Here is a 41698-nt window from a genome sequence, read left to right as displayed (position 1 = left end):
TCAAGAAACTTCAGAGCGAGTTCGTCGGTCGCCAGCAGCGCCGCCGCCCTCGTTGGTGAGCGGGTTATAGTCCTACCGACCGCGCCAAGTCAACAGGGTTTTTTAAAAAAATGACAGTTTCCTGACAAAGCCCTGAGCCTTGGGGATTTTGCCTGCATTTCACCCTTGCGCGGAAGGATGTGCGGAGGCGCCTCCACAATTCCGCCCTACCTTGAGCACAATCAGGCCGCCTAGGTGAAGACAAGGCAAACGGCTGCCGGCGCCGATCCCCGCCGCGATTTGACTCGCATCCCGCAAAGATGCACATCTTCGCGCAGGCTGGCTTACCTATAAGGACGAGATCACAGGTGACGACGGGCGTGGCGAAACGGACATGAACATCGACAAGACCATGATCCGCTCCCTCGGCGATACCCCTCCCCTTCTGGCGGATGGGCGCCGGGCCCCCGATCGGCGCGAGCTTTCGCTGCGTTGGTTGTCCGGGACCTTTCTCACGGGCATCACATCAAGCCTTCTCATGGGTGTCGCGCTCTTCGCCGCCCTGGACGGGCGCCAGCAGCTGGCGATCCCCGCCGAGGCCTATGCCTCTATCGACCAGCAGGACGACGCGGAGGCCGAGATCGCCAAGCGGGGCCCGCGCATCCTGTCTCCCTCCGTCGTCGCCAAACCGTCCGACCGGTCGATCATGGACGTGTCGACGATGATCCATGACGGGGAGAAGGAAGTGGTGCGCCGCCGTCCCTTCGCCCATGTGAAGATGGCGCTGGCCGCCAATCACCAGCCGGCGGACAATTATCCCTCCTTCGATCCGCTGGCGATCTTCTCGTCCGACGGCGAGGAGGCGCCCCAGGTCGCGCGCACCGGCACGCTTTACGGTTCCGACGTCGAATCCGAAGTCAGCCTTAAGACCGTCGATTTCCCCGTGAAGGGCGCGCCGCTGAAATTCGCCGACGTGATGTCGCTGAACGAGGTCGAGGAAAACGTCCGCACCAACGGCTCGGTGCTGACCGACGGCAACACCCAGCTCGCCTCGCTCTATTATGTCGATCCGCGCCGCTTCGCGTCCGATGCGGGCGAGCTGGACCTGATCCAGGGCCTGTCGGCCCGCGTGGTCGAGCAGAACATGAGCGTCTCGACCTACGAGAACGTCACCAAGCAGACAGCGGAATATGCCGACGACGTCATTCCCGTCCGCAGCGTCGCGCCGATCGAAACCGTGTTCCTCAATGCCGGCTATGCCAAGACGGATGCGAAGGACATCGCCGGCAACCTCGCCAAGGCGCTCGGGGCCGAAACCCTTTCGGACGGCGACGTGCTGCGCGTCGGGATCATCCAGAAGGGCGAGGAAGCGCATGTCGTGCGCGCCAGCGTCTATTCGAAGGGCGACCACGTCGTCACGATCGCGTTGAACGACAAGGGCCGCTTCGTCGTCGGCAGCGAGCCGACGCAGCTTGCGGCCGTGGCGACCGCCTTCGACGATCTCGGCACACTCTCTGTCCCGCCGGGCCGCGACCTGCCGCGCGTCTATGACGGCATCTACCGGGCGGGCCTCTCCTATGGCATGACCTCAGGCATGGTGGCGCAGATCATCCGGCTTCTCGCCAGCAATGTCGATTTCCAGGCGCAGCTGAAGCCGACCGATTCGCTGGAGGCGTTTTTCTCCGTGCAGGACGACGACGGCAAGGCGACCGACGATTCGGAGCTGCTCTATGTCAATGCCCGGTTCGGCGATGCGGAGACGCGCTTCTACCGCTTCCAGGACCCCGACGACAACAGCATCGACTACTATGACGAGAAGGGAAAGAGCATCCGGCAATTCCTGCTGCGAAATCCCGTGCCGAACGGGCGGTTCAGCTCCGGTTTCGGCATGCGTAGGCATCCGATCCTCGGCTTCTCGCGCATGCATACCGGCGTGGACTGGCGCGCGCCGCGCGGCACGCCGATCATCGCCGCCGGCAACGGCGTCGTCGAAAAGGCCGGCTGGGATTCCGGCGGCTACGGCAACCAGACGCTGATCCGCCACGCCAACGGCTATGTGTCCTCCTACAACCACCAGAGCGCGATTGCCAAGGGCGTGCGCGAGGGGTCGAAGGTGACGCAGGGCCAGGTCATCGGCTGGGTCGGAACGACCGGGCTTTCGACTGGCCCGCATCTGCATTACGAGCTGATGGTCAACGGCAACAAGGTCGACCCCTTGCGCATCCGCCTGCCGGGCGGCAAGTCGCTTGAAGGCGAGACGCTCGCCCGCTTCGAGAAAGAACGCACGCGCATCGACGAATTGCTGACCAAGGACGGCGGCGCGCCGAACGAGGTGGCGACCGCGCGCATCCAGTAGCATGATCTCCGCATCAGACGAAAAAAAGCGCCCGGCCGGAAGCCGGGCGCTTTTTTTTTCGTCGTGATCGACCGTCGGATCAGGCGGCGACCTTGTCGATCGCCTTCCCGCGCGCGAAGATCAGCCGGTCGGAGGCGGACGTGACCTTCACGGTCGAACCATCCTCGATCTCGCCCGACAGGATCTTTTCGGCCAGCGGATCCTGTACGAACTTCTGGATCGCCCGCTTCAGCGGACGCGCACCGTAGACCGGGTCGTAGCCCTTGTCCGCCAGCCAGTTGCGCGCGTCGTCGTCGAGCGTCAGCGTGATCTTGCGATCGGCAAGCAGCGCGCGCAGCCGCACGAGCTGGATGTCGACGATCGCGCCCATCTCGCCGCGCCGCAGCCGGTGGAAGAGGATGATCTCGTCGACGCGGTTGAGGAATTCCGGTCGGAACGCCGTCCGGACGACCCCCATCACCTGCTCGCGCACGCTGTCGCTGTCCTCGTTCTCGCCGAGCGCCGTCAGGTATTCGGCTCCAAGATTCGACGTCATGATGATGATCGTGTTCTTGAAGTCGACGGTCCTGCCCTGCCCGTCCGTCAGCCGCCCGTCGTCGAGCACCTGCAGGAGAACGTTGAACACGTCCGGATGCGCCTTCTCGATCTCGTCGAAGAGAACGACCTGATAGGGCCGGCGGCGGATCGATTCGGTCAGCGCGCCGCCTTCCTCGTAGCCGACATAGCCGGGAGGCGCGCCGATCAGCCGGGCGACGGAGTGCTTCTCCATGTATTCCGACATGTCGAGGCGCATGATCGCCGTCTCGTCGTCGAAGAGAAAGCGCGCCAGCGCCTTGGTCAGCTCGGTCTTGCCGACGCCGGTCGGGCCGAGGAAGATGAACGAGCCGATCGGCCGGTTCGGATCCTGCAGCCCGGCGCGCGAGCGGCGCACGGCACGGGAGACCGCCTGAACGGCGTCGCCCTGGCCGACGACCCACTTCGCCAGATCGTCCTCCATGCGCATCAGCTTGTCGCGCTCGCCCTCCAGCATCTTGTCGACGGGAATGCCGGTCCAGCGCGACACGATATGGGCGATGTTGTCGGGGGTCACCACCTCCTGCACCATCGGATCCACCTTCGTGGCGTCCTGGCCCTCGGCCTCCGCCAGCTCCTTTTCGAGCTTCGGGATCAGCCCGTAGGCAAGCTCGCCGGCGCGCTGGAACTCACCCTTGCGCTGGGCGATCGCCAGGTCGTTGCGGGCTTCGTCCAGCTTGCCCTTGAGCTCCGCGGCGAGGCCGAGCTTCTGCTTCTCCGCCTGCCAGCGCGCCGTCAGCGCATCCGCCTGCTCTTCCAGCGAGGCGAGGTCGAATTCGAGCTTCTCGAGCCGGTCCTTCGAGGCGCGGTCCGTCTCCTTCTTCAAGGCCTCGCGCTCGATCTTCAACTGGATGATGCGACGGTCGAGCTCGTCGAGCTCTTCGGGCTTGGAGTCGACCTGCATGCGCAGGCGCGAGGCCGCCTCGTCCATCAGGTCGATCGCCTTGTCGGGCAGGAAGCGGTCGGTGATGTAGCGGTTGGCGAGCGTCGCGGCGGCGACCAGCGCCGAGTCGGCGATGCGCACCTTGTGATGCTGCTCGTACTTCTCCTTCAGGCCGCGCAGGATCGAGATCGTATCCTCGACCGTCGGCTCCTCGACCATGACCGGCTGGAAACGCCGGGCAAGTGCGGGATCCTTCTCGACATGCTTGCGGTACTCGTCGAGCGTGGTCGCGCCGACGCAGTGCAGTTCGCCGCGCGCGAGTGCCGGCTTCAGGAGGTTCGAGGCGTCCATCGCGCCGTCCGCCTTGCCGGCGCCGACCAGCGTGTGCATCTCGTCGATGAACAGGATGATCTCGCCATTCTCAGCCTGGACCTCGGAAAGAACGGCCTTCAGCCGCTCCTCGAACTCGCCGCGAAACTTCGCGCCCGCGATCAGCGCGCCCATGTCGAGCGCCATCAGCTTCTTGTCCTTCAGGCTTTCCGGCACGTCGCCATTGACGATGCGCAGCGCGAGGCCCTCGGCGATCGCGGTCTTGCCGACGCCGGGCTCGCCGATGAGGACGGGGTTGTTCTTAGTGCGGCGCGAAAGCACCTGGATCGTGCGACGGATCTCGTCGTCGCGGCCGATGACCGGGTCGAGCTTGCCCTCGCGTGCTGCGGCCGTCAGGTCGCGGGCATACTTCTTCAGAGCGTCATATCCCTGTTCGGCGCTGGCGCTGTCGGCGGTGCGGCCTTTGCGCAGGTCGTTGATCGCCTGGTTCAGCGCCTTGGCGGTGACGCCCGCCTTCGTCAGGATCCCGGACGTCGCCGAGGACGTCTCGATCGCCAGCGCGAGCAGCAGCCGCTCGACGGTGACGAAACTGTCGCCGGCCTTCTTGGCGGCCTCCTCTGCGGTGGCGAAGACCTTGGCGAGCGGCTGCGACAACGACAGCGAGCCGTTTCCGCCCGTCACCTTCGGCAGCTTCTTCAGCGCCGCTTCGTTGGCGAGGCGCGCCGCCTTGGCGTCACCACCCGCCCGCTCGATCAGCGACGCGGCCATGCCCTGCTCGTCGTCAAGCAGCACTTTCAGCACGTGTTCCGGCGTGAACTGCGGATGGCCTTCCGCCAGCGCATGGGTCTGCGCCGACTGGAGAAAGCCGCGCACCCGCTCGGAATATTTCTCGATGTTCATCTCTCAACCTCCGTGGCTCGGACGGCCCGTCTTGCGGCACCGGCCGATGATTCAGGATCGGATCCCCTCAAGGCGGCAGACCCGGGCGGCCCACCCTCCCTCTCGCGGAAAAGCGCGCCGTTCATGAGCGAGATATGGGAGGGAAATTCTGCAAATTAAAGAGGCAGAAACCGGGGATTTTCCGCTTGCGACAGGCTGGCGCAGCCAATGAAAAGCGCCGCGGAGGACAGGCCTCCGCGGCGCCGGCAGTCAGGGTTCAAAAGGGATCGGCGGCGCTTTATTCCGCGACCGGCGCCAGTGAGGGCTGCCCGTCCCCGACCGGCTTCGGTTCGCCCTCGCCACCCGCCGCCTCGGCGCCGGCTTCCGCTGTGCGCGGCTGGCGCTTCGGCCTGCCCGGCCCGCGCCGACGGGGCGCTGCCTTCGCCGGCGCTTCCACCGCCTGCTCCTCGATCACGACCTCGGCCGGCGTGCCCTCAATCTCGGGCTGCGGCCCGCTGCCGTCGATGACCGGCTGCGGCTGGACCTTCGCCGCCGCAGCCCTTTCGGCGCGCGGCGTCACCTGGACGACGGGCTGCGGCCGCTCGGCCGGATTGTTCCGCTCGGCCGGATTGGTCCGCTCGGTGGGGCGGCGCTGCTCGGCCTGTGCCGGATGCTGTCCCCGGTCGGACGGCGCACGGTCGCCCTGGGCGCGCTCGGCCAGCTGCGAACCACGGTCCTGTCGGTCATGACGGTCCGCGCGCTGCTCAGCCGGCTGCGGCCGCTCGACGATCACCGGCTGCGGCGTCGTATCGTCGAGGTCCATCTGGTCGCCGTCGTCGGAGAAGCGATCGACGATGTCGCGCTCGACATAATCCTGGCGTTCGTCGCGCTGGAAGCGCTCCTGCATCTGCGCCTGGGCGGCGGCGATGATGCGATTGTAATGTTCGGCGTGCTGGAGATAGTTCTCCGCCATCACCCGGTCGCCGGAACTCTGGGCGTCGCGGGCGAGCGTGGCGTATTTCTCGGCGATATGCTGGGCGGTGCCGCGAATCTTCACGTCCGGACCGGAACTGTCATAGGTCCGGGTGAGCGGATTGGCGCCGCGCCGGTTGTTGTTGTTGCCGCCGCCATTGTTGTTGTTATTGTTGTTCGGGCCACCATTGTTGTTGCGCCCGCGGCCGCGTTTGTTCTGCTGTCCTGGCCTCATCGTTCAATCACCTGAATTCTCTTTTCCTGTTTGCTGATGAAGGGCATCGCCCCGGATGCGGCCGGGCCGGGGACGGTCATCCGTCACCGGCGGTCCTCGTCGGCCGTCCGTCGCGCCTCTCCGCGTCCACACGGGACGGGAGGGCCCGGCAATACCAAACCTTGAACGGATCATGCTCCGGATCCGCGCGGGCAGAGCGCGTTCCTGACGCGCATGTCGGACGACGGTCCGGGCAGTTTCAGCCCTCGATCACCCATGCCGACACTGATCTCCGTGTTCTGAGAAAACCGTTTCCGCACATCAAACACATGAACCGGGCAACAGCGCCGCCACACCGGACGAAGGCCGGCGGATGCGACAGCCTCTGCTGTGCCGCGCCATCCCCGATGCTTCCGACCTCATGGCATGAGGAGGACACCACCGGATGCGATATGCGCAAACTACCAAAGCGCAGACCCTGCGACCGCCGAATTCGCCTTGCCGGTGAAGCATCACGGCCACGGCTATCGGGACTGCGATCTCTTAGGACCACGATCCCCGTCGGACGAGCGAATCTCCTCATGCCCGACGTGCCACCCTGCGCGTAAGAGGACCCTATCCCGCTTCCCCTGCAAATCCAAGCCTTTTCTTCGCTTTGCCTGATCAGGAAGTGTTTTTGCGCGGTTTTCTCAATCAGGCCGCGGAAGGGAAAACAGCAGCGTACGGTCCTGTCCGCCGAGATCGCGCGCCGCATCGCGGCAGACGAAGCCAGCAGCCGAAAACAGACGCGTCACCGCGTCCTTCTGGTCGAAACCGATCTCGACGCCGACGATGCCGCCGTCGGCGAGATGCGCCGCCGCGCCGCGGGCAAGGCTGCGATAGGCATCGAGCCCGTCCTCCCCGCCGTCGAGCGCCGCCATCGGATCATGAAGCCGCACGCCGGGATCGAGCGTCGCGATCACGTCGCGGGCGATATAGGGCGGATTGGAAACAACGATCTCGAAGGTGCCGGCGACCGCCCTGAACCAGTCGCTCTCGATGACCGCGAAGCGATCCGAGACGCCGAGCCGCTGCGCATTGGCCACGGCCGTCCGCAGCGCATCGGCGCAGACATCGACCCCGAGGCCGGTCGCGCCCGGCACTTCGGCGAGCAGCGTCAGGCAGATCGCGCCGGTGCCGGTGCCGAGATCGAGGATCCGGCAGCGGCCGCGTACAGCAAGAATGCCGCGCACATGCGGCAGCAGCCGGTCGACCAGCACCTCGGTGTCCGGGCGCGGTTCGAGCGTGCCCGCGGAAAGGTGAAAACGGCGACCGAAGAATTCCCGCCAGCCGAGAATGCGATGGAGCGGCTCGCCCGCAAGACGCCGCGCCGCCGCGCGGCGCGCGGCATCGACGGCCTCCGTCCCGGCAGGCTCCGCGCCTCCTGTGATCAGTGCCGCTGGCGCAAGATCGAGCAGGCCGGACACCAGAAGCCGCGCCTCGCGCGCGGGTCCCTCGATACCGCCGGCCTGGAAGCGCGCCCGGATCTCGGCGAGAAGCGCATCAAGCGTCACCCGCGTCAGCCCTGGACGGCGCTGAGCTGGGCGAGCTGGTCGGCCTGGAAATCGGCCATCAGCGCGTCGACCACCTCGTCGATCTCGCCCTCCATCATCCGGTCGAGCTTGTAGAGCGTCAGGTTGATGCGATGGTCGGTGAGGCGTCCCTGGGGGAAATTGTAGGTCCGGATGCGCTCGGACCGGTCGCCGGACCCGACCTGGCTCCGGCGCGAGGCCGACCGCTCGCTATCGGCGCGCTGGCGCTCCATGTCGAAGAGGCGCGAGCGCAGCACCTGCATCGCCTTCGCCCTGTTCTGGTGCTGCGACTTCTCCGAGCTCGTGACCACGATCCCCGTCGGCAGATGGGTGATCCGGACCGCCGAATCGGTGGTGTTGACATGCTGGCCGCCCGCGCCGGAGGAGCGCATCGTGTCGATGCGGATGTCTTCCGCGCGCACCTCGATGTCGATCTCCTCGGCCTCCGGCAGCACGGCGACGGTCGCCGCCGAGGTGTGGATGCGCCCGCTCGCCTCGGTGTCCGGAACGCGCTGCACCCGGTGCACGCCGGATTCGAACTTCAGCCGGGCGAAGACGCCGCGTCCGGAGACCGTGGCGATGATTTCCTTGTAGCCGCCGGCGTCGCCCTCGCTGGCCGAGAGCACCTCGACCTTCCAGCCCTTCGCGGCCGCATAACGCTCGTACATGCGGAAAAGGTCGCCGGCGAAAAGGGCCGCCTCGGAGCCGCCCGTGCCGGCGCGGATTTCGAGGATGGCGCTCTTCTCGTCCGCCGCGTCCTTCGGCAGGAGCAGGAGCTGCATCTCCTTCTCCAGTGCCGCGATGCGTTCCTCGGCCTCGGGCTTCTCCATTTCGGCGAGATCGCGCATCTCGCGATCGATCGCCCGGTCCGCCATCAGCACCTCGATCCCCTCGAGGTCGGCGAGCGCCTTCTCATAGGCACGGATCTTGGCGACGATCGGCTGCAGCTCGGCATATTCCGAGGCAAGCTTCACATAGACGTCGGCGGCGGGGCCTTCGGACATGCGGGCCTCGACCTCGCTCAGCCGGCGATCCAGCTCGCGCATCTTCTCGACAGGTAAGGTCGGCACTCCGTCACTCCCTCGGTGGCGCACCATGCGGCCGCCACAGGTCCCGCCGCTTCCGGACACCGGAAGGCAGGCCGTTCGCATCCACGGCCGTCCCTCTAGCCGAACCGCCGGCGCATTTCCAGCCACCGCCGCGCCGACAGAGGCGCGCCGGGCCGAGCCGGGCCGTTCGGGCACGGTTTATACGGGCACCCCGTTCGAAACGGCAAAATCCTTCAGGATCTCGCGCATCGGCACCGTGCTCTTCACATCGTCGAGTGCCTCGGTCATCTCGGCGCAGAGCTTTCCGGCATCGAGCGCGAGCAGCATGGCCTTTACCGGCCCGACGGCGGCAGCCGACATCGACAGCGCGCGGAAGCCGACGCCGATCAGCGCCATCGCCGACAACGGCTTGCTCGCCATCTCGCCGCAGAGCGTCACGCTCGTCTGGTGGCGCTCCCCCGCCCGCGCGATGTCGCGCAGGATGCGCAGGAACGGCCGTCCGAGCACGTCGAACCGGTCGGACACGCGCGCATTGCCACGATCGACGGCCATGGCGAACTGGAAGAGGTCGTTGGAGCCGACCGAGACGAAATCGACCTCGCTCATCAGTTCCTCGAGCTGCCAGAGCAGTGCCGGCACCTCGAGCATCGCCCCGAACTTCAGCGTCTTCGGCAGCTGCTCGCCGAGCTTCGACTGCCGCTGCACTTCCTTCTGCAGCAGTTCCCGCGCGGCGCGCAGTTCGGAGACCTCCGTCACCATCGGCAGCATAACGCGCAGTTCGCGGCCCGCCGCCGCCTTGAGCAGCGCGCGCAGCTGGGTGCGCAGCAGGCCCGGCCGGTCAAGCGACAGCCGGATCGCCCGCCAGCCGAGCGCCGGGTTCTCCTCCTCCGCCGCGCGGAAATAGGGCACGACCTTGTCGCCGCCGATGTCGAGGGTGCGGAAGGTGACGGGCCGGCCGCCGGCCTGCTTCAGCACGCTGCGATAGAAGGCCTCCTGCTCCTCCGCCCTCGGCAGGGTCGAGGCGATCATGAACTGCAGTTCGGTGCGGAACAGGCCGATACCCTCGGCGCCGGATTCGTTCAGTTGCGGCAGGTCGACGAGGAGCCCGGCATTCATCTGCATGCGGATGCGCTGGCCGTCCTTCGTTAGCGGTTCGATGCCGCGCAGCGCCCGGTACTGCTCCTGGCGCCGCGCCCTGAAGCGTACCTTCTCCTCATAGGCGCGCTGCAGGTCGGCCAGCGGCCGCAGATGCACCTTCGCGTCGTCGCCGTCGATGATGATCGCGTCGCGGTTCTCGGCGAGCGCCACGAGCCCGGAGGCCTGGCCGACGACCGGGATGCCCATGGCGCGGGCAACGATCACGACATGGCTCGTCACCGCCCCTTCCTCGAGCGCCAGCCCGCGGACATTCTCGCGCGGATAGTCGAGCAGTTCCGCCGCACCCATGGCGCGGGCGACGATGATGGCGTCCGTCGGAAAGCCGCTGCCGGTCATGTTGGCGCCGTAGCCGGTCAACTGCCGCAGGAGCCGGTTGGCGAGGTCGTCGAAATCATGCATGCGCTCGCGCAGATACGGGTCCGTCATGCGCAGCATGCGCGCCTTGGTCTCGCTCTGCACACGCTCGACCGCGGCCTCCGCCGTCAGCCCGTTGCGGATCGCCTCCTCAAGCTTGCGCACCCAGCCCCGGTCATGGGCGAACATGCGGTAGGCTTCGAGCACGGCGCGGTGCTCGCCCTCCATCGACACCTCGCGCCGCGACAGCATGTCGTCGATCGAGATGCGCAGGCTGCCGAGCGCCTCGGCCAGCCGCTTCAGTTCCAGTTCGCTGTCGTCGTTCAGGAGGTTGGTGACGACGATGCGCGGCTCGTGGAGCACGACATAGCCGAGGCCGATGCCGTCATTGTAGCCGTTGCCCTCGATCGAGACCGGCCGCGACAGGTCGAGTTCGAGCCCGGGCTTGGTCAGCTTCTTCAGCTCGCCCGTCGCCACCATCTCGGCGAGAACCATGGCGGTCGTCTCAAGCGCCTCGATCTCGTCGTCGCGATACGTGCGGCTCGCCTTGTTCTGCACGACGAGAACGCCGAGCGCGCGGCCGGTGCGCAGGATCGGCACGCCGAGGAAGGAATGATAGATCTCCTCGCCCGTCTCCGGCAGGTAGGTGAAGGCCGGATGGGCCTGCGCGTCGGAAAGGTTGAGCGGCTGGGCGCTGGCGGCGATCGTGCCGACGAGGCCCTGCCCCATCTTCAATTGCGCCAGGTGGACGGAGTCCTTGTTGAGGCCTTCCGTCGCATAGAGTTCGAGAACGCCGTCCGAGCGAAGAACATAGACCGAGCAGACCTCGGCCACCATGTTGCTGGCGATCTGGCGGACGATCTGGTCAAGACGCTCCTGCGGCTCGAGCGGCTCCGCCATCAGTTCGCGCAGCCGCCTCAGAAGGACACGTGGACCCGCAGAGAGGTCTCTCATCGCGCGGCATCTCCCCGATCATCAATGGTCCCCGGATCCGGCCCTGCCATCGCGCCGGATCTTTTCTCGGGCGCGGACGAACCGGTTTCCTACTTTTTATCGAGGCCGTAGACGGAATGCAAAGTGCGAACCGCCAATTCGGCGTAGGGGCCGTCGATCAGGATGGAAATCTTGATCTCGGACGTGGTGATCGCCTTGATGTTGATGCCCTTTTCGGCGAGCGCCCGGAAGGCGGTCGCCGCCACCCCGGCATGGCTGCGCATGCCGATGCCGATGACCGAGACCTTGACCAGCCCTGATTCGTTCTGGACCACGTCGAAGCCGATCTTCTCCTTCGACGCGTTCAGCACGGAGAGCGCCTTGTCGACGTCGCCGGAGGGGACGGTGAAGGTCATGTCGGTCTTGGACCCGTCCTCGGAAATGTTCTGGACGATCATGTCGACGTTGATGTGCGCTTCCGCCAGCGGGCCGAAGATGGCGGCGGAGACGCCCGGCCGGTCGGCAAGGCGCCGGAGCGAAATCTGCGCCTCGTCCTTGGCGTAGGCGATGCCGGTGACGACTTCCTGTTCCACGATCTCATCCTCATCACAAATCAGCGTGCCGGGCGGGTTCAGCACATCACCCATGCCCGGCGCATCGGGGTCTTCGAAACTGGAGCGCACGAAGGTGCGGACCTTGAACACCATGGCGAGCTCGACCGAGCGCACCTGCAGCACCTTGGCGCCGAGGGACGCCATTTCGAGCATTTCCTCGAAGGCGACCTTCTTCAGGCGCCGCGCCTTCGGCTCGATGCGCGGGTCGGTCGTATAGACACCGTCGACGTCGGTATAGATGTCGCAGCGATCCGCCTTCACGGCGGCGGCGATCGCGACGGCCGACGTGTCCGATCCGCCGCGCCCGAGTGTCGCGATGCGGTTGTCGGGGCCGAGCCCCTGGAAGCCGGCGATGACGGCGACCTGGCCCTCGCCGAAGCGGCGGATGAGTTCGGTCCCGTCGATCTCCAGGATACGGGCGGCGCCATGGGCATTGTCGGTGCGGATCGGGATCTGCCAGCCCTGCCAGGAGCGGGCATTGATGCCGATGTGCTGGAGGGCGATGGCCAGCAGGCCGGACGTCACCTGTTCGCCGGAGGCGACGACGGCATCGTATTCGCGCGCGTCGTGCATCGGCGAGGCGTCGCGCGTCCAGGCGACCAGTTCATTGGTCTTGCCGGACATGGCCGAGACGACCACGGCCACCTCGTGGCCGGCATCGACCTCGCGTTTCACATGGCGGGCGACATTCCTGATGCGATCCATATCCGCGACGGACGTGCCGCCGAACTTCATCACGATGCGTGCCATGTCGAATTCCGGTATCGGTTTCCGGCCGCGAGCAAGATGCGCGGCCGTCGGTGAAGTCTTCCGGTCGACGGCGGCGCTGCCTGTTCAGACCGCGCCCGTGTGCCGGAAGTTGCGGCGTCTCATATCCAAAAGACATCCGTCAGGCAATGGCAGGCGAAAGGCGGGGCCCATTACGGCCGCAGCGACGCGACGTCCGGCCGGGCGGCATCGATGTACTGGCGCGCGAGCAGGAGCGCGACATAGGTGACGGCGAAGGACTGGACGAGGGTCAGAAGAAGAAAACCGGCCGTCAGGGCAATGTTCAGGCGCCCGCCCGCGAAAAAAAGCAGCCCGGCGTCTCCGGGAAACGACAGAATGACGGCGAGCGTCAGCACGAGCGGGACGACCAAGGCGAGGGCGATCCTGAAGAACCGGGACAGGAACCCCACTTTTCCCCGGGAGATCGCGGACGAAAGGCTGGAGGCGTGGCCGTGGATCGCCGCCGGCAGCCATGTGCCCGCAAGGGCGAGCACCGCAGCCTGCGCGCCTACAAAGAGGACAGCGAAGACTACGACGAACAACAGGCTTTTCGCGGAAAATCCAAGACCCAGGATCACCGCGAGGGACACGACCGCGGACACGGACAGCGCCAAAAACACCGTCACGATATATCTCAGCATGTGAGAGACAAGGCCGGTCTGCGGGCGGACGCCGAAGATTCGATTGAGCTTCGAGAGGTCGACATTGAAAATCTCCGCCTTCTGAACCATGAACGTCAGGAGGTGAAACATGACAATGCTTGCCTCTCCGAACGAGTCGAGAGCGGGAAATATTTCCGGAATTGTCACCGTGAGAAGAAGAAGCGCATTCAGGCCCAGATAGGTCCCGACATTGCGCAGCATGAAATGAAATGTTCGCAAAAACAAAGCCGTCTCCGGAGGATGCGATCACGTATTGCAGGCGGTCGGCCTCCCGGCGCGAAGGAGGACCCCTCGTGCATCGTGTCGCGTAGATTCGTTCATGACGTCATGATCTGCACCGGCGCCACGGAGCGCGCATTGAAATCACTGCATGAGAAAAATAAACTGGTGCGGGTGGTCGGGGTCGAACCGACACTCCTTTCGGAACCGGATTTTGAGTCCGGCGCGTCTACCAATTCCACCACACCCGCACGGCCGCCCGCAAGGGCGGTTCCCCGCGTGTACACGAAGGGTTTCACTGCGGTCAACCGGGTTTTTCCGGCCTGCCGGCACGGCGTCACGAAAGCGTGAGACCGCGTCCCGACGGTGCCGTTTACAGACCGGCCAAAGGCGCCTAAAGCGGTCGCCGTTAAACCGGGATTCACGCAAGACGGCCTAACATCGTCCTGCCGCCGACGCGCGCCGTCATACCGACCGGTGCCGGTCGCCCTCTTGAGCCTGAGAACGACGGAACCGCCATGCTACGCCGCCTCTACGACTGGACCATGTCGCTCGCCGCGCGTAAATCCGCCGAGGTCTGGCTTGCCGTCATCGCCTTCGTCGAAAGCTCCTTCTTCCTCGTGCCGGCCGACGTCCTCTTCCTGCCGATGGCCCTGTCGCGCCCCGAACGGGCCTGGCGCTATGCGATCGTGGCGACGATCTTCTCCGTGCTCGGCGGCATCGCCGGCTGGTATATCGGCCACTACGCCTTCGAGGCGATCGCGGCCCCCGTCCTCGAATTCTACGGCAAGCTCGACACGTTCGAGGCGCTCAAGGTCTCCGTCGGCTATGAAACCCTGCTGCTCCTGCTCGTCACGTCGGGCCTGTCCCACCTGCCGCCGATCAAGGTGGTGACGATCCTTGCCGGGGCCATGGGGGTCAATCTCGGCCTGTTCATCGTCTCGGCGATCGTCGCGCGCGGCGCGCGCTTCCTGCTCCTCGCCTGGCTCTTGCGCAATTACGGCGAGAACATCCGCCACTTCATCGAGAAGCGGCTCGGCATGATCGCGGGCGTCGCCTGCGCGGTGCTGATCGTCGCCTTCGCCGCCTACCGCGTCTTCGCCTGACGGCGCATCGGAGTTCCCATGGCTTCCCCCTCCTTCGACCGCCTCGCCGCCTATCCTGTGACCGCCTCCGCCGTCTTGGTGACGCTCGGCATGGCGGCAACCGTCGGCGGCGCGCTCGCCTTCGAGCATCTCGGCGGCTACATCCCCTGCGCGCTCTGCCTGATGCAGCGCACGCCCTATTACTGGGGCATCCCGCTCGGCCTGCTCGCCGTCATCAGCGCGGCGGCGCGCCTGCCGAAGGGCGTGACCCGCGCGCTCCTCGCCGTGATCGGCATCCTGATGCTGGTCGGCGCCGGCATGGGCGTCTACCACGCCGGGGTCGAATGGCATTTTTGGGAAGGCCCGGCCAGTTGCGCCACCACGGCGCAGGGCGTGTCGAGCAATGTCGGCGATCTCCTCTCCGATCTCGACAGCAAGCACGGCCCCTCCTGCACCGATGCGGCGCTGCGCGTCCTCGGCCTGTCCTTCGCCGGCTGGAACGTGATCGCGAGCCTCGTCCTCGCGGCGATCGCCTTCAGGGGTGCGACCGCCCGTCGCTGAACGCGAATACGCCACCCCGACGGGGGTGACGCATCATATTGCCGCAGAACCTGAACGGGATCAGGGCTGCAGCTCGACATCCCAGTAGAGATAGTCCATCCAGCTCTCGTGGAGATAATTCGGCGGGAACAGCCGGCCGTTGTTGTGCAGGTCCTGCACGGTCGGATGGTAGGGCTTCTGGCTCGGAAACATGGCGGCCTGGCGCGGTAGCTTGCCGCCCTTGCGCAGATTGCAGGGCGAGCAGGCGGCGACCACGTTCTCCCAGGTGGTCTCGCCGCCGCAGCAGCGCGGGATCACGTGGTCGAAGGTCAGGTCCTCCTTCGAGCCGCAATACTGGCATTCGAACCGGTCGCGCAGGAAGACGTTGAACCGGGTGAACGCCGGATGGCGCGAGGGCTGTACATAGCTCTTCAGGCAGACCACGCTCGGCAGCTTCATCGAGAAGCTCGGCGACGAGACGGCCTGATCGTATTCGGCGATGATGGTCACGCGGTCGAGAAACACGGCCTTGATCGCATCCTGCCAGGACCACAGCGACAGGGGATAGTAGCTCAGAGGCCGATAGTCCGCGTTCAGCACGAGCGCCGGGAGGGCCTGCGGGGACACTGCAATCGTCAATCGACTCTCCTGATCGATTCGGCTTCCACCACCAGATATAGGGAGTGCGTTGCAACATGATTGTGAAGCCGGATCGGAAGGTCCTGCTTTTTCATGGCGCTGTCAAGGCAACGGGACCACGGGCCATGGCATGGGCGTAATAGCTCCAGAAGAGCCTGGCGGCGACGCTGCGCCACGGCGCCCAGACCCCGGCTGCGCTGGCGAGATCGCGCACAGAAGGCCGGTCGGCAAGGCGAAAGCCGTGCTGCACGGCACGCCTGAGCGCGACATCGCCGGCCGGGAAGATGTCGGGATGACCGGCGCAGGTCAGAAGATAGACCTCCGCCGTCCAGGGGCCGATGCCGTCGAGCGCCGTCAGTTCCGCCCTCGCGACAGCCTCAGGCACACGGCAGATCCGGTCGAGATCGATTTCCTCCTCGACACAAGCTGTAGCGGCGGCACGAAGTGCCCGGGCCTTGGCGCGGGAGAGGCCGGCACGCGCCGCGTCCGGTTCGCCAAGGCCCGCGAGCGTCTCCGCATCGATCGTGCCGAAGACCGCCTCGAGCCGCGCCCAGATCGCTTGCGCGCTCGCCCGCGACACCATCTGCCCGACGATGATGCGGGCAAGCCCGGCATAGCCCGGCGGGGAGCGGCGCAGCGGCACCGGACCGGCAGCCTCGAAAACCGGTTCGAGGCGCGGGTCGAGGCGGAGCAGCGCCGCCAGTCCGTCCGCGATATCCCCCTCCGTCGCGATGATCCGCATTCCGTTCCCTCATGGCCGATGGTGACGGCCGCCGCCGTTCATGGCATGGGATCATCATGCACGCAGTCCCCGCACCGCAACCCGTTTTCCGCTTCGCGCCCAGCCCGAACGGCCACCTGCACCTCGGCCACGCCTTGTCCGCGCTGACCAATGCGGGGATGGCCCATGCGGCAGGCGGCCGCCTGCTGCTGCGCATCGAGGATATCGACCTCGCCCGCTGCCGGCCGGCCTACGAGGCGGCGATCGTCGAGGACCTGCGCTGGCTCGGCATCGCCTGGGAGGAGCCGGTGCGGCGCCAGAGCGCCCATTTCGACGTCTACCGGCAGGCCTTCGAGCAGCTTCGCGCGGCGGGCCTCGTCTATCCCGCCTTCCTGACGCGGGGCGAGGTCCGGGGTGCCGTCCAAGGCATCGACTGGCCGCATGATCCGGACGGCGCCCCGCACTATCCGCCGCATGATCGGCAGCGCCCGGAGGCCGAGCGCGCAGACCTCCTCGCCGAGGGCCGGCCGCATGCATGGCGGCTCGACATGGAGGCGGCGCTCGCCCGGGCCGGCTTCGAATTGTTCTGGACGGAAGGCGGGATCGGGCCCGGCGATCCGGACCGTTCCGTCCACGCCGACCCCGGCGCCTGGGGAGACGTGGTGCTGATGCGGCCGGACGGTGCGCCGAGCTACCATCTCGCGGTCACCGTCGACGATGCCCTGCAGGGCGTCACCGACGTGGTGCGCGGCCGCGATCTCTACCACGCGACCTCCGTACACCGGCTGCTGCAGGCGCTGCTCGCGCTTCCCGCCCCGCGCTACCGCCATCACCGGCTGATGCTCGCCGCCGACGGGCGAAAGCTCTCGAAGAGCAACGGCGACACTGCGCTTTCTGCACTGCGCGCCAGGGGATGGACGCCAGAGGACGTGTGCGCCGCCCTTCGCTGACCTTTTTTTACTGCGCCGCCTTGAGCCTGGCTTCCTCGTCGTGATCGCCGGCGCGCCGGCGCCCGCGCAGGCTGGACAGCACCAGCCGCTTCACCTTGAACTTCATGATCGCGGCGTTGAACTCCGCGCCGATGATGAAGATCGCGCCGAGCATGTAGAGGAAGACGAGCGCCACCATGATCGAGGCGAGGCCGGCATAGGTGGAGACGTAATTGGCGAAGCTCGCGAGGTAGGAGGCGAACCCATAGGCGCCGACCGTCCAGAAGGCGAGCGTCAGCAGGATGCCGGGGACGACGTCCATCACCTTGCGCCGGCCGGCGGGCAGCCAGAGATGGGAAACGAACAGGCCGGCGACCAGCAGCAGGATGACGCCGGCGAGGCCCCAGCTGTCCACCACTTCGAGCACCGTCGAAAGCTGCGGCACCCATTTCTCCGCATAGGTCACCGCCAGCGGCACCGCGACGAGCAGTACGCTGACCATGGCGAGGATCAGAACGCCGGCGATGACGAAGCCGAGGCTTGCGAGCCGCGTGCGGTACCAGGCGCGCGTCTCGGCGACCCGGTAGGCCCGGTTCAGCGAGACGCGCAGCGCCTCGACGCCGTTCGAGGCGAAATAGGCCGCCGCCAGCACCGAGACCGTCAGCAGGCCGCCGCGCGGGATGGTCAGCACCTGCACCACCTCGCGGGAAATCGGCTCGGCGATCGATTCGGGCCAGGAGTCGAAGATCAGGTGCACGGCGGTGTCGGCGAACTGGTCGGCGCCGAGAAAACTCGCCATCGCTGTGCCGAAGATGAGGAAGGGAAACATCGCCAGCAGCAGCGACAGCGCCACATGGCTGGCCATCGCCCAGCCGTCGTCCTCGCTGAAATGCCAGAGGGCGTCGAAGGTCACCTTCCAGGCGATGCGAAGGATTGCCGGCATTCTGTCTCCATCGTCGTCAGCATGGCATCGACATCATCGAGCCCGGCGATTGTGACGCAATTGCTTTCCATCACCCGCATCAATATGGGATGGAGGATAGCGATTTCCACAGGGAACGCCGCCCGATGGCCGTCATACGCAGCATTATCGTTACCGGATGCTCCTCGGGCATCGGCGCGCATTGCGCACGTGCGCTGAAGACCGAGGGCTGGCGCGTTTTCGCCACCGTCCGCCGGCAGGAGGACCGGGCGGGCCTCGAGGCGGAGGGGATCGAGACCTTCCTGATGGACTACACCGACGGCGACAGCATTGCCCGCCTCGTCGCCGACGTCATGGAACGCACCGGCGGCAGGCTCGACGCCCTGTTCAACAACGGCGCCTACGGGCAGGCCGGCGCCGTGGAGGACCTGCCGGTCGAGGCGCTGCGGCTGCAGCTGGAAACCAACGTCGTCGGCTGGCACGACCTGACACGCCGGATCGTCCCGGTGATGCGCCGGCAGGGCCATGGCCGCATCGTCCAGTGCTCCTCCATCCTCGGCATCGTTCCCTATCGCTGGCGCGGCGCCTACAATGCCTCGAAATTCGCGCTCGAGGGCCTGACGCTGACCCTGCGCATGGAGCTTGAGGGCAGCGGCATCCATGTCAGCCTGATCGAGCCCGGCCCGATCGCCTCGCGCTTCATGGCCAACAGCCTCACCCATATCGAGCGCCACATCGATGTCGCGGGCTCGGTGCACCGGGCCGAATACGAGCGGCAGCTGCGCCGCCTCAGGGGCGAGAGCGGACCGGCGCGCGGCAAGCTCGGGCCGGAGGCGGTGCATGCGGTGCTGCGCCATGCGCTAACGGCAAAAACGCCGAAGCCGCACTATATCGTGACAACACCGGCGCGGCAGGGCGCGCTTCTGAAGAAGCTCCTGCCGGCCTCCCTCTTCTACCGGCTGATCGGCCGCCTCGGCTGACGGCCCAGACCAAGGACAACCGCATGACCTCCTTCCTCACCTTCCTGACATTGCTCGTCATGGGCCTCGTCGCGCTCGTCCTCGTCCGCGGCCTCGTCAACATGGGCAAGGGCGGCGACGCCAACCTCTCCAACAAACTGATGCAGGCGCGCGTGCTGCTGCAGGCGGTCGCGATCGCGCTGATCATGCTGACGCTCTGGATCACCGGCGGGGGGCGCTGAGAACCGATGGTCAAGCTCAACAAGATCTACACGCGCACCGGCGACGACGGCACGACCGGCCTGGTCGACGGGCCGCGCCGCCCGAAGCACGACATCCGCGTCGAGGCCTACGGCACCGTCGACGAGACCAACGCTCTGCTTGGCCTCGTCCGCCAGTCGACGGCGGGCGCAGATCCGGTCGACGCGATGCTGATGCGCATCCAGAACGACCTCTTCGACCTCGGCGCCGATCTTGCGACGCCCGACACCGGCAAGCCTCCCGCCTATGAGCCACTGCGTATCGTGCAGAGCCAGGTCGAGCGGCTGGAGCGGGAAATCGACCTGCTGAACGCCGAGCTTTCCCCCCTCACCTCCTTCGTGCTGCCGGGCGGCAGCGCCGCCTCGGCCGCGCTGCATGTCGCCCGCACCGTCGCGCGGAGGGCGGAGCGCCAGATGGTGGCGCTCGCGGCGAGTGAGGGAGAGACGGTCAGTGCCGCAGCGCTCGCCTATATCAACCGGCTGTCGGATTTCCTCTTCGTCGCCGGCCGCTACATGAATGAAAAAGGCGCAAGCGACGTCCTTTGGGTTCCCGGGAAAAACAGATAGGGTCGCCCGGGCTCAAAAGGGGAATCGGTGCCAGATGTTCGTACCGCTGCATGACGCGAACAACCTGAAACACATCCGGGCGCAATATGTGACGATCGGGCTGATCGTCGTCAATCTCGTCGTCTGGCTGGTGACCGGCCCGATCGCCAGCGATGCGACCGCCAATGCCGCGATCCTCGGCCTTGGCTTCATTCCGGCCGTCGCCTTCGACTATGCCGACCTCGCGCCGAACATGGTGCTGGTGCCGGGATGGGCCAACTACGTTACCTATGCCTTCCTGCATGGCGACTACATGCATATCGGCACCAACATGCTGTTCCTCTGGGTGTTCGGCGACAATATCGAGGACGCGCTCGGCCATGTGCGCTTCCTCCTCTTCTATCTCGCCTGCGCGGCGGCCGGGGCGCTGGTGCACGGCCTCGTCAACCCGGCGTCCGAGGCCCCCTTGATCGGCGCGTCGGGCGCGGTCTCGGGCGTGGTCGCCGCCTATCTGCTGCTGCACCCGAAGGTGCGCGTCTGGGTGCTGGTGCTGTTCCGCTTTCCGCTGCCGCTGCCGGCGATCCTGCCGCTCGCCTTCTGGATCGGCCAGCAGTTCTACATGCTCGCCGTCGACGGCGGCAGCGGCGTTTCCTGGGGCGCCCATGTCGGCGGCATCCTCGCCGGCGCGCTCCTCGTCGTCGTGCTGCGCCGTCCGGGCGTGCCGCTGTTCGACCGGGCGATCGTCACGCCGAAGGCGGTGGTGCATGACAGGCCGGCACTGCCGGTCCTGCCTGCAGGCCGCCCGGACGCGGTTCCGCCGCGCTCGCCCTGGGGCCGGCCGGGCTGACGGCCGCCGCCGGCATCGCCTCATGCGCAATTGTCATGGGCCTGCGGAAACGATGTCGTCTTTGTCGCCGCCGAACGATTGAAATCGGCCGAAATTCGCGTATCGATGTCGCCAACCGACCATCGGGCACGCCCCGGCGCGGGCATGTTCCAGCCTAGATCGAGTGAAGGATTCAACCCATGAAAATTCTGGTGACGGTGAAGCGGGTCGTCGACTACAACGTGAAGATCCGCGTCAAGACGGACGGGACGGGCGTCGAGCTCGCCAATGTCAAGATGTCGATGAACCCGTTCGACGAGATCTCCGTCGAGGAGGCGCTGCGGCTCAGGGAAGCCGGCAAGGCCTCCGAGGTGGTCGTCGTCTCGGTCGGCCCGGCCAAGGCCGAGGAGACGCTGCGCACCGCGCTCGCCATGGGCGCCGACCGGGCGATCCTCGTCGAGACCGACGCCGCCGTCGAGCCGCTCGCCGTCGCCAAGATCGTCAAAGGCGTGGCCGAGGCCGAACAGCCCGGCCTCGTCATCGTCGGCAAGCAGGCGATCGACGACGACAGCAACCAGACCGGCCAGATGCTCGCCGCCCTTCTCGGCTGGGGCCAGGGCACCTTCGCCTCGAAGATCGAGATCGGCGAGACGGGCGCCACCGTCACGCGCGAGGTCGACGGCGGGCTCCAGACCGTCGCGCTTTCGCTTCCCGCCGTCGTCACCTCGGACCTGCGCCTCAACGAACCGCGCTACGCCTCGCTGCCCAACATCATGAAGGCGAAGAAGAAGCCGCTCGAAAAGAAGACGCCGGCCGATTTCGGCGTCGACACCAGCCCGCGCCTGACCGTGCTGAAGACCGAGGAGCCGGAAGGCCGCAAGGCCGGCGTCAAGGTCAAGTCGGTGGCCGAACTGGTCGAGAAGTTGAAGACCGAAGCCGGCGTCCTCTAAGCGAAGCCATCAGGGAGATCAGACCATGGCCATTCTTCTTCTGGCGGATCACGACAACGCCACCCTTTCCGACCAGACCGCCAAGGCGCTGACCGCGGCGACCGAGATCGGCGGCGAGGTCCATGTCCTCGTCGCCGGTTCGGGTGCCGGCGCGGTCGCCGAGGCGGCTGCGAAGCTCGCGGGCGTGTCGAAGGTGCTGGTCGCCGACGACGCCGCGCTGGCAAAGCAGCTCGCCGAGCCGCTTTCGGCGCTGATCGTCTCGCTTGCCGGCGCCTATGACGTGATCATCGCCGCCGCCACCTCGACCGGGAAGAACGTGCTGCCGCGCGTCGCGGCCCTTCTCGACGTGGCGCAGGTCTCGGAGATCATCGCCGTCGTCGCGCCCGATACGTTCAAACGGCCGATCTATGCCGGCAACGCGATCCAGACCGTGCAGTCGACCGACGCGAAGAAGGTGATCACCGTGCGCACCGCCTCCTTCGCCGCCGCCGCCGAAGGCGGCTCGGCGACGGTCGAGACGGTGGCCGCCGCCGCGGATCCCGGCGTCTCCAGCCATGTCGCCGATGCGCTGTCGGCCTCCGAGCGCCCGGAACTGACCTCGGCGAAGATCATCATCTCCGGCGGCCGCGCGCTCGGCTCCTCGGAGAAGTTCCAGGAGGTGATCCTGCCGCTCGCCGACAAGCTCGGCGCGGCCGTCGGCGCAAGCCGTGCGGCGGTCGATGCCGGCTACGCGCCGAACGACTGGCAGGTCGGCCAGACCGGCAAGGTCGTGGCGCCGCAGCTCTATATCGCCGCCGGCATCTCCGGCGCGATCCAGCATCTGGCGGGCATGAAGGATTCCAAGGTGATCGTCGCGATCAACAAGGACGAGGAGGCGCCGATCTTCCAGGTCGCCGATTACGGCCTCGTCGGCGACCTGTTCGAGATCCTGCCTGAACTCGAAAAAGCGCTCTGAGGCGCCTTCACGATCGGACGATAAACAAGAAAGGCGCCGCAGGATCTTTCCCCGGCGCCTTTTCCTTTTGCATGAGAGACGGCTCAGAACTCTTCCCAGTCGCCGGCCGCATCCGACGTGCCCGTCGCCCGGCGTCCCTGGAATCCGGAGGAGACCGACTCGATCAGCGCGCGGGCCGGCGAGGGACGACGCTCGGCCGAGCTGGCCGCAGCGACAAGGCGCGGCGCGGCAGCACGGTGCCCGGCGCCGGGAGACATGCCCCCAGACGACATGCCCGCTGACAATAGGCCCTCGGCCATCTGGAACTGCGCGACGATGCCGCTCAGCGCCCGCATGTCGGTCGAAAGCCCGGTCATGCCGGCATGGGTGCGCTCGGCCATCACCGAATTCTGCTGCGTCGCCTGCTCCATCTGCCCGACAGCGACGGAGATCTCACGCACGCTGGTCGACTGGTCGGCCGCCGCCGAGGCGATCGAAGCGATCTGGTCGTTGATCAGCGAGACCTGGACGGCGATGTCGCCGAGCGCCTTGCCCGTCTGCTGCACCAGGCCGACGCCGGTCTCGACCGCTTCTCCCGATTTCGAGATCAGGTCCTTGATCTCCTTAGCCGCCCGGGCGGAGCGCTGCGCGAGTTCGCGCACCTCCTGCGCCACGACGGCAAAGCCCTTGCCGGCATCGCCCGCCCGCGCCGCCTCGACGCCGGCATTGAGCGCCAGCAGGTTCGTCTGGAAGGCGATCTCGTCGATGACGTTGAGGATGTTGGAGATCTCCCGCGAGGCCGCCTCGATCCGCTCCATCGCGTCGACCGCCGAGGCGACGATGGCGCCAGACCGGTCGGTGCTGACCTTGGCGGCGCCGACCATGCGGCTCGCCTCGGCCGCGCGCTCCGTCGAATTGCGGATCGCCTCAGTGATCTGGGTGAGCACGGCCGAGGTTTCCTCGAGCGAGGCCGCCTGCTGCTCGGAGCGCCGCGACAGTTCGTCCGTGTCCGCACCCATCTGCGCCGCCGTGCGGTTGACGGAGGCGGTGTTCGCCGCCACCTCGCCGATCGTGTGGGCGAGCCGGTCGATCGAATGATTGAAGTCGACGCGCAGCCGGTCGAGGCCTTCGGGGAACTCCGTCTCGATGCGCGCGGTCAGGTCGCCGGCCGCAAGCCGCCGCAGGCCGTCGCCCAGTGTCGTCACCGTCTGCTGAAGGCGCGCGGTTTCCTCGCGGCGCAGCCGGTCGCGTTCGGCCCGCTCCGTGTCCGACATCGACCGGTCGCGCTCGGCCTCGGCCTCGATGCGCTCCTTCTCGATCGCCGCGTCGCGGAAGACGGCGACGGAGCGGACCATGTCGCCGATCTCGTCCTTGCGCTGATCGCCTTCGATCGCGATCGACGTGTCGCCGGCGGCAAGGCGGCTCATCGCGTCCACCAGCCGCTTGATCGGCCGGACCAGCGAATGGGAGAACATCACGGCGGCGGCAGCGGCGGCGAGGAACAGCACGACGGCCGCGATCAGGATCGCCTTGCTCGTCTCGACCAGCGCCGAGAACGCCTCGCCTTCGCCGAGCAGCGCCACGACGGAATAGGTCTTGCCGGCAAAGGTCAGCGGCACGGCGGCGGCGATGCTCGTCATGTCGCGGTAGCCGGCAAGGCTGCCCGTCGTCATGTCGCCCTGCCCCGTGGCGCTCATCGCGGAGAGATCGAGGGAGACCGCACCGGCATCGTCCTCCGGCGTCAGCGACGAATCGGTGACGAGGCTGCCGCCGCTTCCGGTCAGCACCGTCTCGCCGGTCTCGCCGAGGCCGGTGCGGTTGGAGAACATCTGGTTGAGCCGGGTGTTGGGCAGGAGCACCGCGATGACGCCGACCTTGACGCTGCCCATGAACAGCGGCGCGGCCATGTAGCTCGCCGTCATCTTCGACGCGCCATAGGGAGCGAAGCCGGTGAAGACGAAGAAATTCTTGTCGTCGCTGGCGCTCGCCTCGGCAAAGACCGCGCCGAGCGGCGTGTCCTTCAGCGTGCCGTCCTTGGCGTTCTCGCCATATTCGGTGTTCTTCTGCAGCGTGTAGACGACGTTGCCGCGCGAATCGATGAGGAAGATGTCGGCATAGCCCTGCTCGGCCGCCTGCGCCCGCATCAGCGGGTGGTATTTCGCATGGTTGCTGTCATAGGTGTCGACCCGCGCGGTGTCGTAGAGCGCCCGCTGGCCTTCGGGATTGGGGTTCTTGGCAACATAGCGGTCCTTGAGCGTCGCGGTCGGGTTGTCGCCGAGATAGCGCCAGTCGCCGCGGAACTTGTGCAGCGCCTCGCCGGTCGTCTCCACGCTGGTGAAGGACTGAAGACCGGTCGACAGGTTGTCGAAATAGAGCCGCGCCTCGTTGCGGCGGCCGTCGGCCGTCGCCTCCAGCTTGGCGACGACCTCCTGGCGCATGACGGGCGTCATGACGGTGATCGCGACGGCGGCGGACGCGCCGATGGCGAAGACGGTGAGAAGCGACGCGAAAACGGGCAGTTTGCGGGCAATACGCATGGAACGGTGGCCTCCGCAGGCAGGGTCCCAGGGGAACCGGACAGACATGTGCTGAAAATGATCGGGGCCCGCGTCATGCGATCCCGGCGACACGCCTGCCCCTCTTCACGGATCAGATTGCAACTTTCGCGTTGAGAAGAGATTAATCTAAAATACCGTCATTTGCGGTAGGACCTGCCTTGCCTTCGACACGGGCATCTGCGGATTGGGGCTGGAAAAAGGCGGCTTCTCGTTTTATCACTCTGGCTCGGAGCTGCCGGGCGGAAATCCTCCGCCCGACGGGCAGCGGCGTCTGCGGAGGAAAAGCGGCTCAATGATCAAGACCATCGGCATCATCGGCGCGGGACAGATGGGCTGCGGCATCGCCCATGTGTCGGCGACAGCGGGCTACAAGGTCCAGATCTACGACATCTCGCCGGAAAAGATCGAGGTCGGGCTCGCCACGATCAACGGCAACCTCGCCCGCCAGGTCTCCTCCGGCAAGATGACCGACGACGACCGCAAGAAGGCGCTGGCCCTGATCAAGGGCTCGGCCGACGTCAACGACCTGTCGCCGACCGACCTCGTCATCGAGGCGGCGACCGAGGACGAGAGCGTCAAGCGCAGGATCTACGGCCAGGTCTGTCCGGTGCTCAAGCCCGAGACGATTCTCGCGACCAACACGTCGTCCCTGTCGATCACCCGGCTCGCCTCGGCCACCGACCGCCCCGAACGCTTCATGGGCATCCACTTCATGAACCCGGTGCCGGTGATGAAGCTGGTCGAGCTGGTGCGCGGCATCGCCACCGAGGAAGGCACCTTCGCCGCCGCCAAGGCCTTCGTCGCCACGCTGGACAAGACGATCACCGTGGCGGAGGATTTTCCCGCCTTCATCGTCAACCGCATCCTGCTGCCGATGATCAACGAGGCGATCTACACGCTCTACGAGGGGGTCGGCACCGTCGACGCCATCGACACGGCGATGAAGCTCGGCGCCAACCATCCGATGGGCCCGCTGCAGCTTGCCGATTTCATCGGGCTCGACACCTGCCTGTCGATCATGCAGGTGCTGCATGACGGGCTGGCGGACTCGAAGTACCGCCCCTGCCCGCTGCTGGTCAAATATGTCGAGGCCGGATGGCTCGGCCGCAAGTCCGGCCGCGGCTTCTACGACTATCGCGGCGAGGTGCCCGTTCCGACCCGGTGACGGCCCGGCGGGTCGGGCAGCGACGCGATGGAATGATTTTCCACGGGAGCGCCGATTGATGGGTCGTGTTGCCTCGGCTCCGGCGCAAAAACCGCTATTCTGGGCGAAAATCCCACCCGAAGAGGTTTTCGCTTCCATGAAACGCATCCTGCTCGTCGGCACCGCGCTCCTGTCGCTGGCCGTGTCGTCCTCCGCCTTTGCCGCCGACAAGCTGCTGAACGCCTCCTACGACATCTCGCGCGAGCTGTTCGAGAAGGTGAACGCCGCCTTCGTCGCGGCCCATCCGGGGGTCACCGTCGACCAGTCGCATGGCGGTTCGTCCAAGCAGGCCCGCGCCATCCTCGAAGGGCTCGAGGCCGACGTCGTCACCTTCAACCAGGTGACCGACATCGATGCCTTGGTGAAGGGCGGCTTCGTCTCGGAAGACTGGCAGAAGGATTTCGCCAACAACGCCTCGCCCTACTACTCCTTCCCCGCCTTCCTCGTGCGCGAAGGCAATCCGAAGGGCATCAAGGACTGGGGCGACCTCGTGCGCGAGGATGTGAAGGTCGTCTTCCCGAACCCGAAGACCTCCGGCAATGCGCGCTACACCTATCTCGCCGCCACCGCCTACGCCAAGGAGACGTTCGAGAACGACCCGGCCAAGGTCGAGGCGTTCATCGCCGGCGTCTTCAACAACGTTCCCGTCTTCGATACCGGCGGGCGCGCCGCCACGACCACCTTCGTCGAGCGCGAGATCGGCGACGTGCTGATCACCTTCGAGGCCGAGACCAAGGGCATCGCCCGCGAGTTCGGCGAGGACAAGTTCGACATTGTCGTCCCCTCCGTCAGCCTGCTCGCCGAATTCCCGGTCGCCATCGTCGACAAGGTGGTCGACAAGAAGGGCTCGCGCGACCTGGCAAAGTCCTATCTCGACTTCCTCTACACGCCGGAAGGCCAGAAGATCCTCGCCGAAAACGGCAACCGCGTGAACGATCCGGCGGTCGCCGATGCGTTCAAGGCCGAGTTCCCCGAGATCCGCCTCGTCAAGATCGAGGACGTCTTCGGCGGCTGGGGCCAGGTGAAGAAGGAACATTTCGATGCCGGCGGAACGCTGGACAAGATCTACGGCGACCGTTGATCCTGACGCCGGAATGTGAAAGAGAACGGGAGGCCGCCGAGAGGCGGCCTCTTTGATTGTCGGCGCGTCGCCGTCCCTGACCCCTAAGGACGCTTGCCTTGGCTCGGCGGATTCTTCCAGGCTTTCCTCTCTCGCTCGGCATCACGCTGGTCTATGTCGCGATCATCGTCGTACTGCCGCTCGCGGCCCTCGTCATCAAGGCGGCGAGCCTCGGACCGGAGGATTACTGGCGGATTGTCTCGTCGAGCCGCGCCGTCGCCAGCTACCGCGTCACCGTGCTCTGCGCGCTTGGCGCCACCGCCTTCAACGTCGTCTTCGGCATGGCGCTCGCCTGGGTGCTGGTGCGCTACCGCTTTCCCGGCCGCCGGGTCGTCGATGCGCTGGTCGACCTGCCCTTTGCGCTGCCGACAGCGGTCGCCGGCATCTCGCTCACCACGCTCTTCGCCTCGAACGGCTGGTTCGGCTCGGCGCTCGCCGAGATCGGCATCAAGGTCGCCTACACGCCGCTCGGCATCATGGTCGCCATGGCCTTCACCAGCCTGCCCTTCGTCGTGCGCACGGTGCAGCCGGTGCTGGAGGAGCTCGATCCGGCGCTCGAGGAGGCGGGCCAGACGCTCGGCGCCGGCGACCTGTCGATCTTCCGCACGGTGATCCTGCCGCTGCTGACGCCGGCGCTGCTGGCCGGCCTGTCGCTCTCGTTTGCCCGCAGCCTCGGCGAGTTCGGCGCGATCATCTTCATCGCCGGCAATCAGCCGAACGAGACGGAGATCACCGCCCTCCTCGCCTTCATCCGCCTGGAGGAATACGACTATCCGGCCTCCGCCGCGATCGCCTCGGTGATGCTGATCACCGCCTTCGCCATGCTGGTCGTCACCAACACGCTGCAGGCGCGGGCGCTGCGCTACACCGCGAGGAGCTGAGCCGATGCGCAGGACACGCCGGAAGACGCCGCCCCGCGTCGGCGACCAGCCGCTGTTTCGCGCGATCCTCATCGCGGTCGTGCTTGCCTTCGTCGCGCTGATCGTCGTGGCGCCACTCACCGTCATCGCCTACCAGGCCTTCTCGATGGGTTATGGCTATTTCGCCGAGACGATCGCTCATGCCGACACCCGCCACGCGATCCTGCTGACAGTGCTGACGGCCCTCATCGCCGTACCGGTCAACACCGCCTTCGGCATCGCCGCCGCCTGGGCGATCACCAAGTTCGACTTTCCCGGCCGCCGCCTTCTCCTCGTCGTCATCGAGATCCCCTTCTCGATCTCGCCGATCGTCGCCGGCGTTTCCTATCTTTTCGTCTACGGCCTTCAGGGCCTGTTCGGCGAGATGCTGCAGCAGGCGGACGTCAAGATCCTCTTCGCCCTTCCCGGCATCGTGCTCGCCTCGATGTTCGTCACCGCCCCCTTCGTCGCGCGCGAGCTGATCCCGCTGATGCAGGCGCAGGGGCGCGACCTCGAGGAGGCCGCGACCTCGCTCGGCGCCAGCGGCTGGCGCACCTTCCTGAGCGTGACGCTCCCCAACATCAAATGGGCCCTGCTTTACGGCGTCGTGCTCTGCAACGCCCGCGTCATGGGCGAATTCGGCGCGGTCTCGGTCGTGTCCGGCAATATCCGCGGCCAGACCAACACACTGCCGCTGCATATCGAACTGCTCTACCACGACTACAATGCCGTCGGCGCCTTCGCCGCCGCCTCGATCCTCGCCGTCCTCGCCGTCGTCACGCTGGTTGCCAAGCTGCTGCTGGAGCGGCGCGGGGCGGGCCGCGGGCGCCGCCCCTCCGCGCTCGCCGGGCCGATCCCCGTTCAGGAGACCACGCCATGAAGATCACCCTCGATCAGGTGGTGAAGACCTTCGACACGTTCCGCGCGGTGCACGGCGTATCGCTGGAGATCGAAAGCGGCGAGCTCGTCGCCCTGCTCGGCCCGTCCGGGTCCGGCAAGACGACAATCCTGCGCATGGTCGCCGGCCTCGAATTCGCCGATGGCGGCGCCATCCATTTCGGCGACGAGGACGCCACCGACATTCCGGTGCGCCATCGCGGCGTCGGCTTCGTCTTCCAGCATTACGCGCTCTTTCCGCACATGACCGTCGGCGAAAACATCGCCTTCGGCATGAAGGTCTCGGCGGTCAAGCGCTCGAGGGCGGAAATCGCGGCCCGCGTTTCCGAACTGTTAAGGCTCATCCAGCTCGAGGGTCTGGAGGATCGTTTTCCCGCGCAGATCTCCGGCGGCCAGCGCCAGCGCGTGGCGCTCGCCCGCGCGCTCGCCGTCGATCCGCGCGTGCTGCTCCTCGACGAGCCCTTCGGCGCGCTCGACGCCAATGTGCGCCGCGACCTGCGCCGCTGGCTGCGGGCGATCCACGAGGAACTCGGCATCACCACCCTTTTCGTCACCCACGACCAGGAGGAGGCGCTCGACCTTGCCGACCGCGTCGTCATCCTCGACAAGGGCCGCATCGTGCAGAACGGAACGCCGGAGGAGGTCTGCCGCACGCCAGCGAGCGCCTTCGTCATGAATTTTCTCGGCGACGCCAACCGGCTGTCGACGCGGGTTTCGGACGGGCGGGCGGAGATCCACGGCGTCGTCTTCGACGCGACCGGGATTCCCGACGGCGGCGCCGAGATCTTCTTCCGTCCCGCCGACGTCACCTGGCGCCAGGACGGGCGCGGCATTCCCGCCGTCATCGACCGGGTCATCGACCGGCCGGATTCGCGCCGCATCATCGCCCACACGATCGACGGTACCGACATCGAGTTCGACGCCTCGCCGGAATTCCCCGGCTTTTCCGGCATGAACGGCTTCCTCGACATCTACCGGCCGCGCATCTACGCAACCGAGGGCGGCCGCTGATCAGCCTTTCGGCGCCACGCCGGTCGCCGCCGTCACCAGCGCCTTCGCATCGGCGCTGTCCCAGATGGCCGGGCCGTTCATCGCCGCGACGAGGCAGCCGTTTGCGTCGAGAAGCAGCGTCACCGGCAGGCCGAAGGCGAGCCCTTCCTTCTTCAGCGTGTTGAACACGCCCATCGAGGCGTCGCGATAAAGACCGAGCGCGTCGACGCCCGTCTCCTCGAGGAAGGCCTTCGGCTTCTCGTCGTCGCCGGTGTCGATGTTGATCGCCACCACCTCGAAGCGATCGCCACCCATCGCCGCCTGCAGCGCGTTCAGCGCCGGCATCTCCTCGCGGCAGGGCACGCACCAGGTCGCCCAGAGATTGACGAGCAGCGTCTTGCCGGCGAAATCGTCGAGTGTCAGCGGCTTACCGCCATCGCCCGTAAAAGCCAGACCGGTCATCGGGCGCGGATCGTCGGCCGGCGCCATCGCCGCCACCTGGCCCTTCAGGAACGGCGTTACCGCCGCGACCGTCTCCTTCGCCAGCGGGCAGGAGGCCGCCGTCTGCACGCCGGCGCCGCCCGCACCATTGCCAGACCATGTTTCCTTCACGTATATCGCAGCCGCACCGGCGACGAGGCCGAGGACGGCCGCGGCGGCAATGAGACGGCCGGCCGGCCGGCGCGTCTTTTCATCTGTCATTGACAAAACTCCAGAACGGGCATCGAACATGGCTGACGGCGGATCGGAACCGAAATCCTCCAACACGATGTGGGGCGGACGCTTCGCGTCCGGCCCGGATGCGATCATGGAGGAGATAAATGCCTCGATCGGCTTCGACAAGAAGCTTTTCGCGCAGGATATCGCCGGGTCGAAGGCGCATGCGGCCATGCTGGCGCATCAGGGCATCATTTCCGCCGAGGATGAAGTCAAGATCGCTCACGGGCTGGACACGATCCTGTCAGAGATCGAGGGCGGCACCTTCGAATTCTCCCGCCGTCTCGAAGACATCCACATGAACGTCGAGTCGCGGCTCGCGACGCTGATCGGCCCCGCGGCCGGCCGCCTGCACACCGCCCGCTCGCGCAACGACCAGGTCGCCGTCGACTTCCGCCTGTGGGTGAAGGCGGAGATGGGCAAGGCCGAGCGGATGCTGACCGGCCTGATTGCCGCCTTCCTCGACCGCGCCGAGGAACATGCCGCGACCGTGATGCCGGGCTTCACCCATCTCCAGACCGCCCAGCCCGTCACCTTCGGCCATCACTGCATGGCCTATGTCGAGATGTTCGGCCGCGACCGCTCGCGCCTGCGCGACGCGATCGCCCGGCTTGACGAATCCCCGCTCGGCGCCGCCGCGCTCGCCGGCACGCCCTATCCGATCGACCGACACATGACGGCCGCCGCGCTCGGCTTCCGCGAGCCGACCCGCAATTCGATCGACACGGTCTCCGACCGCGACTTCGCGCTGGAATTCCTGTCGATCGCCGCGATCGCCGCCACGCATCTGTCGCGTCTCGCCGAAGAGATCGTCATCTGGTCGACGCCGCAATTCGGCTTCATCCGCCTGTCGGACGCCTTCTCCACCGGCTCCTCGATCATGCCGCAGAAGAAGAACCCGGATGCCGCCGAACTGGTGCGCGCCAAGACCGGCCGCATCAACGGCTCGCTGATCGCGCTGCTGACCGTGATGAAGGGCCTGCCGCTCGCCTATTCCAAGGACATGCAGGAGGACAAGGAACAGGTGTTCGACGCGGCGGAAAACATCGAGCTGGCGATCGCCGCCATGACCGGCATGGTCCGCGACATGACGATCAATGCCGACCGCATGAAGGCCGCCGCCGGCGCCGGCTTCTCGACCGCGACGGACCTCGCCGACTGGCTGGTGCGCGAGGTCGGCCTGCCCTTCCGCGACGCCCACCACGTCACCGGCCGCGCCGTCGCCGCCGCCGAGGCGAAGGGCTGCGATCTTGCCGGCCTGACGCTCGACGACCTGAAGGCGATCCACGGTGCGATCGACGCGCGCGTCTACGACGTGCTGACCGTCGAGGCCTCGGTCGCGAGCCGCACCTCCTTCGGCGGCACGTCGCCGGCCGGCGTGCGCAACCAGATCGCCTGGTGGCGCGAACGCCTCTAAGCGGCGATAGGGCGTGCAAGCGGGTGAAAATGCCGCTAAGAAGCAGCGACAACAGATCGGCGATGAAGGACCGGAACGGATGAGACTGCGACACAAGGCCCGCCTGGCCCTGGCATTGAGCCTGCTGCCGGTGCTCGCCCTTTCCGGCTGCGGCCGCAAGGGCGATCTCGACCGGCCGAGCGCGGCGGTCACCAACCAGAAACAGGCGCCCGGCACGGCGGAAAAAGCCGAGCCCGTCGCCGACAAGCCCTTCTTCCTCGATCCGCTTCTTTAAGAAAAGCAACGCCCGTGAACCATTTCGACTATCGCGACGGTATCCTCCATGCCGAGGACGTGGCCCTTCCGGAGATCGCCCGCGCCGTCGGCACGCCGTTCTACTGCTATTCGACCGCGACGCTGGAGCGGCACTACCATGTGTTCTCGCGCGCCTTCTCGGGCGTCGACGCCATGGTCTGCTATGCGATGAAGGCGAATTCGAACCAGGCGGTGCTGAGGACGCTCGGCCGGCTCGGCGCCGGCGTCGACGTCGTCTCCGAAGGCGAACTGCGCCGGGCGCTCGCGGCCGGCATTCCCGCCGAACGCATCATGTTCTCCGGCGTCGGCAAGACCGCGCGCGAGATGGATCTCGGCATCGCGGCCGGCATCTACTGCTTCAACGTCGAATCCGAGCCCGAACTCGAGCTCCTAAATGCCCGCGCGGTGAAGGCCGGGAGGACGGCACATGTCTCCTTCCGCATCAATCCGGACGTCGATGCCCGTACCCATGCGAAGATCTCGACGGGCAAGAAGGAAAACAAGTTCGGCATCTCCTACGAGCGCGCCCGCGCCGTCTATGCCCATGCCGCGACCCTTCCCGGCATCGACGTCACCGGCATCGACATGCATATCGGCAGCCAGATCACCGAGCTGCAGCCCTTCGAGGATGCCTTCCGGCTGCTGCGGGCGCTCGTCGACGTCCTGAGGGGCGACGGCCACCGCATCGACCATGTCGATATCGGCGGCGGGCTCGGCATCCCCTACAGGGACGACAACCAGCCGCCGCCGCTGCCCGACGCCTATGCCAGGATCGTCAAGAACGAGCTGCAATCGCTGAACTGCCGCATCGTCACCGAGCCGGGGCGCCTCATCGTCGGCAATGCAGGCATCCTTGTCACCGAGGTGCTCTACGTCAAGGACGGCGGTTCGAAGACCTTCGTCATCGTCGACGGCGCGATGAACGACCTGATCCGCCCGACGCTCTACGAGGCCTTTCACGAGATCCGTCCGGTGGCGATTTCGGCCGCCAACGCGCCGCGCATCCGCGCCGACGTCGTCGGCCCGGTCTGCGAAACCGGCGACTATCTAGCACTCGACCGCGAGATGGCGATGCCGAAGCCCGGCGACCTGATCGCCGTCGGCTCGGCCGGCGCCTATGGCGCGGTGCAGGCCGGTACCTACAATTCGCGCCTCCTCGTGCCGGAAGTGCTGGTCAGCGGCGACCGCTTCCATGTCATCCGCCCGCGCCGGACGTTCGAGGAGCTGATCGGGCTCGATTCCGTCCCCGACTGGCTCGACTGAGCCGCGGTCACGCCCTGCCAGCATCCGCCGGCAACGGGGCGCGGCCTCGGCGATACGGCGGGCGTGCCGCCTTTTCCATCACGATTTCGTTGCTGCCCTCGTCTTCGCCACAAACAGTGTTATCCTCCTCAGCGTCCAGGAGCCGGGAGTGCCGGCAGAGCGCCGAAAGGAACACGGACGGATGACGGAACGACGGCCGGACGCCACGGACCCTTCTTTCGCGCTTGGCCGCAGGCTCGCCTTCACGCGCCACGGGGCCCGCCTCGTGCTGTTTGCGGAAAGCCTCGCTCCGCGCCTGCTCGCGCCGCTATCCGTCGTCCTTCTGTTCCTGTCGACCGCCTGGCTCGGGCTTTTCCGCATCATGCCCCTCTGGCTGCATGGCGTGGCGCTTGTCGCCTTCGCGCTCGCGCTTGCCATAACGCTGCTGCCGCTGCTGCGCCTGCGCTGGCCGGCCACCGACGATGCCGACCGCATGCTCGAAGCCCGAAACGGGCTCAGACATCAGGCGATCCGCGTCCAGCACGACCGGCCGGCGACCGACAGCCCCTTCGCCGCGGCACTCTGGGCGGAGCACCAGGCCCGCATGGCGCGCCTCGTCGAGCGCCTCGACACCGGCCTGCCGCAACCCGACATCGCCCGCAGGGACCGCTACGGGCTGCGCGCCTTGCCGGTTCTGGTCGCGGTCGTCGCCTTCGCCTATTCCTATTCCAATCGCGCCGGCATGGTGTCGGACGCCGTCCATCTGCCGGAAGAGGCGGTGGCCGCGCCCGACATCCGCATCGATGCCTGGGTCACGCCCCCCGCCTATACCGGCCGCGCCCCCGTGTTCCTGACCGGCCGGACCGAAGGCGAGCCGCCGGCCGCCACCGAGGCATCGTCGCTCACCGTTCCGCAGTTCAGCGACCTGACGGTGCGCATCACCGGAGGCGTCGACCAACCCGTCACCTTCGCCCGCAAGGACGCGGCCGGCGCGCCGATCGTCGTCCCGGCCGAGGAGGCGAAGCTGCCGGAGGCAACCGCCACCGGCGAGGCGGCGGTCCCGGTGCCGCCGCCCGCGGGCGTTTCGACCCATCTTTACAAGGTCACCGCCGACGGCACGCTGACGGTCGGCGCGCGGACATGGACCTTCGCGGTCATCCCCGACGAGGCGCCGGAGATTTCCTTCGACGGCGATCCTCGAATCACGGTCAATGCGGCGCTCGACATCGGTTTCATCGGCAAGGACGATTACGGGCTTCAGGAGGCCCATGCGGAAATCCTGCCGCTGGAGGAGACTCCCGGCGCACGCCCGCTCTATCCGCTTCCCGACTACACGCTCGACCTGCCGCGCCGCAACGCGCGCGAGGCAAAGGGCGTGACCAGCAGGAACCTGACGGAACATCCGCTCGCCGGCAAACCGGTGCGCATCACGCTGGTGGCGACCGATGCCGCCGGCCAGGAGGGACGCAGCCAGCCGGTCGAGATGATCCTGCCGGCCCGCACCTTCTTCGAGCCGCTCGCCGGCGCCGTCGCCGAGCAGCGCCAGACCTTCGCGCTTGATGCCAATGCATTACCTCGGGCGCTGGAACTGAACGAGGCGCTGACCATCCGCCCCGAAGACACGATCCCGAACACGACCCATTTCCTGCTGCTCCAGTCAGCGCGCGCGCGCATGGAGCTCGCCCACAACGACGACATGCTGCGCGACGCGGCGCAGTATCTCTGGGAGATCGCGCTCGGCATCGAGGACGGCAACCTGTCGCTTGCCGAGCGGCGCCTGCGCGAGGCGCAGCAGGAGCTCTCCGACGCGCTCGACCGCAATGCGGGCGACGAGGAAATCTCGCGCCTGATGCAGGAACTGCGCGAGGCGATGCAGGAGTACATGCAGGCGCTCGCCGAGCAGGCGATGAAGAACCCGCAGGTCGCCGCCAATCCGGAGCAGAACAACGTGCTGCGCCAGCAGGACCTGCAGAAGATGATGGACCAGATCGAGAACCTGGCGAAGTCGGGTGCCAAGGACCAGGCGAAGCAGATGCTCTCCGAGCTGCAGCGGATGATGAACAATCTGCAGGCGGGCCGCATGCCGCCGAACCAGCAGCAGGGCCAGGACAACAGCGAGATGCGCCGGCAGATGGACAAGCTCGGCGAGCTGATGCAGCGCCAGCAGCAGCTGATGGAGCAGACCTTCCGCTTCGACCAGGCGCTGCGCGACCGGATGCAGACCGGCGACCCCCTGACCGGCGAGGATCAGGAAATGTTCGGCCAGGAGCAGGATCCCGGCCAGCAGGGGGGCGAGCAGCAGGGCGGACAGCAGGAAAGCCAGAACCCGCTCGACAGCATGACCGCCGAACAGCTGCGCGAGGCGCTGAAGCAGCTGCGCGCCCAGCAGGAAGCGCTCGGCAAGCAACTCGGAGAGTTGCAGCAGGGCATGGAAGGCATGGGCATGCAGCCGGGCAAGGGTTTCGGCAAGGCGCAGCAGGAGATGCAGGGCGCAGCCGGCGAACTCGGCAATGCGCAAGGCGAGCAGGCTCTCGGCAGCCAGGGCCGCGCGCTTCAGGCGCTGCGTGAAGGCGCGCAGGAGATGATGAACCAGATGCAGTCGCAGGGCCCCGGCCAGGGGCCTGGACAGGGCGTGCCGCAATTCGGCCAGAACGGCCGCGACCCGCTCGGCCGCCGGCAGCAGAACATGGGGCCGGATTTCGGCGAGCAGGTCAAGGTTCCCGACGAGATCGACACCCAGCGCGCGCGCCAGATCCTCGAGGAGATCCGCCGCCGGCTCGGCACCAACGCCTCGCCCGAGACGGAACGGCAATATCTGGAGCGCCTGTTGGACATCCGCTGATCCCGGCACGGGTTGCGAAAGAAGGCACCGTGGCGCGCGCGCCAGGTGCCACTTTCAAGGTCAGGTTTCTCGACGACCGAAGCGATGCGCGGCGGCGGTCAGCGGCAGACCAGCCGGTAGCCGACGGTGACCTTGTGGCCGTAATAGGGATCGTAGCGGCGGACCGGCTTTTCGAAGCAGTCGCGCCCTTCGTCGTAGCGCTCGTAGCGGTCGCGACGGCCGCTTTCGTACAGGCCGGCGCCGATCAGCCCGGCGGCGACACCGATCACGGCACCGGCGATGAAGCGGCCCTCGCGGCTGCCGGCCGAGGCGGTGGTGGCGGAAACGGAGAAGGCGGAGGTCGCGAGGACGACGACGGCCAGGGCGGAGAGAGCGGTCTTGCGGAACATGGGGATATCCTTTCTTCGGTGTGGGAGGCGAACCCTTCGTCCGCCGATGACCAGACACTAGGTCATCAGACTTTCGTGCGCTGTTCCACCGGTGACAGCCGTGCGGCACGGAAGCAGAGACCCCTCGGGCCAGTCACTTTGCTTCCCAGGACATCTGTCCTGTCGCAATGAAAAAGCCGCAGGCCTTGCGGGCGCTACGGCTCATCCTTCGGACAGGTCAACATAATCTCCATGTTTCAATCCGCGTCGTTTCAGTGCACGCCGACATCGCCTGAAGCGACCCGCGACCTTAACAATCCGCTCGCTGCTTCAGGTCCCTGTTTTCCGTCTATCGCTTGGCGACAGGCGCAACCATTTCCATAAAGTCGGCCTCAACCAGAAGATGCAGGACGTCGCCGTTTCCAACCGGCCTTTGTCGTCAGACGGATCCATGCTGTCCAATGCATCACTTGTATCAGAAGCTTCATGCGCGAATCCTCCCCTCTAAATACAATTAATACGACAATACGAAAAAAAATACACGCAATGCGGATTGATGGAAATTATCTTGACAGTCGGCCCTCACGCATCGCCGGTCACCACTCCGACGAAGGGCAGTTCGCGAAACGCATAGGCGACGTCCATGCCGTAGCCGACGACGAAATGGTCGGGACAGTCGAAGCCAACGTAATCGGCCTCGAAATCCGTCTGCCGATGGCCCTTCTTGTCGAGGAGCACCGCGACGGTGACGTTGCGCGCGCCGCGTTCGAAGAGGAGATCGCGGGCGAAGCTCAGCGTCCGGCCCGATTCGAGGATGTCGTCGACGAGGAGCACGTCCCGGTCGCGCACGTCGCTGTCGATGTCCTTGATGATCCTGACGCCGCGCGACACGGTACCCGATCCGTAGCTCGACAGCGTGATGAACTCGACTTCCGGGGCAAGGCCGGCCTCATGCATGCCGCGCAGGAGGTCGGCGGCGAAGATGAACGACCCCTTCAGCACCGCGATCACCAGGAGATCCTTCGTCGGCCCGCCGGCGATCTCGGCGGCGAGCTCGCGGTTGCGTGCGGCGATCGTCTCGGCCGGAAACAAGGGCTCGATGATCTTTCCTCGAATGACGGGCATGAAGGACTCCGGAAACGGTTGCGGTGCGGCACGGGTCCGACCGCGATAGCACAGCCCCCGGACGGATGCACGCGCGTTGCGCGCCGGTCTATTCGACCTCAAGCCGCGTCGTGCTGACGGTCCGGCCGCCGGTGATCACGTCGACGGCGACGAGCGGCCGCGCCGGCCGGTGGGTTTCGCGGACGTCCTGCGTCCCGCTCACCGTCAGGAGGGTGGTCCCCGTCGCGTCGCTGCGCAGCGTCGTCACCGACAGGCCGGGCCGCGCGGGCGGCGGCGGCGATGCCTCGAGAAGGCCGGCGACGCCGTAGAAACTGCCGGTCACGGCGACGGCGACAGCGAAGAGGAAGACGGCTGCGGGCATCGTCCGCAGCATCGATTCGATCGGCTGCAGAAGGCGTAGGACAGCGGCTAAGGAGGAGCGGCGCGGCGGGAGCGGGCGAAAGGGCGTGTTGTCGTTGACGACGGGTGGCGCTGCCGCCGCTCGTCCTCCGCCGGCCACCGGCAGGATCTCGAAATCCGCATCGACCACATCCGACCGGCGCATCGGCGCAGCCGCGCGGGACGCCGGACGGCGAGCGGGCTCGAGAACGTCGCCGCTGAGGACGGACGCGCGCGCCCGGGTTCCGAATGCCTGCATGATCGCGCCTCCGGCCCGCCGACCGGCCGGCGACACCGGAAGGGCGCCGGGGGATCGGGCATTGAAAGAAATCCTGCACAGACGTAAACCCGAATGGTTAATGCTTCGGAAATGCCGCCCTCAAACCGGCGCGTTTTCATGAAAAATTAACCGCTGTTTAACCATGATGGGGCAGCGCCGCGAAACGGGCACGTCCATGCGATATGGAGGGGCGCGTGATCCTGACCGGAACCGGACTTCGACCTTGATCCATTTCGAAAATGTCGGCCTGCGCTACGGGATGGGACCGGAAATCCTCCGGGACCTGACATTCGACATCCCGGAGCGGTCGTTCCAGTTCCTGACCGGCCCGTCCGGCGCCGGCAAGACCACGCTGTTGCGCCTGCTCTTCCTGTCGCTGCGCCCGACGCGCGGCCTCATCCGCATGTTCGGCCGCAACCTCTCCGCCATCCCGCGCGACGACTTTCCGATGCTGCGCCGCCGCGTCGGCATCGTCTTCCAGGATTTTCGCCTGCTCGACCATCTGACCACCTACGAGAACGTGGCGCTGCCGCTGCGCGTGCGCGGCAAGGCGGAGCAGAGCTACCGCTCGGACGTGCTGGAACTCTTGAACTGGGTCGGGCTCGGCGAGCGGATCAACGTGCTGCCGCCGGTGCTTTCGGGCGGCGAGAAGCAGCGCGCCGCCATTGCGCGCGCCCTCATCGATCGCCCGGAGATCCTGCTCGCCGACGAGCCGACGGGCAATGTCGATCCGCCGATGGCCAGGCGCCTGCTCAACCTCTTCCTCGAACTGAACCGGCTCGGCACCGCCGTCGTCATCGCCACCCACGACCTGTCGCTGATGGACCAGGTGGATGCGCGCCGCATGATCCTCTCCGAAGGGCGGCTCGACATCTATGAGTGACCGGCGCACCGAGACCCGTGCCGCGACGCCGCCGCGCGAGGGACGCCGCGCGGAGATGCGCGTCCGCCCCACCGCGCCGATCGTGCCCTCCGCCAACGTCTCGGGCAATGCGCTGATCATCGTCATCGCCATCATGTCCTTCCTCGCCTGCCTGACGCTCGGCGCAGTCAGCATGGTGCGCGCCACGGCGCAGAGCTGGCAGAGCCAGATTTCCCGCGAGATCACCATCCAGATCAAGCCGGACGACAGTCTCGACATGGACAAGGCGCTCGCCGACGCACGCACGCTGGCGCTGACCTTCCCCGGCACCACCGACGGGCGCATCGTCGACCGCGCCGCGACCGCGCGGCTGCTCGAACCCTGGCTCGGCGAAGGGCTGAACCTCGACGAGCTTCCCGTCCCCCGCCTCGTCGTCGTCACGATCGACGAAACGGCGCCGCCGGACTTCGATGCGATGCGAAAGGCGCTGACGGAGGCGATCCCGCAGGCCTCCCTCGACGACCACCGCACCTGGGTCGACCGGCTGGTGGCGATGGCGCAGACGACGGCGCTGATCGGCACGGGCGTGCTCGTCCTCGTCTTCTCCGCCATGGTGCTGACCGTCGTCTTCGCCACGCGCGGCGCGCTCTCCGGCAACCGCCATATCGTCGAGGTGCTGCATTTCGTCGGCGCGGAGGCCGGCTTCGTCGCCGCCGAATTCCAGAAACATTTCCTGAAGATCAGCCTGAAGGGCGCGGGTGCCGGCGGGCTTGCCGCCGCGCTGTGCTTCGCCGGTGCCAGCTACTGGCAGACCGCGACGCTCGCGACGCCCGAAAGCGACCAGGCCAGCGCCCTTTTCGGCAGCTTCACCATCGGTTACGGCGGCTATCTCGGCATCGTCGGCATCATGCTGGTGATCGCTTTCCTGACGACGCTGACGGCGCGCTTCACCGTGACCCGCACCATCTACGAACTCGACCTCATCCGTTCCGATCCGGGCCGTACCGATGCCCTGCCCGGCTGAGCGGTTCGCGGCGCAGCGGCCGGGCGCCCGCCATGGGTGACGCGCGGGGAAGCAACGCGGCGCGCGGCGGCGCCTCGGCCCGCTGGCGCCGGATCTGGTTCCGCCGCCAGCGCGGGCGGCTGCGCCAGTCGATCCGCGGCCTCTTCTATGCCCTCCTCATCGCCGCCGCGGCGGCGGCGACCGGCTTCCTTGTCTTTGCCGACCACGTCGCCTCGATGCAGCCGCCGATCGACCCGAAGGCCGACGCCATCGTCGTGCTGACCGGCGGCTTCCAGCGCATCGACCAGGCGGTCAACCTGCTGAAGTCCGGTGCCGGCCAGCGCCTGCTGATCTCCGGCGTCCATCCCTCGACCACCGGCGCCCAGATCCGCCGCAACACCCAGAGCTCCACCGATCTCTTCAAATGCTGCGTCGACATTGGCTACGACGCCCTCGACACGATCGGCAACGCCAACGAGACCGCGCGCTGGATCCACGGCAACGGCTACCAGACGGTGCTCGTCGTCACCAACAACTACCACATGCCGCGCAGCCTGATGGAACTGCGCCGCGCCAGTCCGGAAACCGCCTTCGTCGCCTATCCCGTCGTCAATTCGGACCTGAAGACCGGCAACTGGCTGACCGATCCGGTCGTCCTGCGGGTGATGACGATGGAA

Annotated in this window: 37 protein-coding genes and 1 tRNA gene (1 of these 38 running past the window's edge); 22 read left to right on the top strand and 16 right to left on the bottom strand. The window is 66.8% G+C overall.

Annotated features, from left to right (window positions below; genetic code table 11):
- The first annotated feature begins 373 nt into the window (after positions 1 to 373).
- Positions 374 to 2335 carry a M23 family metallopeptidase gene (locus tag ACEVQ6_RS04950; protein ID WP_374887784.1) on the top strand — a complete coding sequence of 654 codons (1962 nt, stop codon included), beginning with the start codon at positions 374 to 376 and terminating at the stop codon, positions 2333 to 2335.
- A 79-nt stretch (positions 2336 to 2414) separates the two neighbouring features.
- On the opposite strand, the gene clpB is transcribed toward ACEVQ6_RS04950, so the two are convergent.
- From clpB to ACEVQ6_RS04910, 8 genes are all read right to left on the bottom strand, one after another.
- On the bottom strand, positions 2415 to 5021 hold the full coding sequence (clpB, locus tag ACEVQ6_RS04945) for an ATP-dependent chaperone ClpB (RefSeq protein ID WP_374887783.1): 2607 nt from the start codon (positions 5019 to 5021) through the stop codon (positions 2415 to 2417).
- A gap of 277 nt (positions 5022 to 5298) precedes the next feature.
- Positions 5299 to 6207: a DUF4167 domain-containing protein gene (locus tag ACEVQ6_RS04940; RefSeq protein ID WP_374887782.1), complete on the bottom strand. Its 909-nt coding sequence runs from the start codon at positions 6205 to 6207 to the stop codon at positions 5299 to 5301.
- 668 nt (positions 6208 to 6875) lie between these two features.
- Entirely contained in the window at positions 6876 to 7739 is an 864-nt protein-coding gene (gene prmC, locus ACEVQ6_RS04935) for a peptide chain release factor N(5)-glutamine methyltransferase (protein WP_374887781.1), read from the bottom strand.
- A 5-nt stretch (positions 7740 to 7744) separates the two neighbouring features.
- Entirely contained in the window at positions 7745 to 8827 is a 1083-nt protein-coding gene (gene prfA, locus ACEVQ6_RS04930; protein ID WP_374887780.1) for a peptide chain release factor 1, read from the bottom strand.
- Positions 8828 to 9004: 177 nt separating this feature from the next.
- Entirely contained in the window at positions 9005 to 11272 is a 2268-nt protein-coding gene (gene ptsP, locus ACEVQ6_RS04925; RefSeq protein ID WP_374887779.1) for a phosphoenolpyruvate--protein phosphotransferase, read from the bottom strand.
- Positions 11273 to 11361: 89 nt separating this feature from the next.
- Complete coding sequence (locus tag ACEVQ6_RS04920) at positions 11362 to 12615, bottom strand: aspartate kinase (protein ID WP_374887778.1); 1254 nt, start codon at positions 12613 to 12615, stop codon at positions 11362 to 11364.
- Between the two features lie 170 nt (positions 12616 to 12785).
- Positions 12786 to 13496 carry a hypothetical protein gene (locus tag ACEVQ6_RS04915; protein ID WP_374887777.1) on the bottom strand — a complete coding sequence of 237 codons (711 nt, stop codon included), beginning with the start codon at positions 13494 to 13496 and terminating at the stop codon, positions 12786 to 12788.
- A gap of 184 nt (positions 13497 to 13680) precedes the next feature.
- Positions 13681 to 13765 (bottom strand) — tRNA-Leu (locus ACEVQ6_RS04910).
- Positions 13766 to 14032: 267 nt separating this feature from the next.
- Between ACEVQ6_RS04910 and ACEVQ6_RS04905 the strand changes: the two genes are divergently transcribed.
- Both ACEVQ6_RS04905 and ACEVQ6_RS04900 read left to right on the top strand, forming a co-directional pair.
- Positions 14033 to 14620, top strand: a complete 588-nt coding sequence (locus tag ACEVQ6_RS04905) for a YqaA family protein (protein ID WP_374887776.1) — start codon at positions 14033 to 14035, stop codon at positions 14618 to 14620.
- A gap of 18 nt (positions 14621 to 14638) precedes the next feature.
- A complete protein-coding gene (locus tag ACEVQ6_RS04900; RefSeq protein WP_374887775.1) occupies positions 14639 to 15160 on the top strand; it encodes a disulfide bond formation protein B in 522 nt (173 codons plus the stop codon).
- A gap of 60 nt (positions 15161 to 15220) precedes the next feature.
- Here the strand turns inward: ACEVQ6_RS04900 and ACEVQ6_RS04895 are convergent, their stop codons facing one another.
- Together ACEVQ6_RS04895 and ACEVQ6_RS04890 are read right to left on the bottom strand one after the other, a co-directional pair.
- Positions 15221 to 15778, bottom strand: a complete 558-nt coding sequence (locus tag ACEVQ6_RS04895) for an HNH endonuclease (RefSeq protein ID WP_374887774.1) — start codon at positions 15776 to 15778, stop codon at positions 15221 to 15223.
- Positions 15779 to 15869: 91 nt separating this feature from the next.
- Complete coding sequence (locus ACEVQ6_RS04890; RefSeq protein WP_374887773.1) at positions 15870 to 16520, bottom strand: DNA-3-methyladenine glycosylase family protein; 651 nt, start codon at positions 16518 to 16520, stop codon at positions 15870 to 15872.
- A 56-nt stretch (positions 16521 to 16576) separates the two neighbouring features.
- Here ACEVQ6_RS04890 and gluQRS point away from each other — a divergent pair, with 56 nt between their 5' ends.
- Complete coding sequence (gene gluQRS, locus ACEVQ6_RS04885) at positions 16577 to 17449, top strand: tRNA glutamyl-Q(34) synthetase GluQRS (protein WP_374887772.1); 873 nt, start codon at positions 16577 to 16579, stop codon at positions 17447 to 17449.
- Positions 17450 to 17456: 7 nt separating this feature from the next.
- Here the strand turns inward: gluQRS and ACEVQ6_RS04880 are convergent, their stop codons facing one another.
- Complete coding sequence (locus ACEVQ6_RS04880; protein ID WP_374887771.1) at positions 17457 to 18371, bottom strand: YihY/virulence factor BrkB family protein; 915 nt, start codon at positions 18369 to 18371, stop codon at positions 17457 to 17459.
- A 125-nt stretch (positions 18372 to 18496) separates the two neighbouring features.
- Between ACEVQ6_RS04880 and ACEVQ6_RS04875 the strand changes: the two genes are divergently transcribed.
- The 6 genes from ACEVQ6_RS04875 to ACEVQ6_RS04850 all read left to right on the top strand — a co-directional run bounded on the left by ACEVQ6_RS04875 (position 18497) and on the right by ACEVQ6_RS04850 (position 22846).
- A complete protein-coding gene (locus tag ACEVQ6_RS04875) occupies positions 18497 to 19330 on the top strand; it encodes an SDR family oxidoreductase (RefSeq protein ID WP_374887770.1) in 834 nt (277 codons plus the stop codon).
- A gap of 23 nt (positions 19331 to 19353) precedes the next feature.
- Positions 19354 to 19551: a twin transmembrane helix small protein gene (locus ACEVQ6_RS04870; protein WP_374887769.1), complete on the top strand. Its 198-nt coding sequence runs from the start codon at positions 19354 to 19356 to the stop codon at positions 19549 to 19551.
- Between the two features lie 6 nt (positions 19552 to 19557).
- Entirely contained in the window at positions 19558 to 20136 is a 579-nt protein-coding gene (locus ACEVQ6_RS04865) for a cob(I)yrinic acid a,c-diamide adenosyltransferase (protein WP_374887768.1), read from the top strand.
- A gap of 34 nt (positions 20137 to 20170) precedes the next feature.
- Complete coding sequence (locus tag ACEVQ6_RS04860; RefSeq protein ID WP_374887767.1) at positions 20171 to 20962, top strand: rhomboid family intramembrane serine protease; 792 nt, start codon at positions 20171 to 20173, stop codon at positions 20960 to 20962.
- Positions 20963 to 21141: 179 nt separating this feature from the next.
- A complete protein-coding gene (locus tag ACEVQ6_RS04855) occupies positions 21142 to 21891 on the top strand; it encodes an electron transfer flavoprotein subunit beta/FixA family protein (protein ID WP_374887766.1) in 750 nt (249 codons plus the stop codon).
- 25 nt (positions 21892 to 21916) lie between these two features.
- Positions 21917 to 22846, top strand: coding sequence for an electron transfer flavoprotein subunit alpha/FixB family protein (locus ACEVQ6_RS04850; RefSeq protein WP_374887765.1), 930 nt, complete (start codon positions 21917 to 21919; stop codon positions 22844 to 22846).
- 83 nt (positions 22847 to 22929) lie between these two features.
- On the opposite strand, the gene ACEVQ6_RS04845 is transcribed toward ACEVQ6_RS04850, so the two are convergent.
- Complete coding sequence (locus tag ACEVQ6_RS04845) at positions 22930 to 25362, bottom strand: methyl-accepting chemotaxis protein (protein ID WP_374887764.1); 2433 nt, start codon at positions 25360 to 25362, stop codon at positions 22930 to 22932.
- A 313-nt stretch (positions 25363 to 25675) separates the two neighbouring features.
- Between ACEVQ6_RS04845 and ACEVQ6_RS04840 the strand changes: the two genes are divergently transcribed.
- The 5 genes from ACEVQ6_RS04840 (at position 25676) to ACEVQ6_RS04820 (ending at position 30514) form a co-directional block, all read left to right on the top strand.
- Positions 25676 to 26548 (top strand): 3-hydroxybutyryl-CoA dehydrogenase, encoded by an 873-nt coding sequence (locus ACEVQ6_RS04840; protein WP_374887763.1) that lies wholly within the window; start codon positions 25676 to 25678, stop codon positions 26546 to 26548.
- Positions 26549 to 26684: 136 nt separating this feature from the next.
- A complete protein-coding gene (locus ACEVQ6_RS04835; protein ID WP_374887762.1) occupies positions 26685 to 27668 on the top strand; it encodes a sulfate ABC transporter substrate-binding protein in 984 nt (327 codons plus the stop codon).
- Between the two features lie 98 nt (positions 27669 to 27766).
- Entirely contained in the window at positions 27767 to 28588 is an 822-nt protein-coding gene (cysT, locus tag ACEVQ6_RS04830; RefSeq protein ID WP_374887761.1) for a sulfate ABC transporter permease subunit CysT, read from the top strand.
- 4 nt (positions 28589 to 28592) lie between these two features.
- Positions 28593 to 29486, top strand: a complete 894-nt coding sequence (gene cysW, locus ACEVQ6_RS04825; RefSeq protein WP_374887760.1) for a sulfate ABC transporter permease subunit CysW — start codon at positions 28593 to 28595, stop codon at positions 29484 to 29486.
- A complete protein-coding gene (locus ACEVQ6_RS04820) occupies positions 29483 to 30514 on the top strand; it encodes a sulfate/molybdate ABC transporter ATP-binding protein (protein WP_374887759.1) in 1032 nt (343 codons plus the stop codon). The genes cysW and ACEVQ6_RS04820 overlap by 4 nt, the downstream gene beginning before the upstream one ends.
- Here the strand turns inward: ACEVQ6_RS04820 and tlpA are convergent, their stop codons facing one another.
- Positions 30515 to 31195 (bottom strand): thiol:disulfide interchange protein TlpA, encoded by a 681-nt coding sequence (gene tlpA, locus ACEVQ6_RS04815; protein ID WP_374887758.1) that lies wholly within the window; start codon positions 31193 to 31195, stop codon positions 30515 to 30517.
- 28 nt (positions 31196 to 31223) lie between these two features.
- On the opposite strand from tlpA, the gene argH reads away from it, so the two are divergent.
- The 4 genes from argH to ACEVQ6_RS04795 all read left to right on the top strand — a co-directional run bounded on the left by argH (position 31224) and on the right by ACEVQ6_RS04795 (position 37005).
- A complete protein-coding gene (argH, locus tag ACEVQ6_RS04810; RefSeq protein ID WP_374887757.1) occupies positions 31224 to 32627 on the top strand; it encodes an argininosuccinate lyase in 1404 nt (467 codons plus the stop codon).
- A gap of 79 nt (positions 32628 to 32706) precedes the next feature.
- Positions 32707 to 32901, top strand: coding sequence for an LPS translocon maturation chaperone LptM (lptM, locus tag ACEVQ6_RS04805; RefSeq protein ID WP_374887756.1), 195 nt, complete (start codon positions 32707 to 32709; stop codon positions 32899 to 32901).
- Between the two features lie 14 nt (positions 32902 to 32915).
- On the top strand, positions 32916 to 34184 hold the full coding sequence (gene lysA / locus ACEVQ6_RS04800; RefSeq protein WP_374887755.1) for a diaminopimelate decarboxylase: 1269 nt from the start codon (positions 32916 to 32918) through the stop codon (positions 34182 to 34184).
- A gap of 181 nt (positions 34185 to 34365) precedes the next feature.
- Positions 34366 to 37005 (top strand): TIGR02302 family protein, encoded by a 2640-nt coding sequence (locus ACEVQ6_RS04795; protein WP_374887754.1) that lies wholly within the window; start codon positions 34366 to 34368, stop codon positions 37003 to 37005.
- A gap of 98 nt (positions 37006 to 37103) precedes the next feature.
- Here the strand turns inward: ACEVQ6_RS04795 and ACEVQ6_RS04790 are convergent, their stop codons facing one another.
- The 3 genes from ACEVQ6_RS04790 to ACEVQ6_RS04780 all read right to left on the bottom strand — a co-directional run bounded on the left by ACEVQ6_RS04790 (position 37104) and on the right by ACEVQ6_RS04780 (position 39135).
- Entirely contained in the window at positions 37104 to 37394 is a 291-nt protein-coding gene (locus ACEVQ6_RS04790) for a tyrosyl-tRNA synthetase (RefSeq protein ID WP_374887753.1), read from the bottom strand.
- A gap of 561 nt (positions 37395 to 37955) precedes the next feature.
- A complete protein-coding gene (gene hpt, locus ACEVQ6_RS04785) occupies positions 37956 to 38498 on the bottom strand; it encodes a hypoxanthine phosphoribosyltransferase (protein ID WP_374887752.1) in 543 nt (180 codons plus the stop codon).
- Between the two features lie 88 nt (positions 38499 to 38586).
- Positions 38587 to 39135, bottom strand: a complete 549-nt coding sequence (locus ACEVQ6_RS04780; RefSeq protein ID WP_374887751.1) for a hypothetical protein — start codon at positions 39133 to 39135, stop codon at positions 38587 to 38589.
- Positions 39136 to 39379: 244 nt separating this feature from the next.
- Here ACEVQ6_RS04780 and ftsE point away from each other — a divergent pair, with 244 nt between their 5' ends.
- The 3 genes in view from ftsE to ACEVQ6_RS04765 are tightly spaced (at most 32 nt apart) and all read left to right on the top strand, a layout consistent with a single transcriptional unit that may run on beyond the window.
- Positions 39380 to 40039 carry a cell division ATP-binding protein FtsE gene (gene ftsE / locus ACEVQ6_RS04775; RefSeq protein ID WP_374887750.1) on the top strand — a complete coding sequence of 220 codons (660 nt, stop codon included), beginning with the start codon at positions 39380 to 39382 and terminating at the stop codon, positions 40037 to 40039.
- Positions 40032 to 41042, top strand: coding sequence for a cell division protein FtsX (locus ACEVQ6_RS04770; protein WP_374887749.1), 1011 nt, complete (start codon positions 40032 to 40034; stop codon positions 41040 to 41042). Before ftsE ends, ACEVQ6_RS04770 begins: the two co-directional genes overlap by 8 nt.
- A 32-nt stretch (positions 41043 to 41074) precedes the next feature.
- Positions 41075 to 41698 carry the 5' portion of a YdcF family protein gene (locus ACEVQ6_RS04765; RefSeq protein WP_374887748.1) on the top strand. 123 nt of this gene lie beyond the right edge of the window, so only the first 624 of its 747 coding nucleotides appear in the window; the start codon lies at positions 41075 to 41077; the stop codon falls past the right edge of the window.

This window comes from Ensifer soli (assembly GCF_041928815.1).
Classification (GTDB): Bacteria; Pseudomonadota; Alphaproteobacteria; order Rhizobiales; family Rhizobiaceae; genus JBHFEI01.
This window is presented reverse-complemented; position numbering and strand designations above follow the sequence as displayed.

Bases quoted from the DNA above. Each gene is read 5' to 3' on its own strand.
- ACEVQ6_RS04950 (WP_374887784.1), top strand. From the start codon at position 374: ATGAACATCGACAAGACCATGATCCGCTCCCTCGGCGATACCCCTCCC.
- clpB (WP_374887783.1), bottom strand. From the start codon at position 5,021: ATGAACATCGAGAAATATTCCGAGCGGGTGCGCGGCTTTCTCCAGTCG.
- ACEVQ6_RS04940 (WP_374887782.1), bottom strand. From the start codon at position 6,207: ATGAGGCCAGGACAGCAGAACAAACGCGGCCGCGGGCGCAACAACAAT.
- ptsP (WP_374887779.1), bottom strand. From the start codon at position 11,272: ATGAGAGACCTCTCTGCGGGTCCACGTGTCCTTCTGAGGCGGCTGCGC.
- ACEVQ6_RS04920 (WP_374887778.1), bottom strand. From the start codon at position 12,615: ATGGCACGCATCGTGATGAAGTTCGGCGGCACGTCCGTCGCGGATATG.
- ACEVQ6_RS04915 (WP_374887777.1), bottom strand. From the start codon at position 13,496: ATGCTGCGCAATGTCGGGACCTATCTGGGCCTGAATGCGCTTCTTCTT.
- ACEVQ6_RS04905 (WP_374887776.1), top strand. From the start codon at position 14,033: ATGCTACGCCGCCTCTACGACTGGACCATGTCGCTCGCCGCGCGTAAA.
- ACEVQ6_RS04900 (WP_374887775.1), top strand. From the start codon at position 14,639: ATGGCTTCCCCCTCCTTCGACCGCCTCGCCGCCTATCCTGTGACCGCC.
- ACEVQ6_RS04890 (WP_374887773.1), bottom strand. From the start codon at position 16,520: ATGCGGATCATCGCGACGGAGGGGGATATCGCGGACGGACTGGCGGCG.
- gluQRS (WP_374887772.1), top strand. From the start codon at position 16,577: ATGCACGCAGTCCCCGCACCGCAACCCGTTTTCCGCTTCGCGCCCAGC.
- ACEVQ6_RS04880 (WP_374887771.1), bottom strand. From the start codon at position 18,371: ATGCCGGCAATCCTTCGCATCGCCTGGAAGGTGACCTTCGACGCCCTC.
- ACEVQ6_RS04875 (WP_374887770.1), top strand. From the start codon at position 18,497: ATGGCCGTCATACGCAGCATTATCGTTACCGGATGCTCCTCGGGCATC.
- ACEVQ6_RS04870 (WP_374887769.1), top strand. From the start codon at position 19,354: ATGACCTCCTTCCTCACCTTCCTGACATTGCTCGTCATGGGCCTCGTC.
- ACEVQ6_RS04865 (WP_374887768.1), top strand. From the start codon at position 19,558: ATGGTCAAGCTCAACAAGATCTACACGCGCACCGGCGACGACGGCACG.
- ACEVQ6_RS04860 (WP_374887767.1), top strand. From the start codon at position 20,171: ATGTTCGTACCGCTGCATGACGCGAACAACCTGAAACACATCCGGGCG.
- ACEVQ6_RS04855 (WP_374887766.1), top strand. From the start codon at position 21,142: ATGAAAATTCTGGTGACGGTGAAGCGGGTCGTCGACTACAACGTGAAG.
- ACEVQ6_RS04850 (WP_374887765.1), top strand. From the start codon at position 21,917: ATGGCCATTCTTCTTCTGGCGGATCACGACAACGCCACCCTTTCCGAC.
- ACEVQ6_RS04845 (WP_374887764.1), bottom strand. From the start codon at position 25,362: ATGCGTATTGCCCGCAAACTGCCCGTTTTCGCGTCGCTTCTCACCGTC.
- ACEVQ6_RS04840 (WP_374887763.1), top strand. From the start codon at position 25,676: ATGATCAAGACCATCGGCATCATCGGCGCGGGACAGATGGGCTGCGGC.
- ACEVQ6_RS04835 (WP_374887762.1), top strand. From the start codon at position 26,685: ATGAAACGCATCCTGCTCGTCGGCACCGCGCTCCTGTCGCTGGCCGTG.
- cysW (WP_374887760.1), top strand. From the start codon at position 28,593: ATGCGCAGGACACGCCGGAAGACGCCGCCCCGCGTCGGCGACCAGCCG.
- ACEVQ6_RS04820 (WP_374887759.1), top strand. From the start codon at position 29,483: ATGAAGATCACCCTCGATCAGGTGGTGAAGACCTTCGACACGTTCCGC.
- tlpA (WP_374887758.1), bottom strand. From the start codon at position 31,195: ATGACAGATGAAAAGACGCGCCGGCCGGCCGGCCGTCTCATTGCCGCC.
- argH (WP_374887757.1), top strand. From the start codon at position 31,224: ATGGCTGACGGCGGATCGGAACCGAAATCCTCCAACACGATGTGGGGC.
- lptM (WP_374887756.1), top strand. From the start codon at position 32,707: ATGAGACTGCGACACAAGGCCCGCCTGGCCCTGGCATTGAGCCTGCTG.
- ACEVQ6_RS04795 (WP_374887754.1), top strand. From the start codon at position 34,366: ATGACGGAACGACGGCCGGACGCCACGGACCCTTCTTTCGCGCTTGGC.
- ACEVQ6_RS04790 (WP_374887753.1), bottom strand. From the start codon at position 37,394: ATGTTCCGCAAGACCGCTCTCTCCGCCCTGGCCGTCGTCGTCCTCGCG.
- hpt (WP_374887752.1), bottom strand. From the start codon at position 38,498: ATGCCCGTCATTCGAGGAAAGATCATCGAGCCCTTGTTTCCGGCCGAG.
- ACEVQ6_RS04780 (WP_374887751.1), bottom strand. From the start codon at position 39,135: ATGCAGGCATTCGGAACCCGGGCGCGCGCGTCCGTCCTCAGCGGCGAC.
- ACEVQ6_RS04770 (WP_374887749.1), top strand. From the start codon at position 40,032: ATGAGTGACCGGCGCACCGAGACCCGTGCCGCGACGCCGCCGCGCGAG.